Here is a 57,671-nt window from a genome sequence, read left to right as displayed (position 1 = left end):
CCTCGAGCCGGACCTGCCCTTTGGGGGCTTCCTGCGGGCCGTCATCCGCTGGTAGTGCCCCAGCTTCGCGGCGGCCTTGCGCCCATGCTCGGCATGGGGCAGGTCATGGGCGGCGCTGGTAGTGGTCGCGGTCTCCTTCACTCCCCAGTCGATCCCGATCACCGCACCCGTCTCGGGGAGCGGCTGGGTTTCTGCGGGGACCACGAAGGAGGCGTACCAGTGACCGAGGCTGTCACGGTAAACACGCACGCTCGACGGGACGGCCGGCAGGACACGAGACCACACCACGGCCAGGACGATTCCACCCGCCAGATGCAGCCTGCCGTCCTTGACGCGGAAGCCGCGCCGTGTGTAGCTGAGCGTCGGGTCGGTCGAGCGCTTCTTCTTGTACTTCGGCATCCCCGCGCGCTGCCGCAGCGGCAACCGGGTCCTGATGTCTTTGAGTGCCTTGGCGCGGGACTTGCCAAAGTCGCGTATCACCTGTTGCTGCGGGACCGAGGAACCATCCCGCAGCCACGCGTTGCGGCTCCGGGTTTCGGTCAGCATCTTGTCCAGCCGTGCCGGGCCGCACTCCTCGCCCTCGGCGTGGGCCTTCTTGGACCGGGCGCAGCACTCGTTCCAGATCCACCGACACCGCGCCCACTCTTCTTCGAGGCCGGTCAGCGCCGTGGATGACACACGCAGCCGGTAGGTGTACCGGGCATGCCCGGTCTCCCCAGACTCGCGTGGTGTCTTCATGACACCAATCTACCACTACGATTGAGGTATGGATCATGAAGTACGCATCACGCTCCGGCTTCCCGTCGACCTCCATCGGTGGCTCACCACTCAAGCCAAGTCCGCCCACAGGTCCCTCAATTCAGAGATCGTGCACCGCTTGGAGGCTGAACTTGAAACCTCCCTGCCAGTCGAAGAATCGTCCTGACGACGACTCAGCCTTTGCCCCGCATTTCGGGAGTCGGATTCGTCTCCACCCCACAGAGCGGGGCGTTCCCGGAGAGATCCGGTGACCGCACCTGCCTCGACGACAGTCGGCCACGACTCCCACAACTCCCCGGACGCACCGCCCGGGCACGGCCAGTTGGCAGGCCGGCCAACGCCCGCTCCGACAGCGGCCAGCGGCCCCGGCGGCGGCGCCCCGCCCGGCGCCGCCGAACGCGCCGACTGGCTCGAAAAACTCCTCGGCGACCCCGACGACGCGCACAACCCGCACGGCTACGCGGCCCTGCTGGCCGCCGACGACCGCCGCGAGGTGCCCGCCGCCACCGAGACGCTGCTCACCGACGCAGGCATGAACGCCGAATTCGTCCCCCACGAACTCGGCGGCCGCCTGGTACGCCCCGACATCCTCGCCCGCGTCCTGCGGCCCGTCTTCCGGCGCGACGTCGCCCTCGGCTTCGGCCACGGCATCACCTCGCTGTTCGGCGCCTCCGCCGTATGGGCCGCGGGCGACGAACACCAGCGCCGCCAGGCCGCCCGCGTCCTCCTCGCCGGCGGCCGCACCCCGATCCTCCACCACGAACTCGCCCACGCCAACGCCATCCTGCGCGACGAGTTCACCGCACGCTCCGCCCCCGGCGGAGGCTTCGTACTCCACGGACGCAAAGACGTCGTCATCAACGCCGACCGGGCCGACGCCTTCGTCATGTACGCCCGCACAGCCACCTCGACCGGCCCACGAAGCCACTCCGTACTGCTGCTCGACCCCGAGCAGCTGCCGCCCGGCGGCCTGCACCGGCTGCCGCGCGCCCTCACCCCGGGCATGCGCGGCAGCCGGTTCTCCGGCCTGATGTTCACCGACTGCCCCGCCGAAGCCGACACCCTCGTCGGCGCCCTCGGCGACGGCGTCCCCCTCGCCCTGCGCACCTACCAGGTCAACCGCTGCCTGATCCCCGGCACCGTCGTCGCCGGCGTCGACAGCGTGCTGCGCTTCGCCGTACGCGCCGCCACCACCGGCCGGCCCGCGGGAGCGCCACCACGCCGCTGGCACCCCGTCCTGACCGGCGTCTTCGCCGACCTGCTGGCCTGCGACGCCATGGCCGTCACCGCACTGCGCGCCCTGAGCCTGCTGCCCGACAGCGCCCACCTGCTCGCCGCGGCCGTCAAAATGACCATGCCCGACCTGCTCCGCGAGGACCTCGAGGAACTGTCCACCGTCCTCGGCGCCCACGGCTACGACCGCGGCCCCCGCTACGGCGGCTTCCAAAAACTCGTACGCGACCTGCCCGTCGCCGGCCTCGGACACGCCGGCACCGCCGCCTGCCAGGCCGTCATCGTCCCCCAACTGCGCACCCTCGCCCACCGCTCGTGGTTCCGCACCGACGAACCGGCCGGCCGGCTGTTCCTGCCCTCGGCGCCCCTGCCGGCGTTCGACTACCGCAGACTCACCCTCACCGGCAGCGACGACGTCCTGACCGCGTCCCTGATCGGCAGCGCCGAACGCCTCGGGCCGCTGCGCACCACCGGAGGTGCCTGGGCCGCGCTCGCCGACCTCGCCGAGGCGTTCGTCCAGGAGATGCGGGCCCTGCGCGAACAGTGCGCCGCCCTGCCCGACATCGCCCGCGCCGCCCTCGTCGACCCCCGCGCCTGCGCGCTGGCCGACCGCTACGTCCTGGTCCTGGCGGCCGCCGCGTGCCTGGGCGTATGGCAGGGCCAGGACGGCACCGACACCTTCCTGTCCGACCCGGCCTGGGCCGTCCTCGCCCTGACCCGCATCGGCCGCAGGCTCGGCGTCGCGGTCCCCGACCTACCCGACGGGACCACCCAGCCGGTCCTCGAAGAGGTACTCGCGCGCTACCGGGACCGCCGCAGTTTCGACCTGTACGACACACAGCTCGCCGGATAGCACCGCCGTCCGGCTTCCGGACGGAAAGACGGGGACAGGGAGGGGACAGTCATGGACGAGCCGAGGATCAGCACACCGATCCATGTACCGCGGCCCGCCGGGCCGTGGCAGGGGGTGCACGAGAACCTGACCCGCCTGGGCAACGCGGTGGTGCACACCACCTGGGGCGAATGGCTGCCCGCGGCCCTCACCGCACCGGGCCTGCGCCGGCTGCTGGGCCGCGACTGGACCCGCTACCGCCGCATCCCCGACGCGACCGTGCGCTACCGCTTCCTCGCCGCCCGCCTGCTGGTGAAATACACCGCCGCCGCGGCCCTGCGCGTCGAACCGGAGACCCTCGACCTCGCCTACCGGCTCGGCGGCCGCCCCTACCTGCGCGGCTTCGACCAGATCGATCTGAGCCTGACCCACACCGGCGACCTGATGGCCGTCGGCCTCAGCCGCCACGGCCGCATCGGCGTCGACGCCGAACCGGCCGACCGCCGCATGCGCTTCGACCTGCTGCAGGCCCAGATGTGCACCCCCACCGAGGCCGCCGAACTCGCCCCCCTGCCCGAAGGCGAGCAGACCGCGCAGACCCTGCGCCTGTGGACCCTGAAGGAGGCCTACACCAAGGCGCTCGGCCAGGGCATGCGACTGGGCTTCACCGAATTCGGCTTCGGCCTGCAAAGCGGCCGGCTCCTGGCCCCCGACGGCTCACCCGCCTCCCGCGGCGAATGGGCCTTCGCCACCCACCCGGCCCTCGGCCGCCGCTACCTGCTCTCCGTCGCCTGCCACGACACCGGCCTCGACGCCGCCGACGACACCTCCGTGCGCACCATGCTCGACCCCGGCTTCCTCGCGGCCATGGCCCACGAACAGCCCGGCTGACAAAGCCCGCAAGCGGCAGACGTCCTCGTCCTCTTCGACACGGGCAGGCCGTCCGCGCCAACCGCCCCGAGCTCGACGCCCTCGGGACGCTCGCGGTCGACCGGCGAAGGTCCGGTGCGAGCCCCCTTTGAGGGGCCTGACGTGGGAGCCGTCGATGGCCGCGTCGTTCATGTCCAGCAGGCCCGCGGCCCGCAGCTCGGCCGGCAGCACCTCGTGCAGCTGCGGCCAGTCACCGGCCTCGGTCCAGTCCCGCAGACGCCGCCAGGCCGTCACACCGCTGCAGCCAACCTGTTCAGCCGGAACGTCCCGCCGGCCCACGCTCTTGCAGCACGTAAACGATGCCCCGCAATGCAGCCCGGTCATCGCCGGCAACCGGCCGGGACACCGCTGCCGCCGAGGCGGACGAGCAGGCAACAGCGGGGCGACACAGGGCATCGAGTACAAGGCGCAGGGCTTCAGGGCTGACGGCCGACGAAACGCAGGAACTCGGTCCCCGCGGCTGCCGTCGGCATGTGTTTCACTAGTACGGGAGGGAACTAGTCGAATTTTCAGAGTAGAGAGTAGAGTTGACTATCGATGGTCGCTGTGGAGCCCGGCTGGTTGCGTGGGGTGCTGCCACTGGCGCTCGCCGCCGTGCTTGCCGAGGGCGGCCGGCATGGTTACGCGCTGGTACAGGAGTTGACTGCCCGTGGATTCGGCACGGTCCGTGGCGGCGCCCTGTATCCGGTGCTCGGCCGGCTCGAGACCGAAGGAGTGGTGGAGGCGCGGTGGGAGCCAGGTGAGGGTGGGCCGGGACGTAAGGTCTACCGGCTCACCGACGCGGGGCGGGCCCGGCTGCGTGAAGAGACCACCAACTGGAAGCAGTTCTCCGACGCGATGGACGAACTCCTGGCCCATAGCCGGGAGGAGTTGCCGTGATAGATGAGGTCACCCGGTGGAACGCACGGGTTCGACTGGCCCTGGCTGCACAATCGGTGGACCCCGCCCTCACGGACACGGTGCTGGCAGAGGTTGCACAGCACTGCGCGGACAGCGGTGAGAGCCCTGAGGACGCCTTCGGCATACCGGAGGCGTACGCCGCCGCGGTGGCCGGCGAGCGCGTCCCGCCCGAGGAGCGTCTTCGTCTCCGGGGCGGCCGGACACCTGCGGCGACATTCCGTGCTGCACTCGCCCCGATCGGTGCGGCCGCTCTGGTGGCCGGCGCCTGTCTGTGGGTCGCAGACGGACCCGCGCCGGCCCTGACCCCTGGCGGGCTGGCCGGCTCATCGTTCATCGCCATAGCCCTGACGGGCGGCCATCTCGCCGCCACCGCCTCGCGATCCCGACGGCGTGCCGCAGGGTGGGTGCTCGTGGCCGCCGCAACGGTGCTGGGCGCGACGGCCTTCACCTCCCTCTCCGAAAAGGCCTTCGGCCACCTGCCCTCCCCTGTCCTGTGCCTACTCGGCCTCGCGCTGCTCGGGTGGGCCACACGGGACGAACCAACCGCAGACCCTGAAGGAGTCACCGTGAAACCTCGGACGGACGCTCGGAACACGGTCGGGCGTGAGCGCTGGCTCCGTCAATTGACCCAGCTGCTCGAAGAGCGCCACGCTGTGCCCCGCGCTCGCGCCGAAGAGCTCACCGGCGAAGCCGCCGCCCACCTCGCCGCCACCGAACGCGCGCCCGAAGAGGAGTTCGGGCCGGTGGAGCTGTACGCGCTGCGACGGTCCGAAGAGGAGTCTCCCCGCCCCCGGTGGTGGCTGCGCAGCGACATCCAGAACGCGACACTTGCCGTGATCCTCACCGGTTGTCTGGTGAGCAATCTCGCCTCCGGCGGCCCGTTCTGGCAAACCGCGCTCGCCTCCGGCGCGCTCGCCGTGACCTTGGCACTCCTTGCCATCCCCCTGGTACGCAGGCAACTGGTGCGCAGGCAGCGCAACGGCTCGCTGCAGCGATAGCCGCACCGCCGGCTCCGTCGGACGGGAATCGACGGCGCCCCTGACGGGGAGCCCTGTCGACCGGTCGGCCATAGGGGCCGGCGGGATTTTCGGGCAACGCTGCTCGGTGCCGGACACGGGGGTGGGAGCCGCCATGGCTTCCCGGGGGGAAGACCTGGCAGCGCGCGAGTGCGGCCCCAACTGCCGGGACAATGAACTCGCACGTTCTCTGTTGAGCGCCGAAGCCGTCGGCGAGGCCCGCCGCCGCTCGCCCGTCCGATCGAGCAGCGTCTCATGCTGCGGCCGGCCGGCCGGCCGGCTCGCGGCGTGGGCGTCGGCGTTCATGCGGACCAGCCGTTCGTTCTGCCGGACCTCCGCGGTCCAGGACGCGGACGCCCGCCCCCAGTCTGAGAGGTCGGCCGGCAGACGCCGTCCCCTTCCTTGCCGTTCCCTTCAGAGAGTTCCTGCCATGCCCAGAGCCGAGTCCGGCTTCAGTGTCCTGTCCGACGACTTCGCCGCCGCCCCCTACCGGTACTTCGCCGGGCTGAGGGATCGTGCACCGGTGCACTACGAGCCGGCGATCGACAGCTACTTCCTCTCCCGCTATCAGGACGTGAAGCGGGTGCTGACCGACCATCAGGGGTTCAGTACCGAGACGCTGCAGGTACGCGCCGAGCCGGTGATGCGCGGACCGGTCCTCGCCCAGATGACCGGGGCCGAGCACACCGCCAAACGAAAGATCGTCGTCCGGGGCTTCACCGGGCAGGCACTCCAGGACCAGATACGCGCCGTCCACGCCAACTCAGCCGAACTCATCGCGCCCTTCCTTTCCCGGGGCCGGGTGGACATCGTCAACGACTTCGGCAAACCCCTCGCCGTCTACGTGGCGCTCGACGTCCTCGCCCTGGACAAGGAGGACTGGCAGCAGGTCGCCGCCTGGCACAGCGGGATCGCCGAGTTCATCACCAGCATCACCCTCACCCCCGAACGCCGCCGGCACTGCATGGACTGCGCCGAGCAGTTGGAGGCCTACCTCGTCCCCATCATCGAACAGCGGCGCCGCCACCCCGGCGAAGACCTCATATCGACGTTGTGCACCGCCGAGTTCGACGGCATCGCCATGAGCAATCGCGACGTCACCGCGCTGATCATCAACGTTCTGGCTGCCGCCACCGAGCCCGCCGACAAGACCCTTGCCCTGCTCCTCAAGCACCTGATCGACCACCCCGAGCAGATGGCCCAGGTACGTCAGGACCCGACGCTTCTGTCCGCCGCGATCGCCGAGACGCTGCGCTACACCCCACCGGTCCAGCTCATTCCCCGCCAGTCGGAGAAGGACGCCGTGTTCGCCGGCTCCACCGTCCCGGCAGGTGCCACCGTCTTCTGCATGATCGGCGCGGCCAACCGCGACCCCGACGCCTTCACCGCCCCGGACACCTTCGACATCCACCGCCCGGACCTGGGCACCGCCCGCTCCTTCACCGCCGCCGCCCAGCACCTGGCCTTCGGCACCGGACTCCACCAGTGCGTCGGCGCGGCCTTCGCCCGCGCCGAGATCGAGACCGTCGCGGCGATGCTCCTCCCGCTGCTCGACCAGGTCCGCTACAGCCCCGGCTTCCGTTACCGGGAGACCGGCCTGTACACCCGCGGCCCCGCGTCCCTGTCGCTGGACTTCACCCCCGTCCACGAAGGCGTTCCGGCCCACGAGTGACACCTGCACCCCCGTTCCGGCCTCGAGCAGGCCGGCCGGCGATCGATCGTCCCCGGCTCTCGGAGCCGGGGACGCCCCAACCCTCCACCCCTGCAGGAAGAGACCTCCGTGACACCGACCGACATCACCCGAGCCATCAACGACCTGCTGTTCACCCCGGGCCTCGGCCTCGCCGAAGCCCTCGACCGGCATTTCACCCCCGACTACCGTCAGCGCACCGACGGCGTGTGGAGTGACCGCACCGCCTTCGCCCAGCACATGACACGCCTCCGCTCCCTGGTCCGAAGCGGCCACGTCGAGGTCCACGACGAATTCCGCGACGGACTGCGTTACGCCGACCGTCACACCGTCACCCTCACCCAGCACAACGGGCGCACCTCCCGCACCGAGGTGTACCTCTTCGGCCGGTACGCCCCCGACGGGCGCTTCCAACGTGTCGAGGAAACCACCCTCCTGCTCACCGGCCACCCCGACGACCGGAACCTGGGTCTCGTCAACTGACGCTACCGATACGCGTACGCGGGTGCCGCGGCCGTGGCTCTGCCGATGACTGACACTTCACCGCTTTTGTTAGGATCCCTAAAGGAGTAGCGGCTCCCTCGACGCCCCTTCGGCGTGCCGGACACGACACCACGTCGACGGCAGGCGAGGAACGGCCGTCGTCCGTTCGGAGCGCGGCGGCGAAACGGAGACCGGACCGCAACCGCCGCATCCGTGCTTCGTCCCGGTGCCTGCCGCCGAGGCTCGGTGGGCACATCCGGGCATGACCGTCCGGTGCCGGACACGGGGAGGGAGCCGTCATGGGGTCCGTGGGGGAGAGACTGAGCAGCGCGCGGGTGCGGGCTTTCATCGGCCGGGAGGAGGAACTCGGTTGCTTCACGGAGGCGTTGACCGGCGATCCACAGGCGCCCCTCGTGTTCTACGTGGCCGGTCCGGGTGGCATCGGCAAGTCGACCCTGGTCCGGCGTCTGGCGGACCAGGCACGATCGGCAGGTCGTCCGACGTTCGAACTCGACGGCCGTTTCGTCAGCCGCGACCCCGCCGACTTCGAGCGCGCGGCCGCCCCTTTTCTGGACGTTCCCGGCACGGTCCTGTTCGTCGACTCCTTCGAGCACTGCCAGTGGCTCGAGAGCTGGCTGTGGCAGCACTTCCTCCCTCGCGCTGCGGACGGCGCCCTCGCTGTTCTGGCCGGCCGTCTCGCGCCCCAGGCGCAGTGGTGCGCCGACCCCGCATGGGCCGGGGTCCTGCACGTCACCGAACTGAAACCATTCGGCGATGAACAAGCCCGGAGTCTGCTGGCAGCGGCGCGGCTCCGGCCTGAGTTGCGGGACCGGGTGCTCCGCTTCGCCGGAGGCAACCCGCTGGCCCTGTCCCTCGCGGCCGCCGCAGCAGCAGGGCCGGCAGGCTGGAGCAAGGAGGAGATCTGGGCTCCCTCGGCCGACGTCCTGCGAAACTTGTTGGCAGGCCTGATCGGAGAGGTGCCCACGGCGGCCCACCGCCGAGCCCTGGAGGTGGCAGCACAGGCGCACTCCACGTCCGAGGAACTGCTTTCCTCGGTACTGCCCGAGGAAGACGCCCACCTGCTCTTCTCCTGGCTGCGGGACCTGCCCTTCATGGAGTCCACGCACCGAGGGCTCCACCCGCACGACGCCGCACGCGAGACGCTGGCCGCCGACCTGCGCTGGCGAGCACCCCATGCCTTCGCGACGATGCGCCGGCGATTGGCGGAGGAGTACCTGCGCATGCTGCGCGAGGCACCCGAGGAGCGTGTGTGGACCGTCACCGACGAACTCTTCTACCTCTTCAAGGAGGCGGAGGCCCTGGCGCGCCTGCGCACATGGTCCCGCGAGCACGAGGTGCACGACCGTCCCCTGCAGCCGGGCGACATCGATGTCGTGCTCCGCATGGCCGAGCAGACCGAAGGTCCCGCCTCCGCGGATCTCGTCCGCTACTGGGCGCAGCGCCAACCGAAGGCATTCAGCGTCTACCGTCTCGTGAGCACAGGCCGGATCGTGGCGTTCACGGCTCGACTCGTCCTGCCGGCCCCGCCCGACCCCCAGGACCTGGCCACCGATCCCGTCGTCGCGGCAGCCTGGGAGCACACCGACGCCACCGCGCCCGTGAACCCCGGTGAGCACATCCGCATCAGCCGTTTCTCGATATACCCCGAGCGGTACCAGGTCCCCTCGCGCGTCATCGACCTGAGCAGTTCCCGGGCCCAGGCGGAAGCCGCCCGTGCCCGCGGACACGCATACGGCTTCGCCGTCTACCAGGACGCCGACGCCTGGGCATCGCGGGTCAAGGGCAGCCTCGCGGACACCGGTGCGCGACCGCGCGTCGGTGAGCACGCCTACGGACTGTTCAGCGTGGACTGGCGCCAGGTGCCCGTCGAGGCCTGGCTCCGCCGCTTCATATCGGCCGACGACGTGCCCGCCCGGTCCGGACCCTCGGGATTCTCACGCGCCACGTTCGACCAAGCCGTACGCGAAGCCCTGGCGCACTGGCGCGATGCGGGCGCCTTCACCGCCTGCGCCCTGATGCGCGCCCGCCTCGCGGCCGACTTCGCCGACCCCGTCCGGGAGCTGCGCGCCCTGCTGCGCCAAGCCGTCGACGAACTCGCCCAAGACCCGCGTGGAGTGCGCGCCCGCGAAGCGCTGACCGCGGGGTACTTCTCCGGTGCACCCACCCAGGAAGCCGCCGCCCGCCGTCTCGGCCTGCCGTACGGCACCTACCGGCGTCACCTCCGCCAGGGCCTGGACCTGCTCTGCGCGGCCCTGTGGCAGTGGGAACTGCACGGCCCCGACGAGAACCACGGGCACACGATGCCGACGTACACCTGACGATGTACACCTGAGAGCCGGCACGGCGGCGCTCTCGTGGCGGGGACCGTCCGGTGCGTCGCTCGCCCTGTCCGCGTACCGGGGACGTCGATGGCGATCCGGGCACGCGGCGGAGAAGAGACCAGGCCGTCCTGTCGTGCGAGCTCGTTCGTGACACCCCGCGTGGATCCGGAACGGTAGCGGGCCGAGCACGCGGAGTACGGCGGCGTACATCCGCGGCAGGACTCCCCGTTGGACAGGTGCGGACAGGACTGGACAGTCAACGCCCCTGCTGGGCATGGAAAGTGGACACCGCCCGACACGAGGCTGTGCGCCATGAACCTTGGACGCACGAAGGACCAGGCATCCCCCGCCCGCCGGCCGGCGGCCGTGCTCGCGGCGCTCGCCGCTGCGCAGTTCACCGTCATGGTCGCCACCTCGATCGTGAACGTGGCGCTGCCGCAGATCCGTGCCGGGGTGAACCTGTCGGCCGACGGCACCACCTGGGTGATCAACGCCTACGGCCTGGCGTTCGGGGCGCTGCTCCTGGCCGGGGGGCGGGCGGCCGACCTCCTCGGCAGCCGCCGGGTGCTGATCTCCGGCCTCGCGCTGTTCGCGGGGGCCTCGCTGGCAGCAGGACTTGCCACCTCCACGGTCGTCCTGATCGCCGCCCGCGCCGTTCAGGGACTTGGCGCCGCCGCCATCGCCCCGGCCGCACTCGCGCTGCTCATGGGCCTGTTCCCGTCCGGCGCCGGACGCGGCAGAGCCCTGGGCGTGTGGGGCGCGGTCTCCGGCGCGGGAGGAGCGGGAGGCGTCCTTCTGGGCGGCGTGCTCACCCAGGCATGGGGCTGGTCCTGGATCTTCCACTCCGTCGCGCTCGGAGCGGTGCTGGTCCTCATCGCCGTGGCGGCCATCGTGCCACGAACTGCTGCTCGGGAGTCCGCACGATTCGACCTCCTGGGCACCGCCACCGTCACCGTCGCCCTGACCTGCCTGGTCTGGGGCCTGACCACCGCACGCGGCGGTTGGTCGGACGCCCGAGTGCTCGGCGCCCTCGTCGGTGCCGGCACGCTGCTCGCGGCGTTCGCCGTCATCGAGATGCGCCGGCCGAACGCGCTGATACCCCCGCGACTGCTCACCACCGGCCGCGTCGCGGCGGGAAACCTGTTGATGGCCCTTCTGGGGTCCGTGTGGATCGCCCTGTTCTTCTTCCTGCCGCTCTACCAGCAGCAGGTCCTCGGAATGGGCCCCTTGGCCACCGGAGCGGGTCAACTCCCTCTCGCCGTGGCCAATATGATCGGCGCCGCCCTCGCACCTCGCATCTCCCGGCGCATCGGCGGTACCGCGACGGTGACCGCGGCCTTGCTCATCGAGGCCGCCGGGCTGCTGTGGCTGTCACGGCTCAGCGCCGACGGAAGCTACCTCGCCGACGTCCTCGGTCCGAGCATCCTCGTCGGACTCGGCCTGAGCATCGCCTTCGTCCAGCTCACCGCACTCGCCGTGGACGGTGTCCCGCCCCAGGACGCGGGTCTTGCCGGCGGTCTGGTCAACACCACCCGCCAGGTCGGCGGCGCGATCGGTCTCGCCGCCCTGGCCACCCTGGCCGGCTCCGTCACTGCCCACGCATCCACCCACCAGCCGCACCTGGAGGCGCTCAGCGCCGGCTACCGAGCCGCCTTCACGGTCTCGTCCGCGGTACTGGCCGCCGCCGCACTCCTCGCCCTGCCGCTCACCCGCTGCCACCACCGCACGACCCGCGGCGTCGTCCCGCCGGCCACGGCGCCGCACCAACACGACCGGGCGGCCCACAGCGCACCCACCGCCTGATGCACCGCCCGGGCCGACCGAGCCAACCCGATCCACACCCACCACTGATGAGGGAATCGCATGCACACCATTGACTCCACCGCCCCCGTCGTCGTCAGCCTGACGACGACCATCGACGCCCCGCTCGCCACCGTCTGGTCGCTGCACACCGACATCGACGACTGGCCCGTCTGGAACGTCGGCATCGACCAGGCCACGCTCAGCGGGCCGGTGGCCGTCGGCACCGACTTCACCTGGCTCACCCACGGGCTGAACATCACCTCCACCATCCACGAACTCGTCCCGGAACAGCGGATCGTCTGGGGCGGGACCGTCCAGGGCATCGTCGGCATCCACGTATGGACCTTCGAGCAGACCGGCGACCACGTCGTCGTCCACACCGAAGAGTCCTGGAGCGGAGACGCCGTCGACGCCGCGGTCGACGAACTCGCCACGGCCCTGAAGACCTCCCTGGAGAGCTGGCTCGGCTGCCTCAAGGCCCGTGCCGAGCAGACGACGTGAGACTCCGCACCGCAGCGAACACCGCACCACGCACGACAACGACGACGAGATCCGAGGACCCGACCATGAGCAGCAAACCGTATCTGACCGGCCACTACACCCCCGTCGCCGACGAGATCACCGCCACCGGACTCACCGTCGAAGGCGCCCTGCCCCCCGAACTGACCGGCCGCCTGATCCGCAACAGCCACAACCCCAAGCCCGGCGTCACCCCCACCCACTGGTTCAAGGGCAGTGGCATGGTCCACGGGATCCGGCTCCGCGAGGGCCGCGCCGAGTGGTACCGCAACCGCTGGGTGCACACCCCCGCGCTGGACGGCGCTCCCTACATGACCGAGCGCGGCCCGGACCTGACCGCGAGCACCGCGGGGACCCACGTCATCGAGCACGCCGGACGGCTGCTCGCGCTGTGCGAGGCGAACTTCCCCTTCGAGCTCACCCCGGACCTGGAGACGGTCGGCGCCCATGACTTCAACGGCCGGCTGCGCACAGCCATGACCGCACATCCCAAGGAAGACCCGGTGACGGGGGAGCTGCACTTCTTCGGCTCCTCGCCGTTCCCGCCGCATCTCGTGTACTACGTCTCCGACACCAAGGGGGAGATCGTCCACAGTGCCGAGATCCCCGGCGCGACCGCCTCGCTCAAGCACGACTTCGCCATCACCCGCCGCCACGTCGTCTTCATAGAGGGCAACGTCACCTTCGACCCCGCCGAGCACTCCGGCATCCCCTACGGCTGGAGCGACCGGCAGCCCTCCCGGATCGGCGTCATGCCCCGCACCGGCGACGGCGACCGGCATGTCCGATGGTTCTCCATCGAACCCGGCAACATGCTGCACGTCGCCAACGCCTACGAGGACGGCCAGGGCCGCATTGTCCTGGAAGGCCCCACCGTGGACCGCGAAGGGTTCCAGCTCTCCTGGAACTGGTGGACCGGCGCGCCCGAGCGTGGAGCCGAGCCCAACACACGCTCCTACACCCGCCGCTGGGTCATCGACACTGCGGCCGGCACCGTGGCCGAGCAGATCATCGACGACCTCGCCGTGGAGTTTCCGACCCTCAACGAGGACTACCTGGGCGCCGAGCACCGCTACCAGTACGCGGTGTCCTTCCCCGACCAGCAAGGTTTCGGGGGCTACGGCGTCGTCAAGTACGACCGCACCACCGGCGCCCGCCGCATCCACCAGGTCGGCGACGCCCGGCTGCCCAGCGAAGCGGTGTTCGTACCCGCGGCCGGCGCCACCAGCGAGGACGACGGCTACCTGCTCACCGTCATCTCCGACCTCAAACAGGACGACTCGCAACTGCTGGTCCTGGACGCCGGCGGCCTCGAGCGGATCGCGACCGTCCACCTGCCCCGCCGCGTGACCGCCGGAATCCACGGCTCCTGGATCCCCGACAGCGCCCTGGACATCAGCGAGGGCTGACCCGCACCCGTCCCGCGGCACAGGCGGGGACGACCGCCGGTAGGGCGGCTCCGGGGCCGACGGTCCCGGAGCCGCCCACCACGCCTTCGGGGGTGACTGTCGCGTCAGGCCGCTGCCCCCGGCGGCCCGGCTGTCGCCCACCGGCCCGAGCCGCCAGTTGCTGTTCCCGAAACCCCTCACCCGCAATCCGTAAGCCACCCTGGAGGAGATCTCCCATGTCCATCGCAGCCCCCGACTCTCCGGTCGCCGCCGGCTCCGGTGCCGCCCCGATTCGTCTCGTGAACGAGGTCGACAACCGCGCGGCCTACGTCAGCTTCGGACTCGCCTACCTGCTCGGACACGGCGCCGCCGCAGTCTCCCAGGGCGTCCCCTTGCTCGGCCTGCCCGGCTGGCTTCCCACCACACTCCTCGGAATCGGGCTGGCGACGGGCATTGCCCAGGCCACCGTCGCCGCGCTGCGAGCCCAGCGCGGGGCCACCGGGCCGGACGTCCTTTCCGGCAAACTGCTCGGTGCCGCCTGGATCGCCGCCTTCACCGCCCTGCTCCTGGCCGTCACCGGCCTGGCGTCCGCCCTCGACATGCCGGAGCTCCAGTCCATCCTCTGGCCCACCGGCTCCGGCCTCATCGTCGGCCTGCTCTACCTCGCCGAAGGCGCCGCACGCCGCAACCTGCTGCACTACAGTCTCGGCGTCTGGCTGGCTCTGACCTCCACCGCTGCGCTCTTCCTCGGCACCCCCGGGCTCTACTGGGTTCTTGCCGTCGCAGGCGGCGGCGCCTACGCCCTCGCCGCGGTCCTCGAACGCCGCCGCCTCACCCAGCACGCAGGGCATCCCCAGCACTGACGGCCCGACGTCAACCGTGTCCCATGTGGTGAGGCGGGCGAATCGTTTGTAGCGGCAGTGGGCAGCGGCGAGGCCGAGGAAGGGCAGGTAGTTGCGGGGTGGCGTTCGTAGCAGCGGTTGGGACTGCGGTAGCCGGTCAGCCAGGACATGGTGCGTTCCGGGCGTCCACCGAGGACTCCGGTCCGGCGACGACGGTCCTCGAACAGGTCGCGGCCCACCAACCAGCACCCCCCGCCCTGCGCCCCGTACGGCCGCGCACCACGGCCCCGCGGCTCGCAACAGCCCACCACCCCGCCGCCGGGCCTCGTCCCCCCTCCCCGCCTGACCCGGCTCGCGAGCCGTGCCTGCCCCCGGCAGCGGCAGGGCCCATGCCTGCCGCTGCGGCCCGGGCCGCGCCCCGTGCTGCTCAGTGAGGCCCAGGTTTGCGGGCCAGCAGGCAGGCGTAGCGCCTCGGTATCCGCCCCTCCGGTTCCTGCACCACATGTGCGGTGACGACGAGCCCGGCCCCGCCCAGCAGTTCGGCGATCCGCTCCACGGGCAGGAAGAACGATTCGTAGGACACCGGGCGGCCGTACGCCTGGGTGGGACGCCGGTGCTCGTCGCCGACGTAGTCGCCCAGCAGCAGATGCCCGCCCGGCGCGAGCGTGCGGTGGAACTCGGCGAACACCACCGGCAGCAGCGCCGGTGGAGTGTGGTGGACGGAGTACCAGGCCAGGATGCCGCCGAGCGTGTCGTTCCCCGCCTCCAGCGCGGTCATCGAGCCCTGTGCGAACCGCAGAGCGGGATACGCCCGCCGGGCCAGGCCGACCATCCTCGGCGACAGGTCGACACCGAACGCGTCCAGCCCCAGACGGGCCAGATGTGCCGTCACCTGGCCGGGCCCGCATCCCACATCCGCGACCGGCCCGCCGCCCGCGCCCCGTACCAGCTCGGCGAACGCAACCAGCACGGCGCGGCTCAGCGGATCCAACTCGGCCGGGAGCGGCACGCGTTCGGCGTAGTCGGCGGCGATCGTGTCGTACGACTCCCGGACGGCGGCCAGGTAGGAAGGTTCGGTCATGGCCGGGGACCTTAGCCAATGGGCTGACAGACCCGCGCACGTGGACGGCCAGGACCAGCCGCCCCTGCGGCTCTTTGTACTCCCCGACGATGCTCAGCGGTGCTCCGCCGCAGGACGCGGCGAGGGAACTCTCCCCGGCCACGATCACGCGCCTGCCCGGCAGTGGCAGGCCGACCACACAACGTTCATGGAAGGCGACTTGTCCGAGGTCGACCACGTGTACGTGCGGGCCGACGGCATCCACCTCAACGTCCGCCTGAAAGAGGCCGAAGCCTGCGTCCTGGTACTCATCGGGTTCCGCGCCGACGGTTCCAAGGAACTGGTCGCCCTCAAAGACGGCTACCGCGAGTCCGGCGAGTCCTGGGCCGAAGCGTCTTGGTCTCGGTGGCAGCCGGTATCTCGGGCCGGAGCCAGGAGAACAGGCTTTCCTGCAGGTGAGATCGGCCGGTCTCGGACGAAAGGGGCCCGTGCCTCCGGAGCGCTGCGGGGCTGACATAGAGCGCCACCCCCTTCACTGCCCAAACGTCAACGGCCGCGTTCTGTTACACCGTCAGCTCCCGTGCAACGCCACATGAGGTGTGCTGTCGTGCCAATGGACGGATGTGGGCTCGCCCTTGAGGTAGTGCGCGATGCCCAGGGCGTTGTACCGAACGGTGTTGTCCGGGAGCTGGTCGGGCCGATGCCAGGACAGTCCTGCGCACTTGTGGGGCTCGGTGTTGGTCGGCTCGCCGCCCCAGTGGTCCGTGGCGAAGAACCAGCCGACCCGTGTGTGGCCCTCTGGGGCGCGGAAATAGATGACGTGGGCGAGGCGCAGCGCCTGGCGCTCGAGGCTGACGCCGACCTCTTCACGGGCTTCGCGGATCACGGCGTCGTACGGGTCCTCTCCGGGCTCGATCTTGCCGGAGGGGAGGTTGAGGAGGCCGTCGGCGTAGCCGGTGCCCATGCGTTCGGCGAGGCAGATTTCTACTGCCTCGCCGTCGCGGCGTTCCAGGATGATCATTACGTCGTTGATGGGGCGTTCCGGCACTGGTCCTCCAACGGGGCGGGGGTCGTTGAGGACTCTATGGCTCCGCTTCCCCGCTCTTACACGGCGGTGAGTCCCCTGTCGGTAACCTCCGCGGCGATCCAGTGGACACGCTCGGCGGTGGTCAGTCCGGTCGGGAGTTCGAGGATCGGGACGCCTGTGGCCCGGCACGCCTCGTAGATCGCCATTTCTGCCGGGGTCTGTAGCGCGAGCACTTTCTCGCGCATGCGGTCGCCGCCGGCCTTCTGGTCGTAGCGGTCGCGGCAGTACACGATCGCGTCGTAGATGAGGGGCATCCAGGCCCGGCAGAACGCTTCGGCGGCGGCGAGGACGGCGCCGGTGCCCGGCTCGGTGCTGTCGAGTACCAGGCGGGCGAGCGCGGTGACGTTCGCGGGTGTCTTGTCGGTGATGAGGACCTGGTGATGCCGTGCGGCGCGCAGGGGCACTGAGAGCTGCTGGCCGAAGAGGTCGATCTCGGCCGGGAGGTCGAAGGCGCCCTTGCCGTGGAGGACGATCTCCTCCATGAAGGGGCTGCTGCGCGCGGGTTCGCCGGTGCATGCGGCGCCGATGCCCTGCTCGCGCAGGTGGGCCGTCAGTGCGTGGACGAGCGTCGTTTTGCCTGCCGCTTGGGTGCCTTCGACGGCGATAACGCGGCAGTCTCGGATGGGCACGTGTCCTCCAGGAGGGCGGTGAAGGTCGGGTTGGTCAGCCAGTCCCACGCACCGTGCGCGCCGTCGGCGAGGGTCCGGTTCACGTTCAGGCCGGCCGTGGACCACTGGCCGAGATCGGCGGTGCGGGCGGCGACGTAGGCCGTCGAGAGGGTGTGGCGGAGGTTCAGGACGCTGACGCGCTCGCGGCCTTCGGCCTGGCCGTCGTCGAGCCACCGGCGGTGCAAGGCGGGCATCGATGCCCGGAGAAGCTCGGGCTGGGTGACGTCGAGGCCCAGCTCGGTGCAGACGTCGACCAGCCGCCGGGAGGCGCCGGTGAGCAGGTGACCGGCGTCGTATCGGGTGTCGAGGTAGTAACTCGTGTCGGGGGCCGGGGCGCGGCGCTTCCGCCACTGCTCGCGGGCACCGGCCAGCGTTCCGCGGGCGTCGGCGGGGGCGGTCGCCTCCAGGACGGAGAGGTCGGCGCAGAACTGGTGACCGGTGATGACGTGCGCGGAGTCGGCCGCGGCGGCAACGGTATGTGCGGCCTGCCGGACGAGGACGTCCATCTCGTCGGGCTCGTCGACGTAGACACTGGTCCACTCGAACGGCAGCACGGACAAGTCCGCGGTCCCGTCGGCGGGCAGGTCGAGCCAGACGACGCTGTAGCAGAAGGGCCGCTGTCCGTTCTTGATGCGGTAGTTCTTGGTCCATTCGACGTCGACCGACGCGAGGCGGACTGTGCCGGTCGGCGGTGGTGGGGGTGGCCGGAGAGGGTCCTTGGCCCGACTGCTCTTGATGATCATGTGGGTTGTCCCTGCGCGGTGTTGGTGGGGCCGCCTGCCGGTGCGGGCGGCCCCACCGGACGTTACTGGGTGCCGGCGCTGCTCAGCCGCCGAGCACAGAAGGGGCGGCGTCCCACGCGACCCGCTCAAGCAGGGCGACGGTGGACAGGGGTGTCTCCCAGTCGAGGCGATCGGTGGCCAGACCGCCGAGAAGCGCCGTCATGACCGAGGACGACAGGATGTTGACCACCAGTTCGGCCGAGGCGTCCTCACCGAGCCGGCCGCCGGCCAGGTCCTCGCAGGCGGCCTGTGCGGCGGCCTGCTGCTGGCCGGCGTACTGCTCGCTCATGTGCAGGTTGTGCGCGGCCGCGGTGTCGCTGAGCAGGCCGTACGGTCCGAGGTCCCGGGCGGTGTCCACGCAGAGTGCCGTGCCGCGCTCCCGGTCGGTGCGGTCCATCCACGCGTCGGCGGTCGCGACGATGCCGGGGCAGCGGTTCCCGCCCAGGCCGTCGATCTCGCGGAGCAGCAGGTGAAGGTCGTCGCCGGCGTTGTGCCAGGCGATGACGCGCGACTGTTGCCGGGCCTGCACGAGCAGGATGTCGAGGGCGGTGACGATCGAGCTGTTCTCGCCGCGGGTCCCGGGGACCAGGACGCGGTATCCGAAGTGGGTCAGCGGCTCGGAGACAGTCATTTTCCGCGTGCGGTGGATCTTCCAGAACACCGCGGCGGCGCCCATGATGACGGGCTCGCCGCTCGCGTCGCCCCACATCAGGGACAGGCTGGTGAGCCATGTGGCCGGGTTCTGGACCGGATTGGTGACGGACCCGAACGGCGTCTCGGGCCAGCCCAGATTGGACAGGTCCCGCATGTCAGACTCCCTGCTTCACGGTGTGGATCGTGCGGCCCAGGTACTTGTTGAAGTGGTTCAACTTGAACCGGTAGCGCTTCCAGATTTCGGAGATCGGCTCCTCGAGCACGTTGCCCAGCGGCTCCCACAGGTCCTTCGCGTCGTACACCGGCCAGGCGCGTGCGACACCGTTCGGCTCGATGACGATCATGTGCCCCTCGTTCTGCGGGGTCCATGTCGTGAGCCGGAGGGCCGGGGACCACTGGTGTTCGGCACGCATCTCCTTGAGCCGGGCGAACGTCGTCTCCGCCTCGTCCTGGCTGATGAACTCGTGATCAGCGAGGTTGAGGGCGTTGCCCTTACGCAGGGGCAGGATGAACTTCACCTTGCCCGCGTCGAGCACGTCCGCGATCTGCACGGTGAACGGCAGCGCTCCGAGGGTGGAGCGGTAGACGACGGACGACAGGGCCAGCGGGATGCCCGCGTCTTGGAGAGCACGCACGCCGGCCATCTGCTTGTCGTAGTCGCCGCGGACTCGGCGCACCGTGGCGCGCGGGCCCTCGAGGCCGATGTTGGCGAACGCGATCTTCCCGGCGATGTTCCGGGCGTGGTCGAGCCCGTGGGTGGCGTTCGTGGGTACGGCGAGGATGTGGTCGCGGTGGTACATGTCCACGATCGCGCTGAAGTCCTTACGCATCAGCGGCTCGCCGCCGGAGAGGAACACGCGGCCGACGCCGGCCAGGTTCTGCCGGATGGTGTCGAGCTGGTCCAGCGTCGAGTCCGGGAGTTGCAGGACTTCCGAGCAGAACGAGCAGTCGAAGTCGCACCGCTTCGTGACTTGGAGGATCACGGAAAGGGGGGCGGTGGCAGGCGTTGGCGGCGGCTTCGACGTCCAGGCCGGGGGCAGCGTCGAAGTGGTGCGCGTTGAGTGCGAATGTGACTCCGCCTCCGAGGTCCCGCTGGGTCTGGGTGGGAACGGTCGGCAAGCCGAGGTCAGTGCTCACGGTTTCCTCCGGTGTGAGGTAGCGGTCAGGGGTCGTACTGACATGTGGGGGTGTGGGGGCCTGCGGCTCGAGGGCTGGAGTGCCCGGCTCCGGCACGGCGCGACTGTCCTGCCGGGGATCGCGCGCCGTTCTGGATGCCGGAGCCGGGAGAATAGGGGGCATGGCGTCGGGGGTTTAGGCGCGCGATAGCCACACGAGAAAGCCCGCGTCGTCGTCGAGTTCTGGGCAGGCCGGCCGCTCGGCCTGGCGGACCCGGTATCCGGCGTCCTGCAGTCTCTGCCGTACGTGGGCGATGCCGGCGTGCCAGTGCTCATGGGCTCCGCCCGGGACGGTGCCGAAGGGCAGGCGCCGGAACGGTGGGGCGGGCGTCCACAGCACTCGTACGCACATTTCCGCGTGCGGCGGCCAGAGCACCGCGTCGGTGCTCTGTACGACGGCCGATCCCAGGGCGCGGTCGGCGGGTTTGAGCGCGGCCTCGACCAGGCGGGCCGGGTCGCGCTCGGGGCAGCGGTAGTCAGGCTGGTCGAAGTTGGGGCGTGCAGGCGCTGCCCCGTCCCATGCCTGGAGCGGTGGCCACGCGTCGATCGTTCCGGGTGCCTGGCACCATACGAGAATCTCCTCGTCCGCGTGGAGGCGAGGAGCGCGCGGCGGGCCGGTGACCGCGGCCCGGTAGCCGAGAGAGATGAGGCCCAGCATGATCGCCCGTGTGCGGTTCTTCCAGTGCGCTTCGGCGCCTTCCGGCACGCGCCCCGTACCGGGATCGCGCCGGAACCGCTGGTCCGGGTGCCAGCGGACGACGACACACAGCTCCGCCCCTGGCGGCCATGCCTCCTCCGGGACAGATACGGCCTGGCACCAGCCCAGCCCCTTGGGCAGTGTGCGGTAGGCGATGCCGTTCCGCGTGGTGTACGTCGGGGCCAGGCCGAGCTGCTCGAGGTGGCGCTCCACCCGGGCGACCCACGCCTGGCGGGCGTCGCGGCTGATCGCGGGTACGGTCACTGTGCGCCTGCCGTGCGGCCGTCGGGACTCTGCACGGCCAGGTACCGGCCCGTCATGATGACTTGGGTGACCGCGGGCGGAGAGCACAGTGCCCCGGCCGGGTCCACGGGTACCGACCAGTAGGCGTAGGTGCGTACGGGCGTCGTCCGGGGGCTCGGGCTGGCCGCGGTCCCGCAGTTCCACGGCCCGTGCGACCGCCAGCTGATGGCCGTGGGCGCGCCGAACGGCGGGGCAGGACATCGGCGAGAGCAAGGCGCAGTCGGACGGTGAGCTCCGCGGTGCGGGTGGCGTCGAGGTCCGCGTGCGGCGCGAGCACGTCCTCAAGGTCCTCGTACACGGACTCGTCGACGAGCGAGCCCCGCAGCGCGGTCAGGACACGCTCCAGGGTCGCGGTCCCCGTGTCGCAGGAGCGCGGCAGGGCAAAGGCCAGGGAGCTCATGCCGGCACCGGCCCCGGAGTCATCAGGGCGCGCACCGTCTTGCCGTCGGTGCCTGCGTGGATGAACCACGCCAGACCGGCACCGAGCCGAGCAGCTTGCCACAGGCCATGGCCTGTCGTGTGGCCGGCGACGGCCGCGGCGAAGGCCGGGAACTCAGGCAGCGGGTCGGACACATCGATGAGCAGTTCATCGGCTTCGGTGACCGTGAGCCGTAGCGCGATGGCGGGGCCGTGGTGGCACGGCCCGGGGTTCGCGTGCACGACGGCGTTGGCAGTGAGCTCACTCGCCACCGCGACCGCAACCTCGATGTTGCCCTGCCAGTGGTGCATGGTCAGCTGGGTGCGCGTATGTAACCGGGCGAGGCGGGAAGCTGTGGGCACGGCCTCGAGCTCCCGAGACCACTCGTACGTCACGGCCACGGCAGCGTGCGTGCTGTGAGGCGTCGCCGGCGTACCGAAAGAGCCGCCGCCGGACGATGGATGGCCCGCCGGGTTCCATGCCCCGTCGTGAGGGACATGCAAGCGAGCGGTCTCAAGGTTCACGGTGCTCCTTGACTACGAGGATGATCCGTTCCAGCACTCTCTGCGAGGGCCACTACGAGCGTGTCGATGACTGGGGAACGGAACTACCCCCGGCCCTTCCTCGGATTGGAGCCTCGCGTTGACGCGGAACCTCGCCGTTTCCTCGGAATGACCTCGGTACCTGTAAGTACGGTGGTTTCGGGGCAAGTTGCCAATGCCAGCGCTCTACCGTCCATAACAGTGACGTGCTGATGCGCGGGAGAAGGAGACCCATGCGAACGCTGCTCCGGTACCTGCTCGACCAGCAGGAACTACGCGACCACGAGGCATTCCTGCCGCACTTCAAGCGCGCGGCTCAAGAACTGGCCGAGTTCGAGGAGAACCCTTCCCTTCTGAAACTTCTGCCGGCGAAGGCCACGTTCGAGGCCTGGTACTACGGAACCCGCCAGCCACAGCGGGAGTCCCGCCGGGTGCTGATCCGCTTGTTCGGGTTCAGCATCGACCAGCTGTGGAGCGAAATACCTCCCGGTACGGTCCCTGACCTCACTCCCCTGATCGCCACGTCACCGACCCAAGGCCAGGCCGCTTCCGGCGTGGCTCTGCACGAGATGAGAAGGACGGGCGCAATGGCCGCACGGCGAGCAATGGACTTCGCCCTGGGAGCGGAACGCAACCAGGTGGGCGATGAAACTCTGGGCTTCCTCAGCGACGAGGTGGCACGCATCGTCGAGGCGTACCCCCGTACGCCTCTGTCGGCGATCTGGGGCGACCTCGTCAACGCTCAAGAGGATGCCTTCCGGCTCCTCGAAGGCGGCCGCACACGCCCGTCCCAACTTCGGGACCTCAACTTCATGGCGACCGTGCTCTCCTTTCTGATGGCCAAGGGATCACACGACATGGGAGAGACGAGGCTTGCTCTCCAGCAAGCCCGTGTCGCGGCCTTCTGCGCGAAGGAAGCCGAGCACACCGGCCTCATGGCCCTGGTCGAAGGTCTCAGGTCCCTCATCTCCTACTGGGCCGGTAAGCCGGAAGACGCCGTGCATTTCGCCCGCCAAGGCGCCCATCACACGACCCGCCTGCGCGGAACCGTGACTGTGTGGCTCCTCGGCCTCGAGGCCCGAGCGGCAGCCGTCCTCGGCGATATGGAAGCTGTCCAGGCTGCCAACGAACGCGCTGAGAATCTGCGCGAACGCGTCGTCGAGGACGACCTCGACACACTCGGCGGGCTGTTCCACTACCCGGAAGCCAAGCAGCTCTACTACACGGTCGAGTCCCAGGCGCTCCTCGGCCGTGGCACTCAGCAGCTCGTTGGCCAAGCCGAGGAAGCCGTCCGCGCTTTCAGCGACCCGACGCAACCCCACTGGGCATTCGGCGACCAGGCCGGCACCCACTGCAACCTTGCACTCGTACGACTGCATTCAGAAGACGTCGACGGCGCGGCCGCGGCCATCCGGCCCGTTCTCAACCTCGCGCCCGATCTTCGCAACAACGGCATTGTGCGCTCAGCGGAGCGAGTCCGAGACGCCCTCAACCACGACCCCGTGCGCACCGCCTCCATGGCCGGCGACCTGCGGACAGAGATCGCCATGTACGAGCGGTCCCGCCCAGCCCTGCCCCGGTAAAGTCCCGCCGCATGTACCCGATCAGCCGTTGCAGCCCGCGCCTCCAGCTCCGTGAACTCACTCTCGATGACGTGGAGCCCCTCCTGGCCATCTACGGCAGCGATGAGGCGACAGAGCACCTATCGTTTGCACCGCGGACACGCGAGCAGGTTGGCCAGATCGTCGCCCGGTCCATGACCTCGGCCACCGCGACTCCCCGCACCGAGTACGCCCTTGCGGTCATCGACAGGGACACCACCGAGCTGATCGGGTTCGGCCGCATGGCCTCAGACCCTCACCAACCGCGTGGTGCCACCTTCGGCTTCGCCCTACGCCCTGACACCTGGGGCGTAGGGCTCGGGCTCGGGACCGTGCGCCTGCTACTCGCACTCGGATTTGAAGACCTCGGGCTTCACAGGATCTGGGGAGCCCGTGCACCTCTCAACGAGGCTTCCGCCAGAACAATGACCTCGGCCGGGATGACCGAAGAAGGAACCATCCGGCAGCACATCTACAAGGCCGGTCAGTGGCGCGACTCAGTGGTCCATTCCATCGTCGAAGACGAATGGCAAGGTGACTGATCAGGGTTCGGTCACAGGCCAGGGCGCCTCAGAATCGCGAGGAGCACCCCCGGGACCTGGCCAAAAACAGCCCCGTGAGGCAGTATCGCGATACCCCCACAGAACGATTCAAGGGGGCCTGATGAGCCACGTATCGCCTCACACCACCACCCGTGCAACGGTCGTACGGACCGGGGACACGACAACGCTCGTGGCGCTGCCGGACTGGTTCTGCGGCCAAGTGCCCGTACCGTTCCTGTTGACTTCGGAGGGTCTGCGATGGCGCAGACACAGAGCCCGCAGAGCTACAGGCTGACGGAATACGACGAACCGTCGGGTGTCCGGAGGATGCACTGCGTGCCTGTCGGTCGGCGTGCGCAAGGCCAATGCCCGCTCCTGGGCGGACTTCAGCGAAGCCACGTTTTGGTCGTACGGGTGCAGCAGCAGCCCGGTTGACCGTGACGTCGACAGCCCGCCGTCCCCCGCCCCCCCACGACCCCGCTCCGGAACAGCTCAGCGCACCCTCGAAGCCGGCTGGAGAAGCCCGGGCCGTCCGCCGGCCGGCGGATAGCGTGACCGGGCTTGGTGACCACAAGTGCGGGAGAGGGGGCAGGCCATGACGACGGACGTGGGAACCGGTTTCGGCCGGACGGCGCCTGCGCACGGCGGGGCCTCCGTGCTGCGCATGCTGCCCGGCGGGGCCTTTGAGGCCGGCGGGGTGCGGCTGTTCCTCGTCGGCGCCGACCCGCTCGCCCGGGCCGGCATCCGCTCCCTGCTGGACGGGCAGGGCGGCATCAGCGTCATAGGGGAGGACGAGCCGGGCCCCCGGGCCCTGGCCGCGCTGCGGACCCACGCGCCCGACGTGCTCCTCGTCCACGGACTGCGCGAGGAAGACGAGGCCGACGCCCTGCTCGGCCACATCGATCCCGGCATACGGGTGTTGACCGTCGGCGGCGCCGAACCCGGCGCGCGCCCCGCGGCCGTCCTGCACGGCCATCTGCCGGTGACCACCACCTCGCAGCAACTGGCCGCCGCCGTCTCGCTGGCCGCCGCCGGCTACTCGCTCACCCGCGGCCCGCTGCCCGCGCCCGCCGAAGCACCCGCGCGGCCCCGCACCGCGCCCACCGTCTCCGACGTGCCGCCGCAGCAGCTCACCGGCCGCGAGTGCGAGATCCTCGACCTCGTGGCCCGCGGACTGTCCAACACCGAGATCGCCCAGTCGCTGACGCTGTCCGAACACACCGTCAAGACCCATGTGCAGAACCTGCTGAACAAGCTGCGGCTGCGCAACCGGGTGCATGTGGCCATCTACGCCTTCGAGACGGGCCTGCGCTGACACGACCGGCCCCGCGGGCCCCGCCGCACATCAGGAGCGGGTCAGCGCCCCGTCAACCCCGGGCGCGAGGCTGAGCGGGATTGCGCCGCCCAGCCGCGGACGGCCCGGACCTTGGGGGAAGAGTGCCCGTTCCCGACGACGCGCGCCTGCCACTGACGGCAGCCCAGCTCGGCATCTGGTTCGCGCAGGCCCGGGACCCGCGCAGTCCCGTCTACAACACCGGCGAGTACGTCGAACTCACCGGCGACGTCGATGCCGACCGCCTCGAGGCGGCACTGCGCGAGACCGTCGCCGGCACCGACGCGCTGCGGCTGCGCTTCCACACCGACGCCGGCGGGAACGTCACCCAGAGCATCGCCGACCACGTCCCCTTCCCCCTGCACCGGATCGACGTCAGCGGCGCCGACGACCCCGCGGCCGCCGCCGACGCCTGGATGCGGGACGTCATCGGCCGCCCCCTCGACGTCACCGGCGGCGCGCCGCTGTTCACCCAGGCGCTGATCACCCTCGCCCCCGGCCGCCACCGCTGGTTCCAGCACGTGCACCACCTGCTGCTCGACGGCTACGCCTTCCGGCTCGTCGCCGAGCGCGTCGCCCGCGCCTACCGCGGCGACACGCCCGGCACCGACACCGGCACCGGCATACGGGAACTGGTCGAGGCGGAAGCCGCCTGGCGCACCTGTGACGCCTACGCCGCCGACCGCGCCCACTGGCTCGCCGCCCCCCGCACCGCCCCCGTCACCCTCGGCGGCACGACGGCCCCCGCCGCGCCGCACGCGCTGCGCCGGACCGCGTTCGCCGGGCGCGAGGTGCTGGACGGCCTCGACGCCGTCGCCCGCGCCGCCGACACCGGCCGGCAGGTCGCGCTGCCGGCCGTCGTCGCCGCGTACGTCCAGTGGCTGACGGGGGAGCGGGGCATCACCCTCGGCCTGCCGGTCACCGCACGCCGCACCTCGGCCGCCCGCCGCGCGCCGGGCACCGTGGCCAACGTCCCGCCGCTGCACGTCGAAGCCCGCCCCGCCGCCTCGCTCGCCGACCTGGTCGCCGCCGTGCGCGACGCGATGCAGCCGCTGCTGCGCCACCAGCGCTACCCGTACGAGGAGGTGCGCCGCGAGCTCGGCGCCGTCGGCGAACGCGCGTACGGGCCCGTCGTCAACGTCATGCCCTACCCGCGCGGCCTGGACTTCGGCGGGCCCGCGGCGTCCGTGCATCCGGTGTCGACCGGGCCCGTGGAGGACCTGAAGTTCTCCGTGTACGAGGAGCCGGACGGCGCCGGCGCGCGCATCGACCTCGAGGCCAACCCGGCGGTGTACGGCGAGGCGGAGACCGACGCGCATCTGGCGCGCTTCAGCCGCTTCCTGCGCGCCTTCGCCACGAGCGGCCCCGACACGCCCCTCGCCCGCGTGCACGCCGCCGACACCACCGAGGCGGCCGAGACAGCAGCCGGCACCACCCCGGCCACCCCGGCGGCCGGGACGCCCGCCCCCGCGCTGCACACCCTCTTCGCCGCCCGCGCCGCCGCCACCCCCGGCGCGCTCGCCGTCAGCCACGACGGCGAACACCTCACCTACGCCGAGCTCGACGCCCGCGCCAACCGCCTCGCCCACCGGCTGATCGAGCAGGGCGCCGGGCCCGAGCGGCTCGTCGCGCTCACCCTGCCCCGCTCCCTCGACCTGGTCGTCGCGCTCCTCGCGGTCCTCAAGTCCGGTGCCTCCTACCTGCCGCTGGACCCCGACTACCCGGCCGACCGCCTCGCCTGGATGATCGAGGACGCCGGGCCCGTCCTCGTCCTGGACGGCGAGACGATGGCGCAGGACCTCGCCGGCTACCCGGACACCGACCCGCTCGTGGCCGTCGACGGCGCCCACCCCGCCTACGTCATCTACACCTCCGGCTCCACCGGCCGCCCCAAGGGCGTGGTGATCCCGCACACCAACGTGGTGCGGCTGTTCGACGCCACCGCCCACTGGTTCGGCTTCGGCGCCGACGACGTGTGGACCCTCTTCCACTCCTACGCCTTCGACTTCTCCGTGTGGGAGATCTTCGGCGCGCTGCTGCACGGCGGCCGGCTCGTCGTCGTCCCGTACCACGTCAGCCGTTCGCCCGGTGATTTCCTGGACCTGCTGGCCCGCGAGAAGGTCACCGTCCTCAACCAGACGCCGACCGCCTTCCACCAGCTCGACGCAGCCGACCACGGCCGCCCCCAGCCGCCCGAACTGGCCCTGCGCCACATCGTGTTCGGCGGCGAGGCCCTCGACCCCGCCCGCCTGGCCGACTGGTACGCCCGCCGCGGCACCGCCGCCCGCCTCGTCAACATGTACGGCATCACCGAGACCACCGTGCACGTCACGCACGCCGCCCTCGGCCCCCGGCACGCCGTCCCCGGCGCCCGCTCCCTGCTCGGCGGCACCATCCCCGACCTGGCCCCCCGCGTCCTGGACGCGGCGCTGCGCCCGGTGCCGGCCGGTTTCACCGGCGAGCTGTACGTCGCCGGGGCGGGCCTGGCCCGCGGCTACCTGGGCCGGCCCGCGCTGACCGCCGGACGGTTCGTCGCCGACCCCTACGGCCCGCCCGGCACCCGCATGTACCGCACCGGCGACCTGGTGCGCCGCCTCGACGACGGCACGTTCGCCTACCTGGGACGCGGCGACGACCAGGTCAAGATCCGCGGCTTCCGTATCGAGCTCGGCGAGATCGAGAGCGTGCTCGCCACCCACCCCGGCATCGCCCAGGCCGCCGTCGTCGTCCGCGAGGAGCGGCCCGGCGACCGCCGTCTCGCCGCCTACGCCGTCCCCGCCGACGGCGCCGCGCCCGACCCGGACGGCTGGCGGCACCTGCTGGCCGGGCAACTGCCCGCGCACTGCGTGCCCGCCTCCTTCACGCCGCTCGACGCGCTGCCGCTGACCGCCAACGGCAAACTCGACCGCACCGCCCTGCCCGCCCCGCACACGCCTGCGCCCGCCGACGGGCCGGCCCCGGCCGCGCCCGCCGACGCCCGCGAAGAGGCCCTGCGCCGTATCTTCGCCGACACCCTCGGCACCGGACCCGTCGGCGCCGACAGCGACTTCTTCACCCTCGGCGGCCACTCCCTGCTCGCCGGGCGCCTCATCGCCGCCGTCCGCGACACCCTCGGCGCCGAGATCACCATCCAGGACCTCTTCGAGGCACCCACCCCCGCCGGGCTCGCCGCCCGGCTGCCCGCCGCCGGCACCGGCCGCCCGCCACTGAGGCGGCTCGCGCACGGCGAAGGCCCGCGCCCCACCTCCTACGCCCAGCACCGCATGTGGGTGCTGCGCGAGGTCGAGGGCGCCGCACCCACCTACAACATGCCGCTGGCGCTGCGGCTGTCGGGAACCTTGAACCGCACCGCCCTGCGCGCCGCCCTGTACGACGTGGTCACCCGGCACGAGAGCCTGCGCACCGTCTACCCGCGCGGCGAGCACGGCGTCACCCCCCGGCTGCTGCCGCCCGAGCAGGCCCGCCCTTGGGTCATCGAGACGCGCATCGACGAGGACCGGCTCCCGGCCGCCCTGACCGCGGCCGCCCGCGAACCGTTCAATCTCGACTGCCAGCTGCCGCTGCGCGCCCACCTGTTCACCCTGCCCGACGGCGACAACGTCCTGCTGCTGCTGATGCACCACGTCGCCGGCGACGGCTGGTCGCTACGGCCACTGCTCGGCGACCTGTCCACCGCCTACACCGCCCGGCTCGCCCAGAAGGCCCCCGACTTCCCCCCGCTGCCCGTCACCTACGCCGACTTCGCCGTGTGGCAGCGTGAACTCCTCGGCGACGCCGACGACCCCACCAGCCTGGCCGGACGGCAGCTGGCGCACTGGGAGAACGCCCTGGCCGGCCTGCCCGACCAGCTGGAACTGCCCGCCGACCGGCCCCGCCCGCCGGTCGCCGAGCACCGCGGCGGCTCCGTCCCGCTGAAGATCGCCCCCGAGCTCCACGCCCGCCTCGACCGCTTCGCCCGCGCCCACGGCGCCACCTGCCACATGGTGCTGCAGGCCGCCCTCGCCGCCCTGCTCACCCGCCTGGGCGCGGGCACCGACGTCCCCATCGGCTGCCCCACCGCCTCCCGCCCCGACAGTGCGCTCGACGACCTGGTGGGCTTCTTCGTCAACCCGGTCGTGCTGCGCGCCGACACCTCCGGCGACCCGACGTTCACCGAACTCCTCGCCCGGATACGCGCCACGGCGCTGGCCGCCTACGCCCACCAGGACGTGCCCTTCGACCGGGTCGTCGAGCGGCTGCAGCCGAAGCGGTCGGCCGCCCGCCACCCGCTGTTCCAAGTGGTGCTGTCCTACCAGGACTTCGAGGCCCGCCCCCAGCTCAAGGGCCTCCACGTGCGGCGCGAGGACGTCGACTTCGGCGTCGCCAAGTTCGACCTCACCTTCAACCTCGTCGAACACCGCGGCAGCGGCGAGGAGTTCGCTGGCATCGACGGCGACCTCGAATACGACACCGCCCTGTACGAGCGGGCCACCGCAAAGGCGCTGACCGGCCGGCTGCTGCGGCTCCTCGACGCCGCCGTCACCGCACCCGAGACGCCCGTCGGCGCGCACGACCTGCTCGACGCCACCGAACGCGGCCTGCTCGCCGCCTGCAACGACACCGCCCGTCCCGTCCCCGCCCAAGGCCTCGCCGAACTCTTCACCGCCCAGGCCCTGCGCACCCCCGGCGCGATCGCCGTCACCGGCGACGACGGCACCGAACTGACCTACGCCGAACTGGACCTGCGCTCCGGCCGGCTTGCCGCACGGCTCGCCGCGGCGGGCATCGGCCGTGAATCGGCCGTCGCCGTCCTCCAGCAGCGCTCCACCGACCTGGTGGTGTCCCTGCTCGCCGTCCTCAAGGCCGGCGGCTTCTACGTGCCGCTCAACACCCGCTACCCGGCCTCCCGCATGCGGCTGATCACCGCGGACGTCGCCGCCCGTGTCCTGCTCACCGACCGGGCCACCGACGCCGCCCACGACTGCGCCTCCTGGGCGGGCGAGGCCCAGGTGTTCGTCGTCGACGACCTGCCCGAGGCGGGCGTACCGCTGCCCGTGCTGCCGGCGCACCCGCACCAGCTCGCCTACGTGATGTACACCTCCGGCTCCACCGGCACCCCCAAGGGCGTCGCCATCACCCACGGCGACGTCGCCGCGCTGGCCGCAGACGCCTGCTGGCGCACCGGCAACCAGGAACGGGTCCTGCTGCACTCCCCGTACTCCTTCGACACCTCCCAGTACGAACTGTGGGTGCCGCTGCTGTCCGGCAGAACCGTTGTCGTCGCCCCGCCCGGCGACCTGGACACCCGCGCCCTGGCGCGGGCGATCGTCGACGGAGCGGTCACCGGCATGTGGCTCACCTCCGGCCTGTTCAACCTCCTCGCCGAACAGAGCCCCGACTGCTTCACCGGTGTGCGGGAGGTGTGGACCGGCGGCGACGTCGTCTCCCCGGCCGCCGTCGCCCGCGTCCTGGCCGCCTCCCCGGCCACCCTGGTCGTCGACGGCTACGGGCCCACCGAGACCACCACCTTCGCCACCCACCACTTCATGCGCTCCCCGTGGCAGCAGGAGACCACCGTCCCCATCGGCACCCCCCTGGACAACACCACCTGCCACGTCCTGGACGACCGGCTGCGGCCCGTGCCGCCCGGCGTCACCGGCGAGCTGTACATCGGCGGCTGTGGACTCGCCCGCGGCTACCTGGGCCGCCCCGACGCCACCGCGGAACGCTTCGTCGCCGACCCGCACGCCCCCGGCGCCCGCATGTACCGCACCGGCGACCTGGTGCGCCGCCGGCAGGACGGTGTCCTGGAGTTCCTCGGCCGCGCCGACCACCAGGTCAAGGTGCGCGGCTTCCGCATCGAACTCGGCGAGATCGAGGCCGTCCTCACCGCCCACCCGCGCGTCGCGCAGAGCGCCGTCCTGGTCCGCGAGGACCGGCCCGGCGACAAACGGCTCGTCGCCTACGTCGTGCCGGCGCCCGGCGCCACCGCCGACGCCGCCCGGCTGCGCGGCCACGTCGCCGCCGCGCTGCCCGACTACATGGTGCCCGCCGCATGCGTCGCCCTCGACGCGCTGCCGCTGACCGGCAACGGCAAGCTCGACCGGCAGGCCCTGCCGGCCCCCGACTACGGGGCCGCCGACAGCGCCGGCCGCGCCCCGCGCACCCCGCGCGAAGAGCTCCTGGCGGTCCTGTTCGCCGAAGTCCTCGGCACCGAACGCGTCTTCATCGACGACAGCTTCTTCGACCGCGGCGGCGACAGCATCATGGTCATCCAGCTCGTCGGCAAGGCCCGCCGGGCCGGGCTGGTGCTGAACGCCGCGCAGATCTTCGAGCACAAGACGGTCGCCCAGCTCGCAGGCGTCGCCGCCTCGCTCACCGAGGACGACGGCCCGCAGGCGTCCGTCGCCGCCGACGCGAGTGGCGAGGTGCCGCTCACCCCGATCATGCACTGGCTGCGCGAACGCGGCGGCCCCGTCGACGCGTTCAGCCAGTCGATGACCGTCGCCGTCCCACCGCACCTGGACGAGCAGCGGCTCGTGGCCGCGGTGCAGACGCTGCTCGACCACCACGACGTGCTGCGGGCCCGCTTCTTCGCACCCCAGGGCGAGGGCCCGTGGACGATGCGGATCGAGCCGCCCGGCAGCGTACGGGCCGGTGACTGGGTACGCCGCGTGGATGCGGCCGGCCTCGACGACCCCGCCCTCGCCGCCCTGACCCGGCAGCAGGCCGCCCTCGCGCGCGAGCGCCTCGCCCCCTTCGCCGGCCTGGGCGGCCAGGCCGTCTGGCTCGACGCGGGAACAGGCCGCCCCGGCCGGCTCCTGCTGACCCTGCACCACCTGGTCGTCGACGGCGTCTCCTGGCGCATCCTGCTCCCGGACCTGAAAACGGCCTGGGAGGCGACCGCGCCCGGCGCCGACGGCACCACCCTGCTGCCCGTCACCACCTCCTTCCGCGCCTGGGCCCAGCACCTCGCCCGGGAAGCCCGGCGGCCCGAACGCGCCGCCGAACTCGCCCTGTGGACCGGGATGCTGGCAGGCGGCTGCGCACCAATCACCGCCCAGCCCCTCGACCCGCACCTCGACACCGCCGCGACCGCCCGCAGCCTCGACCTCACCCTCGACCACGAGACCACGGCCGCGCTGCTGACCACCGTGACCGCCGCGTTCAACGGGCGCGTCGACGACATCCTGCTCACCGCGTTCGCGCTCGCCGTCGCCGACTGGCGCCGCCGCCGCGGCCTCGGCGACAGCGACACCGTCCTGATCGACCTCGAAGGACACGGCCGCGAACCCGGCACGAGCGGCGCCGAACTCTCCCGCACCGTCGGCTGGTTCACCAGCATGTACCCGGTGCGCCTGGCGCCCGGAACGCTCGACCGGGACGAGGCGCTGGCAGGCGGCCCCGCCGCCGGGACCGCCGTCAAACGGATCAAGGAACAGCTGCGCCAGATCCCCGACGGCGGCATCGGCCACGGCCTGCTGCGCCACCTGGACGCCCGTACCGGCCGCAGCCTCGCCGCGCTCGCCCCGCACGGCACCCCCGCCATCGGCTTCAACTACCTGGGCCGGTTCGCCTCCGAGGGCGCCGACGGCCTGTGGGCCGCCGCGCCCGACGCCGAAGCGATCGGAGACGGCACCGACCCCGCTCTGCCGCTCGCGCACGCCGTCGAGGTCAACGCCCTCACCCGCGACGAGCCCGCCGGGCCCCGCCTGCAGGCCACCTGGACCTGGGCGGGCCGCCTGTTCGACGAGCCCGCCGTGCGCGACCTCGGCGACACCTGGTTCCGGGCCCTGACCGCCCTCGTCACCCATGCGATGCGCCCCGACGCGGGCGGCATCACCCCCTCCGACCTGTCCCTGGTCTCCCTCAGCCAGGCCCAGATCGACCAGCTCGAAGCCGCGTGGAAGGTGTCCCCATGACCCAGAACGGCCTCGCCGACGTCCTGCCCCTGTCCCCGCTCCAGGAAGGCCTCCTCTTCCAGGTCACCTACGGAGCCGAGACCCGGGGCACCGACGTCTACACCGTCCAGATGGTCTTCGAGCTGCGCGGCCCGCTGGACGCGGCGGACCTGCGGGCCGCCGCCCGCACCCTGCTGCGCCGCCACCCCAACCTGCGTGCCGGGTTCTGGCAGAACAACGTGGAGCGGCCCGTCCAGTTCGTGCCCCACGAGGTGCCGCTGCCCTGGCACACCCGCGACCTGAGCGCCCTCACCGGCACCGAACGCGAGCAGGCCGCCCGGCGCTACATCGCCGACGACCGCGCCGAGCGCTTCGACCCCGGCGCCCCGCCGCTGATCCGCTTCGGCCTGCTCACCCTCGCCCCCGAACACCACAAGCTCGTCCTGACCACGCACCACCTGCTCCTCGACGGCTGGTCCATGCCCCTGCTGGTGCGTGAACTGTTCACCCTGTACGAGCAGCGCGGCGACGACGCGGGCCTGCCGCCCGTCACCCCCTACCGCGCCTACCTGGCGTGGCTCGCCGGCCGCGACGACGACGCCGCCCGCGCCGCCTGGCGCACCGCGCTGGACGGCCTGGAGGGCCCGAGCCTGCTCGCGGGCGCCGGAGCGGGCCGCGGCGGTACCGCCGCGGCCGCCCTGCCCGGCCAGATCTGGCACGAGATCGACGAGGCGACGACCGCGCAGCTCACCGCGCACGCCCGCGCGGCGGGCCTGACCCTCAACACCCTCGTGCAGGGCGCCTGGGCGCTGCTGCTCGGCCGTGAACTGGGCCGCGACGACGTCGTGTTCGGTGCGACCGTCGCCCACCGGCCGCCGGAGATCCCCGGCATCGAGTCGACCATCGGCATGTTCATCAACACCCTGCCGGTCCGTGTCCGCGTCCGGCCCTTCGAGACCCTCGCCGAGCTCCTCGGCCGGCTCCAGCAGGAACAGGCCGCGCTCATCGAGCACCGCCACCTGTCCCTCACCGAGGTCCAGTCCGCCGCGGGCACCGGCGAACTCTTCGACACCGTCGTCGTGTTCGAGAACTATCCGCTCGACCCGGCCGTCCTGACCGCAGAAGCACGCGGCATGCGCCTGGCGGGCTTCGAAGTGGGCGACGCCACCCACTACCCGCTGAGTCTGCTCGCCATCCCCGGCCGGAGCATCCGCTTCCGCCTCGACCACCGCTGCGACGTAATCGACGAGGCCGGCGCCCGACGCCTGCTGGGCCGGCTCGACGCGCTGCTCGCCGACATCGCCGCACACGGCCCCGCCCTGCCCGTCGGCCGCCTCGACCTGCTCCTGGAGAGCGAACGCCACCAGGTCCTGCACGAGTTCAACCCGGCCGGTGACGCCGCACGGCCCGCCACCCTGCCCGCCCTCATCGAGGCGCAGGCCGCCCGCACCCCCGAGGCCACCGCCCTCGTCGTGGGCGACACCTCACTGACCTACGCCGAGCTCAACATGCGCGCCAACCGGCTCGCCCGCCGCCTCGTCGAACAGGGCGCGGGCCCCGAACAGGTCGTCGCCCTGCGCCTGCCGCGCAGCCCGGAACTGTACGTCGCGCTCCTGGCCGTCCTGAAGACCGGCGCCGCCTACCTGCCGGTGGACACCGCCTACCCGGCCGACCGCATCGCGTTCATGATGGCCGACGCCCGCCCCGCCGTGGTCCTCACCGGCCAGGAGACCGGCCAGGACCTGTCCGCCTACGACGGCACGAACCTGACCGACGCCGACCGCACCACGCCGCTGCTGCCCGCCCACCCGGCGTACGTCATCTACACCTCCGGCTCCACCGGCACCCCCAAGGCCGTCGTCATGCCCGGCCAGGCACTGGTCAACCTGCTCGCCTGGCACCAGCGCGAGATACCCGGCGGCGCGGGCACCCGCGTCGCCCAGTTCACCACCATCGGCTTCGACGTCGCCGCCCAGGAGATCCTCTCCGCCCTGCTGCACGGCAAGACCCTCGTCGTCCCCGCCGAAGAGGTCCGCCGCAGCGCCGAACAGCTCACCGGCTGGCTCGAGACGCAGCACATCGCCGAGCTGTACGCACCGAACCTCGTCATCGAAGCCGTCGCCGAGGCCGCGGCCGAGCAGGGCCGCACCCTGCCCGACCTGCGCCACATCGCCCAGGCCGGCGAGGCCCTCGCCCCGACCCGCACCGTGCGCGAGTTCACCGCCGCCCAGCCCGGCCGCCGGCTGCACAACCACTACGGGCCCGCAGAGACCCATGTGATGACCGGCACCGCCCTGCCCGCCGACGCCGCCGCCTGGAACGAGCCCGCCCCCATCGGCCGCCCCGTCACCGGCGCCCGCGCATACGTCCTGGACAGCGCCCTGCGCCCGGTGCCGCCGGGCACCGTGGGGGAGCTGTACCTGGCGGGCGCCGGCGTCTGTCGCGGCTACCTGCACCAACCGAAGCTCACCGCCGAACGCTTCGTCGCCGACCCCTACGCCCCCGAGCCCGGCGCCCGCATGTACCGCACCGGAGACCTCGGCCGCTGGAACACCGACGGGCAGCTGGAGTTCGCCGGCCGCGCCGACCACCAGGTCAAGATCCGCGGCTTCCGCATCGAACCCGGCGAGATCGAGGCCGCCCTCACCGCCCTGCCCGCCGTCGCCCGCGCCGCCGTCGTCGTCCGCGAGGACCGGCCCGGCGACAAACGCCTCGTCGCCTACGCCGTCCCCGCCCACCAGAGTCTCGATACGGCAGCCGTACGCGGCGAACTCGCCCGCACCCTGCCCGACTTCATGGTGCCCGCCGCGATCGTGCCCCTGGACGCGCTGCCGCTGACCGCCCACGGCAAACTCGACCGGGCCGCCCTGCCCGCACCGCAGGCCGCCGCCGCGGTGCAGCGCACCCCGCGCTCCCCGCGCGAGGAGATCCTCGCCACCCTGTTCGCCGCCGTGCTGAAGGTGCCGCAGGTCGGCATCGACGACAACTTCTTCGACCTCGGCGGCCACTCGCTGCTCGCCACCCGCCTCATCTCCCGCATCCGTACCGTCCTGGGCGTCGAGACCTCCCTGCGCGACCTGTTCGAGGCGCCCACCGTCGCCGGCCTCGGTGCACGCCTCGACCGGGCGGCCGGAGCCCGCCCCGCGCTCACCCCCGCCGCCCGGCCCGAGCGGCTCCCGCTGTCGCACGCCCAGCGCCGCCTGTGGTTCCTCGGCCGCCTCGACGGACCCAACAGCACCTACAACATCCCCCTCGCGCTGCGCCTGACCGGCACCCTCGACAAGGCGGCACTGCGCGCCGCGCTCGCCGACGTCATGGCCCGCCACGAAACGCTGCGCACCCTCTACCCCAGCCACGCGGGCGAGCCCTACCAGCACATCCTCACCCCCGCCGACGCGGTGCCCGACCTCGACACCGTCCCCACCGACGAGCACCATCTCGCCGGCCTGCTCGAAGAGGCCGCCGCCCAGCCCTACGACCTCACCCGCGAACTGCCGCTGCGCGCCACGGTGTTCCGCCTCGGCGCCGACGAGCACGTCCTGCTGCTCCTGCTGCACCACATCGCCGGCGACGGCTGGTCGCTTGCGCCCCTGACCCGCGACCTCGCAGAGGCCTACGCCGCCCGCACCGCCGGCCGCGCCCCCGGCTTCGCGCCGCTGCCCGTCCAGTACGCCGACTACACCCTGTGGCAACGCGACCTCCTCGGCGACGAGGACGACCCCACCAGCCTGCACGGCGCCCAGCTCGCCCACTGGCGCCAGGCGCTGAGCGGCTCTCCAGCCCACCTGGACCTGCCCTGCGACCGGCCCCGGCCCGCCGCCTCGAGCCACCAGGGCGCCACCGTGCCCTTCCGGATCGACGCCGACCTGCACGAGCGGCTCACCGCGCTGGCCAAGGCGTGCGACAGCAGCCTGTTCATGGTGCTGCAGGCCGCGTTCGCCGCCCTGCTGACCCGGCACGGCGCCGGCACGGACATCCCCGTCGGCAGCCCCGTCGCCGGCCGCACCGACGACGCACTCGACGACCTCGTCGGCTTCTTCGTCAACACCCTCGTCCTGCGCACCGACACCTCCGGCGACCCCACCTTCCGCGAACTCCTCGAGCGGGTACGGCAGTTCGACCTCGCCGCCTACACGCACCAGGACCTGCCCTTCGAGAAACTCGTCGAAGAGGTCAACCCGGAGCGCACCCTGGCCCGCAACCCGCTCTTCCAGGTCGTGCTGGCCCTGCAGTCCATGCCCGCCGCCGACCTCGCCCTGCCGGGCCTGGCCGTCGCGCCCGAACCGGTCCGCGTCCACTTCGCCAAGTTCGACCTCGGCCTCGCCGTCGTCGAGGAGCACGCCGCCGACGGCACCCGCACCGGCATCCGCGGCGACTGGGAATACAGCACCGAACTCTTCGACCGCGCCACCGTCGAAGCCCTCGGCGCCCGCCTGGTGCGCCTGCTGGACGCCGTCACCGCCGAACCCGAGCGCACCATCGGCTCCATCGACCTGCTCGACGCCGCCGAACGCCACCGCCTGCTGGTCACCCTCAACACCACCGACGCGCCCGTGCCCGGCGAGCACACCCTCACCGCCCTGTTCGAGGCGCAGGCCGCCCGCACTCCCGAGGCCACCGCCCTCGTCATGGGCGACCGGTCGCTGACCTACGCCGAGCTCAACGCCCGCGCCAACCGCCTCGCCCGCCACCTCGTCACCCACGGCGCAGGACCCGAACAGATCGTCGCCCTCCAACTGCCGCGCTCCCTGGAGCTGATCACCGCCCTGCTCGCGGTGTGGAAGTCCGGAGCCGCCTACCTGCCCGTCGACCCCGACTACCCGGCCGACCGCATCGCCCACATGCACGCCGACGCGGCGCCCGCGCTCGTCCTCACCGCCCTGCCCGACGACCTGGACGGCTACGACGCCGGCGACCTCACCGACGCCGACCGCAGCGCGCCGCTGCTGCCCGCCCACGCCGCCTACGTCATCTACACCTCCGGCTCCACCGGCCTGCCCAAGGGGGTCGTCGTCGCGCACCGCGCGGCCGCCGCGACCCTGCCCGCCCAGGCCGCCGCCTTCGGCCTCGGCACCCACAGCCGCGTCCTGAACTTCGCGTCCATCAGCTTCGACGCCGCCCTGTGGGAGCTCACCTCCGCGCTGCTGACCGGCGCCGGACTCGTCCTGGCCGACGCCGACGACCTGCTGCCCGGCCCGTCGCTGGCCCGGCTCGTCCACGACCGGCACATCACCCTGATCGCCCTGCCGCCCAGCGCCCTGCCCGCCCTGCCCGACCGTGCCCTGCCGCCCGGCACCGACCTGATCGTCGCCGGCGACGCCACCGCCCCCGACCAGATCTCCCGCTTCGCGCCCGGCCGCCGCATGGTCAACGCCTACGGGCTCACCGAGACCACCGTGTGCGCCACCATGAGCGCCCCCGCCGCCGACGGCGCGGCCCTGCCCATCGGCCGGCCCGTCGCCCACGCCCGCGTCTACGTCCTCGACGAGCGGCTGCGGCCCGTGCCGCCCGGCGTCACCGGCGAGATGTACGTCTCCGGCGCCGGCATCGCCCGCGGCTACCTGGGCCGCCCCGCGCTGACCGCCGAGCGCTTCGTCCCCGACCCGTACGCCCTGCTGTTCGGCGAGACCGGCACCCGCATGTACCGCACCGGCGACCTGGCACGCCTGGACACCGAAGGGCAGCTGCACTTCGCCGGCCGCGCCGACCAGCAGGTCAAGATCCGCGGCTTCCGCGTCGAACCCGGCGAGATCGAAACCGCCCTCACCGCCCACCCCGCCGTCGCCACCAGCGCCGTCATCGCCCGCGAGGACACCGCCGGCGACAGACAGCTCGTCGCCTACGTCGTACGCGACACCACCGCCGACACCGGCCCGGGCGACGGCCGTGAGGGCACCGACCAGGTCGACATGTGGCAGCAGACCTACGAATCGCTGTACGAGGCCGAACCCGGCCGCGCCTTCGGCGAGGACTTCTCCGGCTGGAACAGCAGCTACACCGCCGAGGAGATTCCGCTGGAGGAGATGCGCGAATGGCGCGCCTCCACCGTCGAACGCGTCCTCGCCCTGCGCCCCGCACGCGTCCTGGAGATCGGCTGCGGCACCGGCCTGATCCTGTCCCAGGTCGCACCGCACGTCGAGGAGTACTGGGGCACCGACCTCTCCCACAGCGTCATCGCCCAGCTCAAGAACCACCTCGAGGCCCGGCCCGACCTGGCGGACAAGGTCACCGTCCGCGCCCGGGCGGCCCACGAGATGGACGACCTGCCCAAGGGACGCTTCGATGCCGTCGTCCTCAACTCCGTCGTCCAGTACTTCCCCGACGCCCGCTACCTCGCCGACGTCCTGCACCGGGCCGCCGGACTGCTCGCCCCCGGCGGCACGATCTTCCTCGGCGACATCCGCAACCTGCGCACCCTCACCGCCTTCCGCACCGCCGTCGAACTGCGCCGCGCCGGCGCCTTCGCCGACCCCGCCGCCGTACGCCGCGCCGTCGAGCAGTCCCTCACCACCGAGAAGGAGCTCCTGCTCGACCCGGACTTCTTCCCCCACCTCGTCGCCCGCGACCCGCACCTGACCCGTGCCGACATCACCCTGCGCACCGGCGCCCACCACAACGAGATGAGCCGCCACCGCTACGACGTCACCCTGCGCCGCGGCGGCGAACCCACCGACACGCCGGCCGAGACCCTGCACTGGGGCAGCGACCTCGACACCCTCGACGAACTCGCCCGCGTCGTCGCCGGCCCCCGCCCCGTGCGCATCGCCGGCATACCCAACGCCCGCCTCGTGCACGAGACGCGCGCACGAGCGGCACTCGAGCGCGGGGAACTCGCCGACGCCTGCGCCCTGCTCGACGCCCCCGCGCCCGCCGGCAGTGTCGACCCGCACCGCGTGTACGCCCTCGGCGCCGTCTGCACCTGGGGCGAAGACGACGACACGTTCGACGTGTACGCCGGCGACGGCACCGCCTACCTGCCGCACGGCGGCGACCGGACCCTCGCAGGCGACCCCGCCCGCCCCCGCCACGACGGCCGGCTCGTCGGCGAACTGCGCGACCTCGTCGCGGGGCGCCTGCCCGCCCACATGGCGCCCGCCGCCTACGTCCTGCTCGACACCCTGCCGCTGACCGCCAACGGAAAACTCGACCGCGACGCGCTGCCCGCCCCCGACCTCGGCGACCAGGCCGCAGGAGCGGCCCCGCGCACCCGCCGCGAGGAGATCCTGTCCACCCTGTTCGCCGAGGTACTGGGCCTGCCCGCGGTCGGCGTCGACCGCAGCTTCTTCGACCTCGGCGGCCACTCGCTGCTCGCGACCCGGCTGCTGAGCCGCATCCGCACCGTGCTGGGCGCCGAACTCGCCGTCCGCGACCTGTTCCAGGCCCCGACCGTCGCCGCACTCGCCGAACGCGTCGACGGCGCCCAGGAAGCCCGCCCCGCGCTCACCGCCCGCACCCGCCCCGACGAGATACCACTGTCCTTCGCGCAGTACCGGCTGTGGTTCCTGCACCGCATGGAAGGCCCCAGCGCCACCTACAACATCCCGATGAGCCTGCGGCTCACCGGCCCCCTCGACGAGGCCGCCCTGCGCGCCGCACTCGCCGACGTCACCGCCCGCCACGAAGCACTGCGCACCGTCTACCCCGAACACGACGGCATCCCGCGCCAGCACATCCTCGACGACGCCGCACCCCACTTCGAGACCGCCGACACCGACGCCGCCACCCTCGACGCGGACCTCACCCGCGCCGCCCGCCGCGGCTTCGACCTCGCCCGCGAACTGCCGCTGCGCGCCACCTTGTTCCGCCTCGGCGGCGACGAACACGTCCTGCTGCTGCTGATGCACCACATCGCCGGCGACGGCTGGTCCTGGCCGCCGCTCGCCCGCGACCTCGGCGAGGCGTACGCCGCCCGCGCCGCGGGCCGCGCCCCCGGCTTCGCGCCGCTGCCCGTCCAGTACGCCGACTACGCCCTGTGGCAGCGCGACCTCCTCGGCGACGAGGACGACCCGAGCAGCCTCCACGCCCGCCAGCTGGCGCACTGGGCCGCCGCGCTCGACCACCTCCCCGAGGAACTGCAGCTGCCCTGCGACCGGCCCCGGCCCGCCGTCGCCACCCACCGCGGCGACACCGTCCCCTTCGCCGTCGACCCCGCCCTGCACCAGCGGCTCGCCGCCCTCGCCACCGACGGCCGGGCCAGCCTGTTCATGGTGCTGCAGGCCGCGTTCGCCGCCCTGCTGACCCGGCACGGCGCCGGCACCGACATACCCGTCGGCAGCCCCGTCGCCGGCCGCACCGACGACGCACTCGACGACCTCGTCGGCTTCTTCGTCAACACCCTCGTCCTGCGCACCGACACCTCCGGCGACCCCACCTTCCGCGCACTGCTGGAGCGGGTACGCGAGTCGGACCTCGCCGCCTACGCCCACCAGGACGTGCCCTTCGAAAAGCTCGTCGAACGCCTGCGCCCCGAACGGTCCCTGGCCCGCCACCCCCTCTTCCAGGTCATGCTCGCCTTCCAGAACAGCGGCGAGGCACGCCTGGCCCTGCCCGGCCTCGACGCCCGGGCACTGCCCGTCGGCGTCGGCATCGCCAAGTTCGACCTGCACCTGAGCATGGTCGAACTCCGCGCCGCAGGCGGCGGCCCCGGCGGCATCCAGGCCGCCCTGGAATACGCCACCGACCTGTTCGACCGCACCACCGCCCAGGCGCTCGTCGACCGGCTGCTGCGGCTCCTCGCCGCCGTCGCAGACGACCCGGACACCACCATCGGCCGCGTCGAACTCCTCGACCCTGCGGAACGCCACCGCATCCTCGACGACTGGAACACCACGCACGCAGCGGAGCACACCCACGATGCGCGCGTACCGGAACTTCTGAGCCGCCAAGTGGCGCGTACGCCGCACGCTCTGGCGCTGATGCACGACGACGGCCGGCTGACCTACGCCGAGCTCAACACCCGCGCCAACCGCCTCGCCCGCCACCTCATCACCCTGGGCGCGGGCCCCGAGCAGATCGTCGCCCTGCGCCTGCCGCGCTCGCCGGACCTGTACGTCGCCGTGCTCGCCGTCCTCAAGACCGGCGCCGCCTACCTGCCCATCGACATCTCCTACCCGGCCGAACGCATCGCGTTCATGATCGACGACGCGCGGCCGGTGACCGTCCTCACCGCCCTGCCACAGGACCTGTCCGCCTACGACGACAGCGACCTCACCGACGCCGACCGCACCACACCACTGCTGCCCGCCCACCCGGCGTACGTCATCCACACCTCCGGCTCCACCGGCACCCCCAAGGCCGTCGTCATGCCCCACGCCGGCCTGGTCAACCTGCTGACCTGGCACACCCGCCGCTTCCCCGGCGGCACCGGGGTCCGCACCGCCCAGTTCACCGCCATCGGCTTCGACTTCTCGGTACAGGAGATCCTCTCCCCGTGGGTGATGGGCAAGACCCTCGTGGTGCCCCCGGAGGAGGTCCGCCGCAGCGCCGAACTCCTGTCCGGCTGGCTCGAGGAGCAGCAGATCGGCGAACTGTTCGCCCCCAACCTCGTCATCGAGGCGCTCGCGGAGGCCGCGGCCGAGCAGGGCCGCACCCTGCCCCACCTCACCGACGTCCTCCAGGGCGGCGAGGCCCTCACCCCCACCGAACGCGTGCGCGCCTTCGCCCGCGCCGTCCCCGGCCGCCGCCTGCACAACGTGTACGGCCCCGCCGAGACGCACGCCGTCACCACCCACACCCTGGCCGCCGACCCCGCCGCCTGGCCGGCCTCCGCCCCCATCGGACGGCCCGTCGACCACGACCGCGTCTACGTCCTCGACAGTGCACTGCGCCCGGTGCCGGCCGGTGTCACCGGCGAGCTGTACCTGGCCGGCGCGGGCGTCGCCCGCGGCTACCTCGGCCGCCCGCGCACCACCGCGGAACGGTTCGTCGCCGACCCCTACGGCGCACCCGGCACCCGCATGTACCGCACCGGCGACCTCGGGCGCTGGAACAGCGCCGGCGAGCTGGAGTTCGCCGGCCGCATCGACCACCAGGTCAAGATCCGCGGCTTCCGTGTGGAGCCCGGCGAGGTCGAGTCAGCCCTCACCGCCCATGGGCACATCGCCCAGGCCGCGGTGCTGCCGCACGGCGAACGGCTCGTCGCCTACGTGGTGCCCCGGCCCGGCGCCGACCTGGCCGGCGTCCGCGAGCACCTGGCCGCCCGCCTGCCCGACTTCATGGTCCCCACCGCCTACGTGCCGCTCGAGGCGCTGCCGCTCACTGTGAACGGCAAACTCGACCGGGCCGCCCTGCCCGCCCCCGACGCCCCGAGCGCCGCCGGCCGCGGCCCGCGCACACCGCGCGAGGAGATCCTGTGCGGCCTGTTCGCCGAGGTCCTGCGCACCGAACGCGTCGGCATCGACGACAACTTCTTCGACCTCGGCGGCCACTCGCTGCTCGCCACCCGCCTCATCTCCCGCATCCGTACCGTCCTGGGCGCCGAAGCCACCCTGCGCGACCTGTTCGAGGCGCCCACCGCCGCGGGCCTGGGGGAGCGGCTGGAGCAGACGCAGGGCACCCGCCCGGCCCTGCTGCCCGCCACCCGGCCCGACCGGCTCCCGCTGTCCTACGCCCAGCGGCGCCTGTGGTTCCTCGGCCGCCTCACCGGCGGCGACCCCGGCTACAACATGCCCGTCGCACTGCGCCTCACCGGCCGCCTCGACCAGACCGCCCTGACCGCCGCCCTCGGCGACCTCGTGGACCGCCACGAAACCCTGCGCACCGTCTTCCCCGAAGGCGACGACGGCAGCCCCCACCAGCTCGTCCTCGCCCCTGAGACCGCCCGGCCCGCCCTCGCCCTGGCCGACAGCAGCGAGGACACCCTCACCACCGACCTGGCGGCCGCCGCCCGCCACAGCTTCGACCTCACCCGCGAACTGCCGCTGCGCGCCACGGTGTTCCGCCTCGGCGCCGACGAGCACGTCCTGCTGCTCCTGCTGCACCACATCGCCGGCGACGGCTGGTCGCTTGCGCCCCTGACCCGCGACCTCGCAGAGGCCTACGCCGCCCGCACCGCCGGCCGCGCCCCCGGCTTCGCGCCGCTGCCCGTCCAGTACGCCGACTACACCCTGTGGCAACGCGACCTCCTCGGCGACGAGGACGACCCCACCAGCCTCATCAGCCGGCAGTCCGCCCACTGGAGACAAGCACTCGCCGGCCTGCCCGAGGAGCTCCAGCTCCCCGCCGACCGGCCCCGGCCCGCCACCCCCGCACACCGCGGCGAAGCCGTCTTCCGCACCCTCGACGCCGACCTGCACGGCCGGCTGCTCACCCTCGCCCGCGCCGGCGGCGCCAGCCTGTTCATGGTGCTGCAGGCCGCCGTCTCCGCCGTCCTGACCCGGCACGGCGCCGGCACCGACATCCCCGTCGGCAGCCCCGTCGCCGGCCGCACCGACGACGCACTCGACGACCTCGTCGGCTTCTTCGTCAACACCCTCGTCCTGCGCACCGACACCTCCGGCGACCCCACCTTCCGCGAACTCCTCGACCGCGTCCGGGAGTTCGACCTCGCCGCCTACGCCCACCAGGACGTGCCCTTCGACAAACTCGTCGAGGACGCCCACCCCGGCCGATCCCTGTCCCGCCACCCCCTCTTCCAGGTGCTGCTCGCCCTGCAGAACACCCCCGAAGCCGTCCTGGAACTGCCCGGGCTCACCGCCCGCCCCGAGGTCGCCCACCTGGGCGCCGCCAAGTTCGACCTGACGTTCAACCTGGCGGAACGGCACGGCCCCGCAGGCGAGGCCCACGGCATCGACGCCGTCCTCGAATACAGCACCGACCTGTTCGACCGCACCACCGCACAAGCACTCACCGACCGGCTCATCACCTTCCTGCGGGCCGTGGCCGCCGACCCCGACACGCGCCTCGCCGACGTGCCGATCCTCGGCGACGGCGAGGCGGACCGGCAGATCACCGGCTGGAACGACACCGCCCACCCCCGCGGCCTGCACACCGCCGCCGCGTCCCTGCCCCGCCGCGTCGCCGAACAGGCAGCCCGCACCCCGCACGCCGTCGCCGTCACAGAAAGCGGCGGCACCTACCTCACCTACGCCGAACTCGAGACCCGCGCCAACCGCCTCGCCCGCCACCTCATCCGCCACGGCGTCACCACCGAGACCCGCGTCGCGGTCCTGGCCGAACGCTCCGCGCAGCTCGTCGTCACCACCCTCGCCGTCCTCAAGGCCGGCGGCGTGTACGTGCCGCTGCACACCGGCTACCCCGCCGACCGGATGCGGCACGTCCTCGCCGACACCGACGCGGCCCTGCTGCTCACCGACGCCCACCACGCCGCCACCGCCACCCGCCTGGCCGTGCCCACCCTGACCGTCGACGCCGGCACGGCCGCCGACGAACAGGACACCACCGCACCCCACGTCACCGTCCTGCCCGACCAGCTCGCCTACATCATGTTCACCTCCGGCTCGACCGGCCTGCCCAAGGGCATCGGCATCACCCACCGCGACGCCATCGCGCTGGCCGTCGACCGCTGCTGGCAGATGCACACCGGCTCCCGCGTCCTGATGCACTCCCCGTACGCCTTCGACATCTCCACCTTCGAACTGTGGAGCCCCCTGCTGGCCGGCGGCCGGATCGTCGTCGCACCCCGCGGCGACATCGACGCCACCGTCCTGCGGCGCACCCTCGCCGCCCACGGCGTCACCTCGCTGCTGCTGACCGCGGGCCTGTTCGGCGTCATCGCCGACCAGGACCCGGAGGTCTTCACCGGGCTCAAGGACGTATGGACCGGCGGCGACGTCGTGTCGCCCACCGCCGTGCGCCGCGTCCTGGCCGCCTGCCCCGGCACCGTCGTCAAAACCCTGTACGGGCCCACCGAGACCACCCTGGGCTGCACCTGGCTGCCGTTCACCGACCCCGGCCGCATCCCGCCCGCCGTCCCCATCGGCAGGCCGCTGGACAACACCCGCGCCTACGTCCTCGACGAACGGCTGCGCCCCGTACCGCCCGGCGTCACCGGCGAGCTGTACATCGCCGGCACCGGACTCGCCCGCGGCTACCGGTCCCAGAGCGCCCGCACCGCGGAACGCTTCACCGCCGACCCCTTCGCCCACCTCTTCGGCGACACGGGCGGCCGCATGTACCGCACCGGCGACCTCGCCCGCCGCGACACGGACGGCGTCCTCCACTTCTGCGGCCGCGCCGACCAGCAGGTCAAGATCCGCGGCTTCCGCGTCGAACCCGGCGAGATCGAGACCGCCCTCGCCGCCCACCCCGACGTCACCCGCGCCGCCGTCGTCGCCCGCCCCGGCCGCGCCGGCGACAAGGTCCTCGTCGCCTACCTCGTCACCGCCCCCGGCGCCACGGGCGCCGGCCCCGACGAACTGCGCGCCGACCTCGAACAGCAGCTGCCCGACTACATGGTCCCCGCCGCGTTCGTCGCCCTGCCCGCCCTGCCCGTCACCCCCAACGGCAAACTCGACCACGACGCCCTGCCCGAGCCCGACTGGGGCGGCGGCAGCGGACGCCCGCCCCGCGGCCCCCGCGAGGAAATGCTGTGCGACCTGTTCGCCGAGATCCTGGGCGCCCAGCGGGTCAACGCCGACGACAACTTCTTCGAACTCGGCGGCCACTCCATGCTCGCCACCCGCCTCGTCGGCCGACTCAAGAGCGTCCTCGGCGCCGACATCGGCGTCCGCACCCTCTTCGAGGCGCCCACCGCCGCCGCCCTCGCCGCCCGCATCGACGGCGGCGACAGCGCCCACGACCCCTTCGGAGTGGTCCTGCCGCTGCGCACCGGCGGCAGCCGCCCGCCCCTGTTCTGCATCCACCCCGCAGGCGGCTTCGGCTGGATCTACTCCGCACTGCTGCACCACACCGACCGCGAACAGCCCCTGTACGCCCTCCAGGCCCGCGGCCTGGCCCGCGAGGAGCCCCTGCCCGACGACATCGACGCCATGGCCCGCGACTACGCCGAACAGATCCGCAAAACGGTGCCCGACGGCCCCTACGAGATCCTCGGCTGGTCCTTCGGCGGCCTCGTCGCCCACGCCGTCGCCACCCGCCTGGAGGCCGAAGGCGCCCGGGTGAGCCTGCTCGCCGTCCTCGACGCCTACCCCGACGCCTACGACGGCACCGAACACGAGGTCGGCGAGGAACAGGTCCTGGCGATCCTCCTCAACGCCGCCGGCATCGACCGCGACACCTTCGGCGACGCCCCGCTGCAGCGCGCCCCCGTCCTCGACGCCCTGCGCGAGGCGGGCAGCGCCCTGGCCAACCTCGACGACGACTCGGTCGGCCGCATGGTCACCGTCTTCCTCAACAACACGCGCCTCATCCAGAACTTCCGGCCCCAGCCCTTCGAGGGCGACCTGGTGTTCTTCGCCGCCGGCGCCGGCCGCACCGACCCGGCGCTCACCCCGGCAAGCTGGCGCCCCCACGTCACGGGACGCATCGAGGAGCACCACCTGGACACCGACCACGCCGGCATGGCCCGGCCCGAGGCCCTGGGCGTCATCGCCAAGACGCTCGCAGACCGGGACGAGAACGCGCCTCGGACCAGCAACTGACCGATCGGAGACACACCGTGCGCACACCGACCCTCGCAGCGGACGACCGGACCCTGCCGGCCCACACCCCCGACACCCCGCCCACCACCACCGTGCTGCGTGCGCTGCCGGCCCACCCGCCCGCCCCCACCGGCGACTTCGGAGCAGACCGCGCCGCCGTCACCACCTATCTGCAGTCCACCATGCGGCTCGTCGCCGCCCTGCCGCCGCGCACCGAACGCACCCCAGGCCAGCACAGCGACGCCGCCGCCGTCCACGACGAGGCCCGCACCGTACGGCGCCGGTTCCTCGCCGCACACGCCGAACGCGTCTACGCCGAACTGACCGACGGGCTCACCCTCAGCCCCCGCCTGGACGAACTCGTCGCCCTCGCCGCCCACCACTTCCCGGGCCTGGTGCCCACCCGCACCCAACTCGCCGACGACGCCCGGCACATGCAGCGCAACAAGGAAGGCTGGGAGATCGCCGTCGGCGTCTTCCTCCAGGCCGTGCTGAACGCCCCCACCGCCGGCAACCACCTGCTGCGCTCCATGCTGCGCCCCACCCCGCGCGCGCTGGCCGCCCTCCTCGACTACCGGCTCACCGGCCACACCGACCTGGGCATCGCCACCGTCACCCGCCGCGACGGCATCGCCCACCTCGAACTGTGCAACGACGAGTTCCTCAACGCCGAGGACGACGCCGCCGTCGAAGCCCTCGAGACCGGCACCGACCTGGTGCTCCTCGACCCCTCCAGCCACGTCGGCGTGCTGCGCGGCGCCGCCCAGACCCACCCCGCCCACGCCGGCCGCCGCGTCTTCAGCTCCGGCATCAACCTCACCCACCTCTACCACGGCGACATCTCCCTCCTCGGCTTCCTGCTGCGCCGCGAGGCCGGCTACATCGCCAAGTTCGTCCGCGGCCTGTGCCTCGACGACAGCGCCGGCGACGGCTGGTGGCCCGACGCCGACAAGCCCTGGGTCGGCGCCGTCGACTCCTTCGCCATCGGCGGCGGGCTGCAGATCCTGCCCGTCATGGACCGCGTCGTCGCCGCCGACGACGCCTGGTTCAGCCTCCCCGCCATGGAGGAGGGCCTGGTGCCCGGCGTGTCCAACCTGCGCCTGCTGCACCCGGCCGGCTCCCGCCTCACCCGCCGCCTGATCTTCTGGGGCCACAAGCTGAAGGCCGCCGACCCCGAAGCCTCCCCGATCGTCGACGAGACGGCACCCGCCGACACCATGGACACCGCCGTCGAACGCGCCGCCCAGCACCTGGACCACCCGGCCGTCGGCGCCAACCGGCGCATGCTGAACCTCGTCGAGGAACCCGCCGACCTCTTCCGCCGCTACCTGGCCCAGTACGCCTACGAACAGGCCTGCCTGCTGCACAGCCCCGCCCTGACCGACACCCTGGAACGCACCTGGATCAACCGCAGCCGCGGCGGCGGTTCCCGATGACCGTGCTCGACGCCACGCCCCGCACCGCCGCACCGCCGGCCGGGCCCTCACTGCCCCAGGGCACCGCACTCGCGCTGTACCAGGCCATGGTCACCGGCCGCGCCTTCGACCGGCAGGCCACCGCGTTCACCCGGCAGGGCCGCCTCGCCGTCTACCCCTCCTCACGCGGCCAGGAAGCCTGCCAGACCGCGTCCGTGCTCGCCCTGCGCACCACCGACTGGCTCTTCCCCACCTACCGCGAAAGCGTCGCCCTGCTCACCCGCGGCATCGACGCCACCGAGGTCCTCACCCTCTTCCGCGGCGACCGCCACTGCGGCTACGACCCGCGCGCCCACCGCACCGCCCCCCAGTGCACCCCGCTGGCCACCCAGTGCCTGCACGCGGCCGGACTCGCCGACGCCGCCCGCATGCGCGGCCACGACACCGTCGCCCTCGCCTACGTCGGCGACGGCGCCACCAGCGAGGGCGACTTCCACGAAGCCGTCAACTACGCGGCCGTGCGCCGCGCCCCCGTCGTCTTCTTCATCCAGAACAACCAGTACGCCATCAGCGTCCCGCTCGCCAAGCAGACCGCCGCCCGCACCCTCGCCGACAAGGCCGCCGGCTACGGAGCCGCCGGCGTCCGCGTCGACGGCAACGACGCCGCGGCCGTCCACGCCGCCGTCGCCGAGGCCGCCCACCGCGCCCGCACCGGCGGCGGCCCCACCCTCGTCGAAGCCCTCACCTACCGCATCGAGGCCCACACCAACGCCGACGACGACACCCGCTACCGCCCGGCCGACGAAGTCGCCGCCTGGACCGAGAAGGACCCCGTCGCCCGCCTGGAACGCCGCCTGCTGGCCGACGGCGTCCTGACCGAGCAGGCCGTCGCACACGCCGCCCGCGCCGCCGACGAGCTCACCGCCCGCCTGCGCCGCGCGTTCGACACCCCGACCCGGCGCGACCCGGCCGAAATGTTCCAGCACGTCTACCACCAGCCGCCGCACCACCTCAAAGCCCAGGCGGCCCTGATCGCCGCAGAGACGGCCGCCGCCGGACAGGACACCTGATGCCCACCGACACAGCCGGCACCGTCACCATGGCCAAGGCCCTCAACACCGCCCTGCGCGACGCCCTGCGCGCCGACGAGAACACCCTCGTCTTCGGCGAGGACGTCGGCACCCTCGGCGGCGTCTTCCGCGTCACCGACGGCCTGGCCCGCGAATTCGGCGAGGACCGCTGCTTCGACACCCCCCTCGCCGAATCGGCGATCATCGGCACCGCCGTCGGCATGGCCATGTACGGCTACCGGCCCGTCGTCGAGATGCAGTTCGACGCCTTCGCCTACCCCGCCTTCGAACAACTCGTCAGCCACGTCGCCAAGTTCCGCGCCCGCACCCGCGGCGCACTGCCGCTGCCGCTGACCGTCCGCATCCCGTACGGCGGCGGCATCGGGGGAGTGGAACACCACAGCGACTCCTCCGAGATCTACTACATGGCCACCCCCGGCCTCACCGTCGTCACCCCCGCCACCGTCGCCGACGCCTACTCCCTGCTGCGCCGCTCCATCGACTGGCCCGACCCCGTGGTCTTCCTCGAACCCAAACGCCTGTACTGGCACAAGGAGAAGGCCGGCCTGCCCACCGACACCGGCCCACTGGGCTGGGCCGCCGTCCGCCGCCGCGGCACCGACGCCACCCTCGTCACCTACGGCCCCGCTCTGCCCGCGGCCCTCGCCGCCGCGGAGGCCGCCGCGGAGAGCGGTCTGAGCCTGGAGGTCATCGACCTGCGCACCCTCGCCCCCTTCGACGAGGAGACCGTCGCCGCCAGCGTCGACCGCACCGGCCGCGCCGTCGTCGTCCACGAGGCCCACGGCTTCGCCGGCCCCGGCGCCGAGATCGCCGCCCGCATCACCGAACGCTGCTTCTACCGCCTGGAAGCACCCGTCGGCCGCGTCACCGGCTTCGACGTGCCCTACCCCGCACCCCTCCTCGAAAGCCACTACCTGCCCGACGTCCAGCGCATCCTGGACGCGGTGGCCGCCCTGGAATGGCCCGCCGGCCGGACGGCGGCGACATGAACATCCGCCCCCCGGGCCCCTGGTACCGGTGCCCGGCCCCCCGCCCCGCCGCCCGCCTGCGGCTGCTGTGCTTCCCCCACGGCGGTGGAACCGCCGCCGCCTACCGCCACTGGCCCGCCCTGCTGCCCGACGGCGTCGAACTCCACGCCGCCCAGTATCCCGGCCACGCCGACCGCATCACCGAACCTCTCCAGAGCGACCTGCACGCCCTCGCCGACCAGGCCGCCGACGCCGCCCGCCCCCTCACCCACGGGCCGTTCGCCCTCTACGGCCACAGCCTCGGCGCACTCGTCGCCCACGAGACCGCGCTGCGCCTGCAGGCCGCCGGACACCCGCCGCTGCGGCTCATCGTCTCCGGCATGCCCGCACCCCACCTCCTGCGCCCCGGCGCCGTCCACCGCGCCGACGACAGCGCCCTGATCGCCGAACTGCGGCGCCTGGACGGCTTTCCCGACGAACTGCTCGCCCACCCCGACATGGTCGACATCGTCCTGCGCACCGCCCGCGCCGACTACACGCTCGCCGAGACCCACCGGCCACGCCCCGGCGCCCTGCTGCACACCCCGATCACCGTGCACCGCGCCACCGAGGACCCGGAACTGACCGCCGCCGAAGCGGCCGGCTGGAGCTCCGCCACCACCGGACCCGTCCGCGAACAGACCTTCCCCGGCGGCCACTTCCACCTCACCCAGGACCCGGCACCCGTCCTGCTCGATGTGACCGCCGACCTCGTCAGCGCCGCGTCAGCCCGCTGGCAGCAGCCCCCGACAGCCTGGGCGGGGACCACCACCGCCGAACACCGGGAGCTAATATGAGCAACCCCTTCGAGGACGCCGAGGGCACCTATCTCGTCCTGGTCAACCACGAGGGCCAGTACTCGCTGTGGCCGTCCTTCGCCGAGGTCCCGGCCGGCTGGACCGTCGCCCTGCCGGCCACCGACCGCGACAGCGCCCTCGCCCACATCACCGAACACTGGACCGACATGCGGCCCCAGAGCCTCATCGACGCCATGAACGGCACGGCCGCGTGAGTGCGGGCCTGCTCGAGGCGCCGGGCCTGGCCGCACCCCCGCTGACCACCGCCGACCTGCACGCCAGTCTCACCGACCCGGCCCTGACCTCGATGACCCTGCTCAACGAGATCACCGGCAACCACCCCCAGGCCGTGTCGTTCGCCGCGGGCCGCCCCTACGAGGGCCACTACGAGACCGAGACCCTCCACCGCCACCTGCGGCGCTTCACCCGCCACCTCGAGCAGGACCGCGGCTTCGGCGAGGAACAGGTACGCCGCACCCTGTTCCAGTACGGGCCCACCAAAGGCGTCATCAACGACCTCCTCGTCCGCCAGCTGCACACCGACGAGCACATCACCGCCGACCCCGAGGCGGTCCTGGTCACCACCGGCTGCCAGGAAGCCATGGTCCTGCTGCTGCGCGCCCTGCGCCGCGACGACCGCGACACCGTCCTCGCCGCCGCTCCCACCTACGTGGGCTTCACCGGCGCCGCCCGCCTCACCGAGATGACGGTCCGCCAGGTCACCGAAGGACCCGGCGGGCTCGACGCGGACGACCTCGCCCGCGCGGTGCGCGCCGCCCGCGCCGAAGGACTGCGCCCGCGCGCCTGTTACGTCGTCCCCGACTTCTCCAACCCCGGTGGCGCCCGCATGTCCGAACCCGACCGCCGGCGGCTGCTGCGCGCCGCGGACGAGCTGGACATCCTCCTGATCGAGGACAACCCGTACTCGATGTTCCACGACGGCGACGGCCGGCTGCCCACCCTCAAGTCCATGGACCGCTCCGGCCGCGTCGTCTACATCGGCTCGTTCGCCAAGACCGCCTTCCCCGGCGCCCGCATCGGCTACGTCGTCGCCGACCAGCCCGTCGCCGAGGGCGGCCTGCTCGCCGACCAGCTCGCCAAGCTCAAAAGCATGCTCACCCTCAACACCTCGGCCCTCGCCCAGGCCGTCATCGGCGGGCTGCTCCTCGAGAACGGCTGCAGCATGGAACGGGCCTGCGCCCGCGAGACCGCCGTCTACCGGACCAACCTGCGAGCCCTCCTCGACGGGCTCGCCACCCGCTTCCCGCCCGGCAGCGGCGTCACCTGGAACACGCCCGCCGGCGGCCTGTTCGCCGTCCTCACCGTCCCCTTCACCGCCGACGAGGATGCACTGGAGGACTCCGCCCGCCGCTTCGGCGTCCTGTGGACCCCGATGTACCACTTCTACGCCGGCACCGGCGGCCAGAGCCAACTCCGCCTGTCCTACAGCGTGCTGACCCCCGCGGACATCACCACCGGCCTGGACCGCCTCGCGGCCTTCGTGACGTCCCGCACGACCCCGGCGTAGCCTGCGCGACGAGCCCCGGGGGGAGGGCCGCCCCCGAGGCCGGGTCGGCCGACCACAGGGGCTGGCTTCACGGGCCCATGCACTCAGCTCGGCGCATGCATGGCTGAGCATCGCGTCGATCAGCTCGCCCAGCTCACCGGGCACGTTCACCGCCCGACGCCGGCCGTCCGCGACCGCCTCACGCTGCACAGCGCGTGCTGCGTCGTCCGGGTACACATCGCCCGCCGGATGCGCGGTCGAATGCGGCATGAGGGGAAGAAACACCGCCTCGAAGTGTTTTGCTCCAGACCACTGGCGTCCGGGACTATGGCCCGCATGGCCTCCTTGAAGCAGTTCGACCCCGCATCCGGGACCCGCGACTTCCTCGCCGCAGAGTTTGAGAGGCGCGAGCAAGCCTTCGTGACCATTCGCACCGTGTTCGCCCGCTACGGCTTCCAGCCCCTCCAGACGCCGGCGTTCGAAAGGCTGGACGTCCTCACCGGTAAGTACGGAGACGAGGGAGACAAGCTGATCTTCAAGATTCTCCGGCGTGGCGAGCACGAGGCCACCGGAGAAGCTGATCTCGCTCTTCGCTACGACCTCACCGTTCCGCTGGCCCGTGCAGCAGCGGCTTATGGCAGCCAGCTCCCCTCTCCGTACAAGCGGTACGCCATCGCGCCGGTGTGGCGAGCGGACCGGCCCGGCAAGGGTCGCTTCCGTGAGTTCGTCCAGTGTGACCTGGACATCGTGGGCTCATCCTCTCCACTGGCCGATGCTGAGGTTGTGCTCGCACTGCATGACGCACTCGAAGCGCTTGGTGTACCGGAGTTCCGTTTCCTGTTGAACTCCCGGCATGCCCTGTTCGGGCTGCTGGAGGCCTACGACGTTCCGGACGAGTTCGGTTCCGGCGCGCTGATCACACTCGACAAGCTCGACAAGCTCTCTCCGGAAGCCGTCGTGACCGAGCTTGTGTCCGCACGTGGACTCTTGCAGGAGAAGGCACAGGGCTTGGTCGAAGATCTCACCGCACCCGATGCCGTTGAACGCGTCCGGGGACAGCTGAAGTCCAGCGAAACCGGTCAGGCCGGATTGGCGGAGGTCGATCAGCTGCTGGAACTCACCAAGGACGTGATCCCGCCCGAGCGGATCGGGTTCACGCCAAATCTCGTGCGCGGGCTCGACTACTACACCGGCATCATCTTCGAGGTAGTCGCCCCCGGCATGCCCGGATCGATCGCATCCGGAGGCAGGTACGACGGCCTTATCGGCCGTCTCGGAGGCAAGGACTCTCCCGCCTGCGGCGGGTCACTGGGCATCGAACGCATCCTGCCCCTGCTTTCCCGGGCGGAGGAAGCCGCCTACTCGCAGATTGATGTGGCCGTCACCGTGATGGGCGAGGCGCAGGCGGCCGACAGCTTTCGGCTGGCGGCAGAAATCCGTCGTGCCGGAGTTCGCGCGGGCGTCTACCTGGGGTCAAGTGGGAAGTTCGCCAAACAGATGAAGTGGGCCAGCGATCAGGGGGCCCGTTTCTGCCTGATTTACGGCGCGAACGAACGCGAGGCCGGTACGGTCACGCTGCGGGACATGGACAGTGGCGAACAGGTCCAGGTTCCGTTCGATCAGGCCGCCGAGGAACTCTCACGGCGGTGCGCACCATCCAGTTGACGCTCAGCGGACTCGTTCCGCTGTCGGCTCGTTCCGAGGAGGAGCGGATGGGAACGCAAGGCGATCGCGTCTTTCAGATCACGGCCGAGCGGGGGTTTCCGGACCCTTGGCTCAGCTTCGGGGACTCACTCTGTGATGAGGCAGCACTCAGCACGGAACTGACCCGCGCCATCAGCAAGGCCCGCAAGGAACGCGCCGACGAGACACGGGCAGAGGTCACCCGGGTCTTCGAGGCGAAGAATGCGAACCTTCGCCACTGCGCGGGCATCCTGGACCAGGTCCTGGGAGACTACGACGCCTCGGGCATGTGGGACGTCCTGGACGAACGAGCCGGCAGGCTGGATGTCCAGGACGTGCTGGAGACCTGGGGCCGGACACAAGCAATCCACCCTTTCCCCGTCGTGCTCCGGAGCCTGGAGTTCAACTGGGGATATATGAAGGAGCACGGTGTCCGGGCGTTCTACGAGATGACGCGGGGCTACGTCGCGCGACTTCAGGAGAACACCGCACGGTGGCATGAAGCCTGGCAGGGCGAGGTCGCAACGGGGGTGGTGGACCGCATCACGTCCATCGAATGCGACCTGGCCAGCATTGAGGCCCCGATGCACTGTGACGTTTGCAAGAAGACGATCACGGCACTGCTCTACCTCGATGAGTAACCCGCGGTGACGCAGTGGGCATGAAGAAGGCCCCGGCCCGGAACTCGAACTGTCCAGGGTTCACCAGCCGGGATGCCTCTGTGCCCGCTCCGGTCACGTGGGGTAACGAGGTAGCCCCACCCTGCCGGGTAACGGAGTTTTCCTGGGGCTCCCGCGACCGGAGCGGAGTCTATGGGCGTGTGAGCGTCCCATCGATCACGAAGCCGCGTGAGCCGCTGACAGTGATGGTCAGCAAGGGGCCGGCGATCCGGCACAGGTGGGCTGCCAGGCGCCTCACGACTCGACCGCCAGGAAGGGGTTGCCACGTCCGGGCTCCACCCGCCAATAGGTCTCGGTGATCAGCTTGAATCCCCGGTGGGCTGGATTGCGGCCAGTGTGTTCAAGCGCCCAAGTCTGCTGGGGAGAACCGTCGTTGTCGGCGGCGGGTGACATGGTGTAGCAGGTCATGCACATGACCTGAAAGATTGCTACCGGCACGCCTTCCCGTTTGTCCGCACTCAGCCGCCATTCCGCGTGCACGTCACGAGAGCTCACCATTGCCTCGGGCCCCAACAGCTGTCCTTGTTGGCCTCGGTGATGCGGGGCACCAGGCGCTCACGGGTGGTCGGACGCCGGAACGACGTGGTCTGCCACTCGTCACCGTTGGGGGCCCTGAGGGTGAGAAGTGACCCGTCCCAGCCCGTCACGGTCCCTACCCGGCCCGTCCGCGCGTCGGTGGTCAACTCCCCTTCCCTCGGCACGTAGGAAGGCTCTGAGGGCACTTCGGTGGTCATACGATCCACCGCCTGAGACCGGCCTCGATGTCCCGGAGGATTTCCGGCGTCGTTTCCGCGTACGTCCGAGGCTCCCACTCCGGAGCGAGCCGCCAGAAGCCCCCGGCCTCTATCAGCGCAGCCATCTCCGTCACATCGTCAGCCGGGGTGGGAGTGCTGGTCTGGTCCGTCATGGCCGTCGTGCCCTTCGTTCCGTCGTGGTGCCTTTCTGTGACCAGGTGAGCACAGGATCACCTAGAATCGGCATACTTGAACGGCGTCTCTCAAGTGCGAGCGACAGCAACGCACTTGGTCAGACGAGCCAGGTAGGAGGTCAAGGGCGTGAGTGGCGAAGCATCGCCGGAGAACTTGAATCCGCTTGAGAGCTTCGGGCTCGACGTCAGACAGGTGCGTACGGCTCGCAAGATCACGCAGAAGGGCTTGGGCAGCGCGACGGGCTACTCGGAAAGCTACGTGAGCAAGGTCGAATCCGGGGCGGTGGTACCGAGCGAGAAGTTCACCGAGGGCTGCGACCGTACCTTCGGGACAGGCACGCTGTTCATCCGCCAGCTGCGGCGTCTCCTCGAAGGTGACCACCCCAGCTGGTTCGCGCCGTACATCCAGCTCGAACGCCGGGCGTCTCAGCCTCGATCCACCGCGTGATCTCTGATCACGCGATGTGATTGTTTTTGGGGTGGGTTTTCGGTTTCGGGCAGGGCGGGTTTCCGGTTGGCCGCT

General features: G+C 72.0%; 37 protein-coding genes and 3 pseudogenes (1 of these 40 running past the window's edge). 27 read left to right on the top strand and 13 right to left on the bottom strand.

The annotated features are described in order from the left end of the window. Positions 1–738 carry the 5' portion of an RNA-guided endonuclease InsQ/TnpB family protein gene (locus ACZ4SA_RS28920; protein WP_468280349.1) on the bottom strand. Its footprint begins 486 nt before the window's first position, so 738 of the gene's 1,224 nt are visible here — the first part of the coding sequence; the start codon lies at positions 736–738; its stop codon lies off the left edge, out of view. Between the two features lie 28 nt (positions 739–766). Between ACZ4SA_RS28920 and ACZ4SA_RS28915 the strand changes: the two genes are divergently transcribed. The 12 genes from ACZ4SA_RS28915 to ACZ4SA_RS28860 all read left to right on the top strand — a co-directional run bounded on the left by ACZ4SA_RS28915 (position 767) and on the right by ACZ4SA_RS28860 (position 14,758). After that, entirely contained in the window at positions 767–925 is a 159-nt protein-coding gene (locus ACZ4SA_RS28915) for an Arc family DNA-binding protein (protein ID WP_468280346.1), read from the top strand. A gap of 81 nt (positions 926–1,006) precedes the next feature. After that, positions 1,007–2,845: an acyl-CoA dehydrogenase gene (locus ACZ4SA_RS28910; RefSeq protein WP_468280344.1), complete on the top strand. Its 1,839-nt coding sequence runs from the start codon at positions 1,007–1,009 to the stop codon at positions 2,843–2,845. Positions 2,846–2,896: 51 nt separating this feature from the next. Next, the gene (locus ACZ4SA_RS28905) at positions 2,897–3,715 is read left to right on the top strand and encodes a 4'-phosphopantetheinyl transferase family protein (RefSeq protein ID WP_468280341.1); all 819 of its coding nucleotides are present in this window, start codon (positions 2,897–2,899) and stop codon (positions 3,713–3,715) included. Positions 3,716–4,291: 576 nt separating this feature from the next. Next, positions 4,292–4,633 carry a PadR family transcriptional regulator gene (locus ACZ4SA_RS28900; protein ID WP_468280339.1) on the top strand — a complete coding sequence of 114 codons (342 nt, stop codon included), beginning with the start codon at positions 4,292–4,294 and terminating at the stop codon, positions 4,631–4,633. Further along, entirely contained in the window at positions 4,630–5,652 is a 1,023-nt protein-coding gene (locus tag ACZ4SA_RS28895; RefSeq protein ID WP_468280337.1) for a hypothetical protein, read from the top strand. Before ACZ4SA_RS28900 ends, ACZ4SA_RS28895 begins: the two co-directional genes overlap by 4 nt. A gap of 448 nt (positions 5,653–6,100) precedes the next feature. Then, positions 6,101–7,342 (top strand): cytochrome P450, cyclodipeptide synthase-associated, encoded by a 1,242-nt coding sequence (locus tag ACZ4SA_RS28890; RefSeq protein WP_468280335.1) that lies wholly within the window; start codon positions 6,101–6,103, stop codon positions 7,340–7,342. Positions 7,343–7,450: 108 nt separating this feature from the next. Beyond that, a complete protein-coding gene (locus tag ACZ4SA_RS28885; protein ID WP_468280332.1) occupies positions 7,451–7,843 on the top strand; it encodes a nuclear transport factor 2 family protein in 393 nt (130 codons plus the stop codon). Positions 7,844–8,151: 308 nt separating this feature from the next. After that, a complete protein-coding gene (locus ACZ4SA_RS28880; protein ID WP_468280329.1) occupies positions 8,152–10,182 on the top strand; it encodes an RNA polymerase sigma factor in 2,031 nt (676 codons plus the stop codon). Between the two features lie 315 nt (positions 10,183–10,497). Further along, positions 10,498–11,988 carry an MFS transporter gene (locus tag ACZ4SA_RS28875; protein ID WP_468280327.1) on the top strand — a complete coding sequence of 497 codons (1,491 nt, stop codon included), beginning with the start codon at positions 10,498–10,500 and terminating at the stop codon, positions 11,986–11,988. A gap of 60 nt (positions 11,989–12,048) precedes the next feature. Beyond that, positions 12,049–12,489 carry an SRPBCC family protein gene (locus ACZ4SA_RS28870; RefSeq protein ID WP_468280324.1) on the top strand — a complete coding sequence of 147 codons (441 nt, stop codon included), beginning with the start codon at positions 12,049–12,051 and terminating at the stop codon, positions 12,487–12,489. A 65-nt stretch (positions 12,490–12,554) separates the two neighbouring features. After that, positions 12,555–13,916 carry a carotenoid oxygenase family protein gene (locus ACZ4SA_RS28865; RefSeq protein WP_468280321.1) on the top strand — a complete coding sequence of 454 codons (1,362 nt, stop codon included), beginning with the start codon at positions 12,555–12,557 and terminating at the stop codon, positions 13,914–13,916. Positions 13,917–14,131: 215 nt separating this feature from the next. Next, positions 14,132–14,758: an ABC transporter permease gene (locus ACZ4SA_RS28860; protein WP_468280318.1), complete on the top strand. Its 627-nt coding sequence runs from the start codon at positions 14,132–14,134 to the stop codon at positions 14,756–14,758. 406 nt (positions 14,759–15,164) lie between these two features. On the opposite strand, the gene ACZ4SA_RS28855 is transcribed toward ACZ4SA_RS28860, so the two are convergent. Further along, positions 15,165–15,818 (bottom strand): class I SAM-dependent methyltransferase, encoded by a 654-nt coding sequence (locus ACZ4SA_RS28855; RefSeq protein ID WP_468280316.1) that lies wholly within the window; start codon positions 15,816–15,818, stop codon positions 15,165–15,167. A 128-nt stretch (positions 15,819–15,946) separates the two neighbouring features. On the opposite strand from ACZ4SA_RS28855, the pseudogene ACZ4SA_RS28850 reads away from it, so the two are divergent. Further along, positions 15,947–16,188, top strand: a pseudogene (locus ACZ4SA_RS28850) (transposase); the annotation flags it as partial. A 180-nt stretch (positions 16,189–16,368) separates the two neighbouring features. Here the strand turns inward: ACZ4SA_RS28850 and ACZ4SA_RS28845 are convergent. From ACZ4SA_RS28845 to ACZ4SA_RS28815, 7 genes are all read right to left on the bottom strand, one after another. Next, positions 16,369–16,845 (bottom strand): NUDIX domain-containing protein, encoded by a 477-nt coding sequence (locus ACZ4SA_RS28845; protein ID WP_468280314.1) that lies wholly within the window; start codon positions 16,843–16,845, stop codon positions 16,369–16,371. A 56-nt stretch (positions 16,846–16,901) separates the two neighbouring features. After that, a complete protein-coding gene (locus ACZ4SA_RS28840) occupies positions 16,902–17,513 on the bottom strand; it encodes an AAA family ATPase (protein ID WP_468280311.1) in 612 nt (203 codons plus the stop codon). After that, positions 17,435–18,295 carry a hypothetical protein gene (locus ACZ4SA_RS28835; RefSeq protein WP_468280308.1) on the bottom strand — a complete coding sequence of 287 codons (861 nt, stop codon included), beginning with the start codon at positions 18,293–18,295 and terminating at the stop codon, positions 17,435–17,437. The genes ACZ4SA_RS28840 and ACZ4SA_RS28835 overlap by 79 nt, the downstream gene beginning before the upstream one ends. 82 nt (positions 18,296–18,377) lie before the next feature. Continuing rightward, positions 18,378–19,142: a hypothetical protein gene (locus tag ACZ4SA_RS28830; RefSeq protein ID WP_468280305.1), complete on the bottom strand. Its 765-nt coding sequence runs from the start codon at positions 19,140–19,142 to the stop codon at positions 18,378–18,380. A gap of 1 nt (position 19,143) precedes the next feature. Next, positions 19,144–19,971, bottom strand: coding sequence for a radical SAM protein (locus ACZ4SA_RS28825; RefSeq protein ID WP_468280303.1), 828 nt, complete (start codon positions 19,969–19,971; stop codon positions 19,144–19,146). A gap of 328 nt (positions 19,972–20,299) precedes the next feature. Next, a complete protein-coding gene (locus ACZ4SA_RS28820) occupies positions 20,300–21,124 on the bottom strand; it encodes a hypothetical protein (protein WP_468280301.1) in 825 nt (274 codons plus the stop codon). Between the two features lie 435 nt (positions 21,125–21,559). Further along, positions 21,560–21,943: an ATP-binding protein gene (locus ACZ4SA_RS28815; protein ID WP_468280298.1), complete on the bottom strand. Its 384-nt coding sequence runs from the start codon at positions 21,941–21,943 to the stop codon at positions 21,560–21,562. Positions 21,944–22,356: 413 nt separating this feature from the next. Between ACZ4SA_RS28815 and ACZ4SA_RS28810 the strand changes: the two genes are divergently transcribed. The 11 genes and pseudogenes from ACZ4SA_RS28810 to ACZ4SA_RS28760 all read left to right on the top strand — a co-directional run bounded on the left by ACZ4SA_RS28810 (position 22,357) and on the right by ACZ4SA_RS28760 (position 53,878). Beyond that, entirely contained in the window at positions 22,357–23,706 is a 1,350-nt protein-coding gene (locus ACZ4SA_RS28810; protein ID WP_468280296.1) for a hypothetical protein, read from the top strand. 11 nt (positions 23,707–23,717) lie between these two features. Next, positions 23,718–24,266 carry a GNAT family N-acetyltransferase gene (locus ACZ4SA_RS28805; protein ID WP_468280293.1) on the top strand — a complete coding sequence of 183 codons (549 nt, stop codon included), beginning with the start codon at positions 23,718–23,720 and terminating at the stop codon, positions 24,264–24,266. A 595-nt stretch (positions 24,267–24,861) separates the two neighbouring features. After that, on the top strand, positions 24,862–25,581 hold the full coding sequence (locus tag ACZ4SA_RS28800; protein ID WP_468280290.1) for a response regulator transcription factor: 720 nt from the start codon (positions 24,862–24,864) through the stop codon (positions 25,579–25,581). Between the two features lie 122 nt (positions 25,582–25,703). Then, on the top strand, positions 25,704–33,500 hold the full coding sequence (locus ACZ4SA_RS28795; RefSeq protein ID WP_468280287.1) for an amino acid adenylation domain-containing protein: 7,797 nt from the start codon (positions 25,704–25,706) through the stop codon (positions 33,498–33,500). Between the two features lie 29 nt (positions 33,501–33,529). Next, a pseudogene (locus ACZ4SA_RS28790) lies at positions 33,530–48,040 on the top strand (non-ribosomal peptide synthetase); the annotation flags it as partial. A 17-nt stretch (positions 48,041–48,057) separates the two neighbouring features. Next, positions 48,058–49,476 carry an enoyl-CoA hydratase/isomerase family protein gene (locus tag ACZ4SA_RS28785; RefSeq protein WP_468280285.1) on the top strand — a complete coding sequence of 473 codons (1,419 nt, stop codon included), beginning with the start codon at positions 48,058–48,060 and terminating at the stop codon, positions 49,474–49,476. Next, complete coding sequence (locus tag ACZ4SA_RS28780) at positions 49,473–50,525, top strand: thiamine pyrophosphate-dependent enzyme (RefSeq protein WP_468280282.1); 1,053 nt, start codon at positions 49,473–49,475, stop codon at positions 50,523–50,525. The genes ACZ4SA_RS28785 and ACZ4SA_RS28780 overlap by 4 nt, the downstream gene beginning before the upstream one ends. Further along, complete coding sequence (locus ACZ4SA_RS28775) at positions 50,525–51,535, top strand: alpha-ketoacid dehydrogenase subunit beta (protein WP_468280279.1); 1,011 nt, start codon at positions 50,525–50,527, stop codon at positions 51,533–51,535. The genes ACZ4SA_RS28780 and ACZ4SA_RS28775 overlap by 1 nt, the downstream gene beginning before the upstream one ends. Further along, positions 51,532–52,350, top strand: coding sequence for a thioesterase II family protein (locus ACZ4SA_RS28770; RefSeq protein ID WP_468280277.1), 819 nt, complete (start codon positions 51,532–51,534; stop codon positions 52,348–52,350). The genes ACZ4SA_RS28775 and ACZ4SA_RS28770 overlap by 4 nt, the downstream gene beginning before the upstream one ends. After that, positions 52,347–52,565: an MbtH family protein gene (locus ACZ4SA_RS28765; RefSeq protein ID WP_356636333.1), complete on the top strand. Its 219-nt coding sequence runs from the start codon at positions 52,347–52,349 to the stop codon at positions 52,563–52,565. The genes ACZ4SA_RS28770 and ACZ4SA_RS28765 overlap by 4 nt, the downstream gene beginning before the upstream one ends. Further along, positions 52,562–53,878, top strand: coding sequence for an aminotransferase-like domain-containing protein (locus ACZ4SA_RS28760; protein WP_468280274.1), 1,317 nt, complete (start codon positions 52,562–52,564; stop codon positions 53,876–53,878). The genes ACZ4SA_RS28765 and ACZ4SA_RS28760 overlap by 4 nt, the downstream gene beginning before the upstream one ends. A gap of 96 nt (positions 53,879–53,974) precedes the next feature. Here the strand turns inward: ACZ4SA_RS28760 and ACZ4SA_RS28755 are convergent. Then, positions 53,975–54,091: pseudogene (locus ACZ4SA_RS28755) on the bottom strand (protein kinase family protein); the annotation flags it as partial. Between the two features lie 15 nt (positions 54,092–54,106). Between ACZ4SA_RS28755 and hisS the strand changes: the two are divergent. Both hisS and ACZ4SA_RS28745 read left to right on the top strand, forming a co-directional pair. Beyond that, a complete protein-coding gene (gene hisS, locus ACZ4SA_RS28750; protein WP_468280408.1) occupies positions 54,107–55,522 on the top strand; it encodes a histidine--tRNA ligase in 1,416 nt (471 codons plus the stop codon). Next, the gene (locus ACZ4SA_RS28745; RefSeq protein WP_468280272.1) at positions 55,504–56,181 is read left to right on the top strand and encodes a hypothetical protein; all 678 of its coding nucleotides are present in this window, start codon (positions 55,504–55,506) and stop codon (positions 56,179–56,181) included. The genes hisS and ACZ4SA_RS28745 overlap by 19 nt, the downstream gene beginning before the upstream one ends. A 273-nt stretch (positions 56,182–56,454) precedes the next feature. Here the strand turns inward: ACZ4SA_RS28745 and ACZ4SA_RS28740 are convergent, their stop codons facing one another. From ACZ4SA_RS28740 to ACZ4SA_RS28730, 3 genes are read right to left on the bottom strand one after another with little or no spacing between them, the layout of a single operon-like run. Further along, positions 56,455–56,700, bottom strand: a complete 246-nt coding sequence (locus ACZ4SA_RS28740; RefSeq protein WP_468280270.1) for a DUF7848 domain-containing protein — start codon at positions 56,698–56,700, stop codon at positions 56,455–56,457. A gap of 11 nt (positions 56,701–56,711) precedes the next feature. Then, positions 56,712–56,954 carry a hypothetical protein gene (locus tag ACZ4SA_RS28735; RefSeq protein ID WP_468280268.1) on the bottom strand — a complete coding sequence of 81 codons (243 nt, stop codon included), beginning with the start codon at positions 56,952–56,954 and terminating at the stop codon, positions 56,712–56,714. Further along, the gene (locus ACZ4SA_RS28730; protein WP_468280266.1) at positions 56,951–57,127 is read right to left on the bottom strand and encodes a hypothetical protein; all 177 of its coding nucleotides are present in this window, start codon (positions 57,125–57,127) and stop codon (positions 56,951–56,953) included. The genes ACZ4SA_RS28735 and ACZ4SA_RS28730 overlap by 4 nt, the downstream gene beginning before the upstream one ends. A gap of 148 nt (positions 57,128–57,275) precedes the next feature. On the opposite strand from ACZ4SA_RS28730, the gene ACZ4SA_RS28725 reads away from it, so the two are divergent. Further along, positions 57,276–57,596, top strand: coding sequence for a helix-turn-helix domain-containing protein (locus ACZ4SA_RS28725; RefSeq protein WP_468280263.1), 321 nt, complete (start codon positions 57,276–57,278; stop codon positions 57,594–57,596). Positions 57,597–57,671 lie beyond the last annotated feature (75 nt).

The sequence above is a fragment of the Streptomyces sp. NPDC027962 genome (assembly GCF_055566095.1).
The sequence above is the reverse complement of the archived record's forward strand: the minus strand, read 5'-3'. Positions and strand labels throughout refer to the sequence as shown.

Coding starts and splice junctions, on each gene's coding strand:
- ACZ4SA_RS28915 (WP_468280346.1), top strand. CDS start 767: ATGGATCATGAAGTACGCATCACGCTCCGGCTTCCCGTCGACCTCCAT.
- ACZ4SA_RS28905 (WP_468280341.1), top strand. CDS start 2,897: ATGGACGAGCCGAGGATCAGCACACCGATCCATGTACCGCGGCCCGCC.
- ACZ4SA_RS28900 (WP_468280339.1), top strand. CDS start 4,292: ATGGTCGCTGTGGAGCCCGGCTGGTTGCGTGGGGTGCTGCCACTGGCG.
- ACZ4SA_RS28890 (WP_468280335.1), top strand. CDS start 6,101: ATGCCCAGAGCCGAGTCCGGCTTCAGTGTCCTGTCCGACGACTTCGCC.
- ACZ4SA_RS28875 (WP_468280327.1), top strand. CDS start 10,498: ATGAACCTTGGACGCACGAAGGACCAGGCATCCCCCGCCCGCCGGCCG.
- ACZ4SA_RS28870 (WP_468280324.1), top strand. CDS start 12,049: ATGCACACCATTGACTCCACCGCCCCCGTCGTCGTCAGCCTGACGACG.
- ACZ4SA_RS28865 (WP_468280321.1), top strand. CDS start 12,555: ATGAGCAGCAAACCGTATCTGACCGGCCACTACACCCCCGTCGCCGAC.
- ACZ4SA_RS28860 (WP_468280318.1), top strand. CDS start 14,132: ATGTCCATCGCAGCCCCCGACTCTCCGGTCGCCGCCGGCTCCGGTGCC.
- ACZ4SA_RS28855 (WP_468280316.1), bottom strand. CDS start 15,818: ATGACCGAACCTTCCTACCTGGCCGCCGTCCGGGAGTCGTACGACACG.
- ACZ4SA_RS28835 (WP_468280308.1), bottom strand. CDS start 18,295: ATGATCATCAAGAGCAGTCGGGCCAAGGACCCTCTCCGGCCACCCCCA.
- ACZ4SA_RS28830 (WP_468280305.1), bottom strand. CDS start 19,142: ATGCGGGACCTGTCCAATCTGGGCTGGCCCGAGACGCCGTTCGGGTCC.
- ACZ4SA_RS28810 (WP_468280296.1), top strand. CDS start 22,357: ATGCGAACGCTGCTCCGGTACCTGCTCGACCAGCAGGAACTACGCGAC.
- ACZ4SA_RS28805 (WP_468280293.1), top strand. CDS start 23,718: ATGTACCCGATCAGCCGTTGCAGCCCGCGCCTCCAGCTCCGTGAACTC.
- ACZ4SA_RS28800 (WP_468280290.1), top strand. CDS start 24,862: ATGACGACGGACGTGGGAACCGGTTTCGGCCGGACGGCGCCTGCGCAC.
- ACZ4SA_RS28780 (WP_468280282.1), top strand. CDS start 49,473: ATGACCGTGCTCGACGCCACGCCCCGCACCGCCGCACCGCCGGCCGGG.
- ACZ4SA_RS28775 (WP_468280279.1), top strand. CDS start 50,525: ATGCCCACCGACACAGCCGGCACCGTCACCATGGCCAAGGCCCTCAAC.
- ACZ4SA_RS28770 (WP_468280277.1), top strand. CDS start 51,532: ATGAACATCCGCCCCCCGGGCCCCTGGTACCGGTGCCCGGCCCCCCGC.
- ACZ4SA_RS28765 (WP_356636333.1), top strand. CDS start 52,347: ATGAGCAACCCCTTCGAGGACGCCGAGGGCACCTATCTCGTCCTGGTC.
- hisS (WP_468280408.1), top strand. CDS start 54,107: ATGCGCGGTCGAATGCGGCATGAGGGGAAGAAACACCGCCTCGAAGTG.
- ACZ4SA_RS28735 (WP_468280268.1), bottom strand. CDS start 56,954: ATGACCACCGAAGTGCCCTCAGAGCCTTCCTACGTGCCGAGGGAAGGG.
- ACZ4SA_RS28730 (WP_468280266.1), bottom strand. CDS start 57,127: ATGACGGACCAGACCAGCACTCCCACCCCGGCTGACGATGTGACGGAG.